General features: G+C 59.1%; 51 protein-coding genes and 4 pseudogenes (1 of these 55 running past the window's edge). 25 read left to right on the top strand and 30 right to left on the bottom strand.

Annotated features, from left to right (window positions below):
* Positions 1-7: the beginning of a retropepsin-like aspartic endopeptidase RimB gene (gene rimB, locus QRN50_RS03570; protein ID WP_003401758.1), read on the bottom strand. It extends 470 nt beyond the left edge of the window; the window shows 7 of its 477 coding nt (coding positions 1-7); its start codon is at positions 5-7; its stop codon lies off the left edge, out of view.
* A 16-nt stretch (positions 8-23) separates the two neighbouring features.
* Positions 24-806 (bottom strand): S6 modification regulatory phosphodiesterase RimA, encoded by a 783-nt coding sequence (rimA, locus tag QRN50_RS03565; RefSeq protein ID WP_058398399.1) that lies wholly within the window; start codon positions 804-806, stop codon positions 24-26.
* 167 nt (positions 807-973) lie between these two features.
* Here rimA and QRN50_RS03560 point away from each other — a divergent pair, with 167 nt between their 5' ends.
* The 3 genes from QRN50_RS03560 to QRN50_RS03550 all read left to right on the top strand — a co-directional run bounded on the left by QRN50_RS03560 (position 974) and on the right by QRN50_RS03550 (position 4185).
* On the top strand, positions 974-1381 hold the full coding sequence (locus tag QRN50_RS03560) for an RNA-binding S4 domain-containing protein (RefSeq protein ID WP_058398398.1): 408 nt from the start codon (positions 974-976) through the stop codon (positions 1379-1381).
* Between the two features lie 177 nt (positions 1382-1558).
* Entirely contained in the window at positions 1559-2461 is a 903-nt protein-coding gene (gene hslO / locus QRN50_RS03555) for an Hsp33 family molecular chaperone HslO (RefSeq protein ID WP_003401739.1), read from the top strand.
* Positions 2462-2640: 179 nt separating this feature from the next.
* Positions 2641-4185, top strand: a complete 1545-nt coding sequence (locus QRN50_RS03550) for a phosphoenolpyruvate carboxykinase (protein ID WP_003367573.1) — start codon at positions 2641-2643, stop codon at positions 4183-4185.
* Between the two features lie 156 nt (positions 4186-4341).
* On the opposite strand, the pseudogene QRN50_RS03545 reads toward QRN50_RS03550, so the two are convergent.
* The 3 genes and pseudogenes from QRN50_RS03545 to QRN50_RS03535 form a co-directional block, all read right to left on the bottom strand.
* A pseudogene (locus tag QRN50_RS03545) lies at positions 4342-4485 on the bottom strand (type VI secretion system amidase immunity protein Tai4); the annotation flags it as partial.
* 70 nt (positions 4486-4555) lie between these two features.
* Positions 4556-5008: a hypothetical protein gene (locus QRN50_RS03540; RefSeq protein ID WP_024640780.1), complete on the bottom strand. Its 453-nt coding sequence runs from the start codon at positions 5006-5008 to the stop codon at positions 4556-4558.
* On the bottom strand, positions 4984-6288 hold the full coding sequence (locus tag QRN50_RS03535; protein ID WP_192873879.1) for a DUF6402 family protein: 1305 nt from the start codon (positions 6286-6288) through the stop codon (positions 4984-4986). Before QRN50_RS03535 ends, QRN50_RS03540 begins: the two co-directional genes overlap by 25 nt.
* Positions 6289-6794: 506 nt before the next feature.
* Here QRN50_RS03535 and QRN50_RS03530 point away from each other — a divergent pair.
* Positions 6795-7301: a GNAT family N-acetyltransferase gene (locus QRN50_RS03530; RefSeq protein WP_024640782.1), complete on the top strand. Its 507-nt coding sequence runs from the start codon at positions 6795-6797 to the stop codon at positions 7299-7301.
* A gap of 17 nt (positions 7302-7318) precedes the next feature.
* Here QRN50_RS03530 and QRN50_RS03525 read toward each other — a convergent pair whose 3' ends face one another.
* From QRN50_RS03525 to QRN50_RS03505, 5 genes are all read right to left on the bottom strand, one after another.
* Positions 7319-8026 carry a hypothetical protein gene (locus tag QRN50_RS03525; RefSeq protein WP_024660791.1) on the bottom strand — a complete coding sequence of 236 codons (708 nt, stop codon included), beginning with the start codon at positions 8024-8026 and terminating at the stop codon, positions 7319-7321.
* Between the two features lie 9 nt (positions 8027-8035).
* Positions 8036-8743 carry a hypothetical protein gene (locus QRN50_RS03520; RefSeq protein WP_003401730.1) on the bottom strand — a complete coding sequence of 236 codons (708 nt, stop codon included), beginning with the start codon at positions 8741-8743 and terminating at the stop codon, positions 8036-8038.
* Positions 8744-8873: 130 nt separating this feature from the next.
* Complete coding sequence (locus QRN50_RS03515) at positions 8874-9323, bottom strand: hypothetical protein (protein ID WP_011266235.1); 450 nt, start codon at positions 9321-9323, stop codon at positions 8874-8876.
* A 441-nt stretch (positions 9324-9764) separates the two neighbouring features.
* Positions 9765-10478 carry a cupin domain-containing protein gene (locus tag QRN50_RS03510; protein WP_096126896.1) on the bottom strand — a complete coding sequence of 238 codons (714 nt, stop codon included), beginning with the start codon at positions 10476-10478 and terminating at the stop codon, positions 9765-9767.
* Between the two features lie 298 nt (positions 10479-10776).
* Positions 10777-11634: a GNAT family N-acetyltransferase gene (locus tag QRN50_RS03505; protein ID WP_060400384.1), complete on the bottom strand. Its 858-nt coding sequence runs from the start codon at positions 11632-11634 to the stop codon at positions 10777-10779.
* Positions 11635-12168: 534 nt separating this feature from the next.
* Here QRN50_RS03505 and QRN50_RS03500 point away from each other — a divergent pair.
* The 11 genes from QRN50_RS03500 to QRN50_RS03450 all read left to right on the top strand — a co-directional run bounded on the left by QRN50_RS03500 (position 12169) and on the right by QRN50_RS03450 (position 25203).
* Positions 12169-12837: a haloacid dehalogenase type II gene (locus tag QRN50_RS03500; protein ID WP_003401723.1), complete on the top strand. Its 669-nt coding sequence runs from the start codon at positions 12169-12171 to the stop codon at positions 12835-12837.
* A gap of 66 nt (positions 12838-12903) precedes the next feature.
* Positions 12904-14178, top strand: a complete 1275-nt coding sequence (locus QRN50_RS03495) for an NAD(P)/FAD-dependent oxidoreductase (protein ID WP_003401721.1) — start codon at positions 12904-12906, stop codon at positions 14176-14178.
* Positions 14179-14271: 93 nt separating this feature from the next.
* On the top strand, positions 14272-15909 hold the full coding sequence (locus QRN50_RS03490; RefSeq protein ID WP_003401719.1) for an ABC transporter substrate-binding protein: 1638 nt from the start codon (positions 14272-14274) through the stop codon (positions 15907-15909).
* 31 nt (positions 15910-15940) lie between these two features.
* On the top strand, positions 15941-16897 hold the full coding sequence (locus QRN50_RS03485; RefSeq protein WP_003401718.1) for an ABC transporter permease: 957 nt from the start codon (positions 15941-15943) through the stop codon (positions 16895-16897).
* Entirely contained in the window at positions 16894-17772 is an 879-nt protein-coding gene (locus QRN50_RS03480; RefSeq protein WP_011266231.1) for an ABC transporter permease, read from the top strand. The genes QRN50_RS03485 and QRN50_RS03480 overlap by 4 nt, the downstream gene beginning before the upstream one ends.
* A gap of 1 nt (position 17773) precedes the next feature.
* Positions 17774-19615 (top strand): ABC transporter ATP-binding protein, encoded by a 1842-nt coding sequence (locus QRN50_RS03475; protein ID WP_096126898.1) that lies wholly within the window; start codon positions 17774-17776, stop codon positions 19613-19615.
* Positions 19612-19923 (top strand): (2Fe-2S)-binding protein, encoded by a 312-nt coding sequence (locus QRN50_RS03470; protein WP_003318115.1) that lies wholly within the window; start codon positions 19612-19614, stop codon positions 19921-19923. Before QRN50_RS03475 ends, QRN50_RS03470 begins: the two co-directional genes overlap by 4 nt.
* Entirely contained in the window at positions 19902-21311 is a 1410-nt protein-coding gene (locus tag QRN50_RS03465; protein ID WP_096126899.1) for an FAD/NAD(P)-dependent oxidoreductase, read from the top strand. The genes QRN50_RS03470 and QRN50_RS03465 overlap by 22 nt, the downstream gene beginning before the upstream one ends.
* Positions 21308-22477: an NAD(P)/FAD-dependent oxidoreductase gene (locus tag QRN50_RS03460; protein ID WP_096126900.1), complete on the top strand. Its 1170-nt coding sequence runs from the start codon at positions 21308-21310 to the stop codon at positions 22475-22477. Before QRN50_RS03465 ends, QRN50_RS03460 begins: the two co-directional genes overlap by 4 nt.
* Positions 22474-23631, top strand: coding sequence for an acetylornithine deacetylase (gene argE, locus QRN50_RS03455; protein WP_046270524.1), 1158 nt, complete (start codon positions 22474-22476; stop codon positions 23629-23631). Before QRN50_RS03460 ends, argE begins: the two co-directional genes overlap by 4 nt.
* Before the next feature lie 114 nt (positions 23632-23745).
* Positions 23746-25203 carry an NAD-dependent succinate-semialdehyde dehydrogenase gene (locus tag QRN50_RS03450; protein WP_058822454.1) on the top strand — a complete coding sequence of 486 codons (1458 nt, stop codon included), beginning with the start codon at positions 23746-23748 and terminating at the stop codon, positions 25201-25203.
* 365 nt (positions 25204-25568) lie between these two features.
* Here QRN50_RS03450 and QRN50_RS03445 read toward each other — a convergent pair whose 3' ends face one another.
* Complete coding sequence (locus tag QRN50_RS03445) at positions 25569-26498, bottom strand: 2-hydroxyacid dehydrogenase (protein WP_096126901.1); 930 nt, start codon at positions 26496-26498, stop codon at positions 25569-25571.
* Positions 26499-26782: 284 nt separating this feature from the next.
* On the opposite strand from QRN50_RS03445, the gene gabT reads away from it, so the two are divergent.
* The 4 genes from gabT to QRN50_RS03425 all read left to right on the top strand — a co-directional run bounded on the left by gabT (position 26783) and on the right by QRN50_RS03425 (position 31200).
* Positions 26783-28087 (top strand): 4-aminobutyrate--2-oxoglutarate transaminase, encoded by a 1305-nt coding sequence (gene gabT / locus QRN50_RS03440; protein ID WP_024640406.1) that lies wholly within the window; start codon positions 26783-26785, stop codon positions 28085-28087.
* Positions 28088-28168: 81 nt separating this feature from the next.
* Entirely contained in the window at positions 28169-28825 is a 657-nt protein-coding gene (locus tag QRN50_RS03435; RefSeq protein WP_183147020.1) for an HAD family hydrolase, read from the top strand.
* A 47-nt stretch (positions 28826-28872) separates the two neighbouring features.
* Positions 28873-29361 (top strand): Lrp/AsnC family transcriptional regulator, encoded by a 489-nt coding sequence (locus QRN50_RS03430; protein ID WP_002555947.1) that lies wholly within the window; start codon positions 28873-28875, stop codon positions 29359-29361.
* Between the two features lie 342 nt (positions 29362-29703).
* Positions 29704-31200: a methyl-accepting chemotaxis protein gene (locus QRN50_RS03425; RefSeq protein WP_058398385.1), complete on the top strand. Its 1497-nt coding sequence runs from the start codon at positions 29704-29706 to the stop codon at positions 31198-31200.
* Positions 31201-31210: 10 nt separating this feature from the next.
* Here QRN50_RS03425 and QRN50_RS03420 read toward each other — a convergent pair whose 3' ends face one another.
* From QRN50_RS03420 to QRN50_RS03380, 9 genes are all read right to left on the bottom strand, one after another.
* Positions 31211-32794, bottom strand: coding sequence for an ABC transporter ATP-binding protein (locus tag QRN50_RS03420; RefSeq protein WP_024660864.1), 1584 nt, complete (start codon positions 32792-32794; stop codon positions 31211-31213).
* 1 nt (position 32795) lies between these two features.
* Positions 32796-33818, bottom strand: a complete 1023-nt coding sequence (locus tag QRN50_RS03415) for an ABC transporter permease (protein WP_003437297.1) — start codon at positions 33816-33818, stop codon at positions 32796-32798.
* The gene (locus QRN50_RS03410) at positions 33818-34885 is read right to left on the bottom strand and encodes a microcin C ABC transporter permease YejB (protein WP_003413943.1); all 1068 of its coding nucleotides are present in this window, start codon (positions 34883-34885) and stop codon (positions 33818-33820) included. Before QRN50_RS03410 ends, QRN50_RS03415 begins: the two co-directional genes overlap by 1 nt.
* A 1-nt stretch (position 34886) precedes the next feature.
* The gene (locus QRN50_RS03405) at positions 34887-36770 is read right to left on the bottom strand and encodes an extracellular solute-binding protein (RefSeq protein ID WP_096126903.1); all 1884 of its coding nucleotides are present in this window, start codon (positions 36768-36770) and stop codon (positions 34887-34889) included.
* A gap of 143 nt (positions 36771-36913) precedes the next feature.
* Positions 36914-39739, bottom strand: coding sequence for a TonB-dependent receptor (locus tag QRN50_RS03400; protein WP_032657517.1), 2826 nt, complete (start codon positions 39737-39739; stop codon positions 36914-36916).
* A 99-nt stretch (positions 39740-39838) separates the two neighbouring features.
* Positions 39839-40240 carry an ExbD/TolR family protein gene (locus QRN50_RS03395; RefSeq protein WP_002555939.1) on the bottom strand — a complete coding sequence of 134 codons (402 nt, stop codon included), beginning with the start codon at positions 40238-40240 and terminating at the stop codon, positions 39839-39841.
* A complete protein-coding gene (locus QRN50_RS03390) occupies positions 40240-40926 on the bottom strand; it encodes a MotA/TolQ/ExbB proton channel family protein (protein ID WP_003435083.1) in 687 nt (228 codons plus the stop codon). Before QRN50_RS03390 ends, QRN50_RS03395 begins: the two co-directional genes overlap by 1 nt.
* A gap of 74 nt (positions 40927-41000) precedes the next feature.
* Positions 41001-41825 carry an energy transducer TonB gene (locus QRN50_RS03385; RefSeq protein ID WP_011266216.1) on the bottom strand — a complete coding sequence of 275 codons (825 nt, stop codon included), beginning with the start codon at positions 41823-41825 and terminating at the stop codon, positions 41001-41003.
* A gap of 1200 nt (positions 41826-43025) precedes the next feature.
* Positions 43026-44180 carry a cysteine desulfurase family protein gene (locus QRN50_RS03380; RefSeq protein ID WP_192873880.1) on the bottom strand — a complete coding sequence of 385 codons (1155 nt, stop codon included), beginning with the start codon at positions 44178-44180 and terminating at the stop codon, positions 43026-43028.
* Between the two features lie 380 nt (positions 44181-44560).
* On the opposite strand from QRN50_RS03380, the gene QRN50_RS03375 reads away from it, so the two are divergent.
* Entirely contained in the window at positions 44561-45031 is a 471-nt protein-coding gene (locus QRN50_RS03375; protein WP_002555835.1) for an Lrp/AsnC family transcriptional regulator, read from the top strand.
* Positions 45032-45114: 83 nt separating this feature from the next.
* Positions 45115-45363: a hypothetical protein gene (locus tag QRN50_RS03370; RefSeq protein WP_024640064.1), complete on the top strand. Its 249-nt coding sequence runs from the start codon at positions 45115-45117 to the stop codon at positions 45361-45363.
* Between the two features lie 100 nt (positions 45364-45463).
* Here the strand turns inward: QRN50_RS03370 and QRN50_RS03365 are convergent, their stop codons facing one another.
* The 9 genes and pseudogenes from QRN50_RS03365 to QRN50_RS03325 form a co-directional block, all read right to left on the bottom strand.
* The gene (locus QRN50_RS03365) at positions 45464-46138 is read right to left on the bottom strand and encodes an HAD family hydrolase (RefSeq protein WP_024641907.1); all 675 of its coding nucleotides are present in this window, start codon (positions 46136-46138) and stop codon (positions 45464-45466) included.
* A gap of 373 nt (positions 46139-46511) precedes the next feature.
* Positions 46512-46811, bottom strand: a complete 300-nt coding sequence (locus tag QRN50_RS03360; RefSeq protein WP_003401679.1) for a hypothetical protein — start codon at positions 46809-46811, stop codon at positions 46512-46514.
* A 129-nt stretch (positions 46812-46940) separates the two neighbouring features.
* A complete protein-coding gene (locus tag QRN50_RS03355) occupies positions 46941-47306 on the bottom strand; it encodes a histone-like nucleoid-structuring protein, MvaT/MvaU family (protein WP_003401678.1) in 366 nt (121 codons plus the stop codon).
* Between the two features lie 229 nt (positions 47307-47535).
* Positions 47536-47973 carry a GFA family protein gene (locus QRN50_RS03350; protein ID WP_096126905.1) on the bottom strand — a complete coding sequence of 146 codons (438 nt, stop codon included), beginning with the start codon at positions 47971-47973 and terminating at the stop codon, positions 47536-47538.
* An 83-nt stretch (positions 47974-48056) separates the two neighbouring features.
* A complete protein-coding gene (locus QRN50_RS03345) occupies positions 48057-48497 on the bottom strand; it encodes a DUF805 domain-containing protein (RefSeq protein WP_032657689.1) in 441 nt (146 codons plus the stop codon).
* Positions 48498-48513: 16 nt separating this feature from the next.
* The gene (locus tag QRN50_RS03340; protein ID WP_003318145.1) at positions 48514-48870 is read right to left on the bottom strand and encodes a DUF4190 domain-containing protein; all 357 of its coding nucleotides are present in this window, start codon (positions 48868-48870) and stop codon (positions 48514-48516) included.
* Positions 48871-49140: 270 nt separating this feature from the next.
* Entirely contained in the window at positions 49141-50688 is a 1548-nt protein-coding gene (locus QRN50_RS03335; protein ID WP_024640061.1) for a M10 family metallopeptidase C-terminal domain-containing protein, read from the bottom strand.
* A 370-nt stretch (positions 50689-51058) separates the two neighbouring features.
* Positions 51059-52432: pseudogene (locus QRN50_RS03330) on the bottom strand (transposase).
* Between the two features lie 145 nt (positions 52433-52577).
* A complete protein-coding gene (locus tag QRN50_RS03325; protein WP_096126906.1) occupies positions 52578-53348 on the bottom strand; it encodes an SDR family NAD(P)-dependent oxidoreductase in 771 nt (256 codons plus the stop codon).
* A gap of 226 nt (positions 53349-53574) precedes the next feature.
* Here QRN50_RS03325 and QRN50_RS03320 point away from each other — a divergent pair.
* From QRN50_RS03320 to QRN50_RS03305, 4 genes and pseudogenes are all read left to right on the top strand, one after another.
* Positions 53575-53943 (top strand): annotated as a pseudogene (locus tag QRN50_RS03320) (IS5/IS1182 family transposase); the annotation flags it as partial.
* 84 nt (positions 53944-54027) lie between these two features.
* The gene (locus QRN50_RS03315) at positions 54028-55080 is read left to right on the top strand and encodes a 2-ketoarginine methyltransferase (RefSeq protein ID WP_011266204.1); all 1053 of its coding nucleotides are present in this window, start codon (positions 54028-54030) and stop codon (positions 55078-55080) included.
* A complete protein-coding gene (locus QRN50_RS03310) occupies positions 55077-56240 on the top strand; it encodes a beta-methylarginine biosynthesis bifunctional aminotransferase (RefSeq protein ID WP_024640770.1) in 1164 nt (387 codons plus the stop codon). Before QRN50_RS03315 ends, QRN50_RS03310 begins: the two co-directional genes overlap by 4 nt.
* 64 nt (positions 56241-56304) lie before the next feature.
* A complete protein-coding gene (locus QRN50_RS03305) occupies positions 56305-56937 on the top strand; it encodes a LysE family translocator (RefSeq protein WP_003401644.1) in 633 nt (210 codons plus the stop codon).
* A 214-nt stretch (positions 56938-57151) separates the two neighbouring features.
* Here QRN50_RS03305 and QRN50_RS03300 read toward each other — a convergent pair.
* Positions 57152-57362: pseudogene (locus QRN50_RS03300) on the bottom strand (hypothetical protein); the annotation flags it as partial.

The raw sequence follows: 57362 nt of genomic DNA, 5'->3' as shown, positions 1-57362 counted from the left end.
TCTTCAATGCGATTCCGTACTTCTCAAGACTTCTGCCAGGCCTCGGGGGCTACCTGAGCCAGGGCTTTGAATGCGGGTTTGGCGAACAGATAGCCTTGCATCAGGGATATGCCGCAATCTGCCAGAAAATCCCGCTCTTCAATATGTTCGATACCTTCTGCGATGACTTTAATCCCCAAGTCCGAACACATTGTGACAACCGCGCGAACAATCGCCTGACGCGCGCGATTGCGATGAACATCGCGAACCAGGTTCATGTCGAGTTTGATCAGGTCGGGTTGAAAATCGGCCAGCAATGTCAGGCCTGAATACCCGGCGCCGAAATCGTCGATAGCGGTCATGAAGCCGAACTCCCGGTACTCGCGCAGGATATTGCTCAAATGGCCTTTGCTGCACACATGTTCGCTTTCGATGGTCTCGAAAATCAACCGCTCGATGGGAAATTCATGCCGCTTGGCCGCTTCCAGCGTGCTGCGGATACACAGCTCGGGACGATACACGGCATTTGGCAAAAAGTTGATCGATAAACGCTCGGTCATGCCCAGTTTCGCAGCGCCGGCGATGGCCGTGGTCCGGCAGGTCTGATCGAAGCGATAGCGGTTCTGGTCAGTGACCTGTTTCAGCACCGACATCGCGCCTTCACCATTCGGGCCCCGGACCAGCGCTTCATGAGCAAAGATCGACTGGTCGTGCAGGTTGACGATGGGTTGGTAGGCATAATCAAACGAAAAGCCCAGTTCCGGACTGCCGGTGCAGCCCTCACACCCCTTTTTGGGGGCGGTCAACGAGGTTGGAAAGTCTGTCACATCGCACTCCATGTGAGGTCAGGGCCATAAAATGATGAATAGCGGATTTTGACAAGCAAGGATCGGTTACTTCATGTTCTTGATAGCGACAGATCGGCAACGGCAGGCCGTCACGTTTCCTGATTAGCCGGATAACGTTCAGACTGCCATACGGATGAGGAATTCAAATGGCACAAAAGATGGAAGAAGGCGATAAGGTCCGCCTGGATAAATGGCTGTGGGCTGCGCGCTTTTTCAAAACCCGTGCGCTGGCCAAAGCGGCTATCGAAAGCGGCAAGGTGCACTGTCGCGGCGAGCGTTGCAAGCCCGGCAAGGAGCCGCGTGTCGGTGACGAGTTCCAGATTCGCATGGGTTTCGACGACCGCACCGTAGTGGTCGAGGCGCTGTCCGTCGTTCGGCGTGGCGCACCGGAGGCACAGACGCTGTATCACGAGACACCCGAGAGCATCGCCAGGCGCGAGAATGCCGCGGCTCAGCGCAAGGCCGGCAACCTGGGTGTGACCACTGACGGAAAGCCGACCAAGAAGCAACGCCGGGAGCTTTTCGGCTTCCGCGCCAGCCACAACAACGACTGAAACACAGCACCGGGCAGCTCCGGCTATCAGTCCGACGTGCCATCCAGCTTGGAAGCGCACCGCATAGCTCCTAAAATGCCGGTCAATCCGCATGGCCCACGGCGCTTTCGAGTGCCGGACGGCGCTTTTTCAGCCGCGTGCCATCCATTGTCATTACTTCAGATACCTTGCCTACCTATGCATGATTTCCCGGACATCGATTTCACCCAACGCTTCATCTTCGACGAAAGCGACGTTCGCGGAGAACTGGTCGCCCTGGAGCGCAGCTACGCCGAAGTGCTCGCCAAGCACCCCTACCCGGAGCCGGTCGCGCAGTTGCTTGGCGAACTGATGGCGGCTGCCGCGCTGCTCGTCGGCACCCTCAAATTCGACGGCCTGCTGATCCTGCAGGCACGCTCCAGTGGCGCAGTGCCGTTGCTGATGGTCGAGTGCTCCAGCGAACGTGAACTGCGTGGCATCGCCCGTTATGACGAGGCACTGGTCACAGCAGGCGCAGGTCTGCAGGACCTGATGCCCGATGGCTCGCTGGCATTGACCATCGACCCGAACAAGGGCAAGCGCTATCAGGGCATCGTTGCCCTCGACGGCGTCGACCTGTCGGAAAGCCTCTCCAACTATTTCGTGATGTCCGAACAGCTGGGCACGCGTTTCTGGCTCAAGGCCGACGGCCATCGCGCCCGCGGTCTGTTGCTGCAACAGCTGCCCATCGCGCAGATCACCGATCCGGAAGAGCGTGACGCCAGCTGGGAGCACGTCATCACCCTGGCCAACACCCTCACGGCCGAGGAAATGCTCGGGCTGGACAACCAGACCATCCTGCATCGCCTGTATCACCAAGACCCGGTTCGCCTGTTCGACGAGCAGCCCATCTGCTTTCGCTGCAGTTGCTCGCGTGAGCGCTCGGCCAATGCGCTGGCCAGCCTTGGGCTGGAGGACGCGCAGCAACTGGTTATCGAGCACAACGGCACGATCGAGATCGACTGCCAGTTCTGCAACCAACGCTATCTGTTCGATGCCACTGACGTCGCGCAGCTGTTTGCTGGCGGCGGTGTCGATTCGCCATCTGACACGCGCCATTAATGATCGCGTAAAGGGCCTCAGAAAACGGTGTGGGCCCCTGTAATGCTGTTCTGACAGGAGGGTCCTACCATTTCCGGGCATTTCTGGCATAATCCGGCCCACTTTTACGCTGTAGTAGTGGTTGTTTTTTTACTACAAAACCGTTTGGAGCACTCGGCCACAGGCCGACGGGGAACCTCATGACGCAAACCAACAACGCTGTGTACACCGATCTGAGCACCGACGAACTGGTCAAGGAAGCCCTTGCCCGCAAAGAAGGCGTACTTTCCGATACTGGCGCACTGGTTGTGGAGACAGGCCATCGTACTGGCCGTTCGCCGGTCGATCGTTTCATCGTTGAAGAGCCGAGCACTCAGGACGCCATCGCCTGGGGCCCGATCAACCGCAAGTTCCCGGCCGAGAAATTCGACGCCCTGTGGAACCGTGTCGGCGCGTACCTCGCCGAGCGCGAGCGCTTCGTTTCTCACGTTCATGTAGGCTCCGATCCTGCGCACTACCTGCCAGTCAAGATGACCACCGAGACTGCGTGGCACAATCTGTTCGGCCGTTGCCTGTTCATCAACCCTGAACAGTACAACCCGGCTGGCAAGGACGAGTGGGAAATCCAGAACGCGCCATGGTTCGTCTGCGACCCTGAGCGTGACGGCACCAACTCCGACGGCACCGTGATCATCAACTTTGCAGCCCGCAAGGTGCTGATCGCCGGCATGCGTTATGCCGGCGAAATGAAGAAAGCCATGTTCTCGGTGCAGAACTTCCTGCTCCCGGCGTCCGACGTTCTGCCGATGCACTGCGCGGCCAACATGGGCGAAGAGGGCGATGTAACCCTGTTCTTCGGTCTGTCCGGCACCGGCAAGACCACCCTGTCCGCCGACGAAAGCCGTTACCTGATCGGTGACGACGAACACGGCTGGGGCGAAGGCGTGGTGTTCAACATCGAAGGCGGTTGCTATGCCAAGTGCATCGACCTGTCCGAGAAGAACGAGCCGGTCATCTGGAAAGCCATCCAGCACGGCGCCGTACTGGAAAACGTCGTACTCGACCCGGTCACCAAAAAAGCCGACTACGCCGACAGCAGCCTGACCCAGAACAGCCGTGCGGCCTACCCGCGCGAACTGATCGAAAAACGCGCACCGAAAAACCTCGGTGGCGAGCCGAACGCCGTTATCTTCCTGACCTGCGACCTGACCGGCGTACTGCCGCCTGTGTCGATCCTCAGCGAAGAACAGGCCGCCTACCACTTCCTGTCGGGTTACACCGCACTGGTCGGCTCGACTGAAATGGGTTCGGGTTCGGGCATCAAGTCCACCTTCTCCACCTGCTTCGGCGCACCGTTCTTCCCGCGTCCGGCGGGCGAATACGCAGAACTGCTGATCAAGCGCATCCGCGGCTTCAAATCCAAGGTCTACCTGGTCAACACCGGCTGGACCGGCGGTGGCTACGGCGTCGGCAAGCGCTTCAACATCCCGACCACCCGTGGCGTGATCGCAGCGATCCAGAGCGGCGCACTGATCGGTGCCGAAACCGAACACCTCGACACCATCAACCTCGACGTACCGAAGTCGGTACCCGGCGTCGATACCGGCCTGCTCAACCCACGCAACACCTGGGCTGACAAGGCTGCCTACGACGAAGCGGCAAAAGCACTGGCTGGCCTGTTCGTGGAGAACTTCAAGAAGTTCGACGTGAGCGACGCCATCAAGGCTGCGGGTCCGAAGTTGTAAGACGTTGTAATTAGCCTCCACTAAAAAAACCGCCTTCATCAGGCGGTTTTTTTTGTACTCGTTTTACGAATCTGAAAGCCTGTTGCCTATCTTGCCAGATGACAAATCGACTATATCGACGGCACACCTATATGGAGATATCGACTTTAGCATCTGTCATTTATTGTCCTGGATATGAGTGTAATCCGGTTTTATCAGAACTTCTTTTAGCCGCGCGCTGAGCGCTTTACTTTAATAGAGACCCAGGCATTTCAATAAATCAAACTTTACACCCTTTATTTCAGATTCGACCAAGGGGTTTTATAGTCTATAGATACCGCTCCACTGAACCGCTCTTGCTCGAGACCCATTTCTTTGACGACCACCATAGTTACAGGGGAAGCCTTGCCCTAATCCATTCCAAGCGTGTGGGAGGCATAGTGATCACATGATCTTTCTGCTCTTTATCATCTTGATAGATAATACTTTTTTTGGAGACCTTAAGCGGCTCATGCCCCGGCTGGCCGTCCCAAAAAACTTTATAGTATCTCCTGGCTAACAGCTCGCCTTGATTGTCGAAGATAGTCAGCCGGACCCTCTCCATACCATCTCCATTAAAAAGACTATTGTTCACCCCGGCTCCGCAAACAGTTATTACAAAACCTTTACTGCCAAAACTCTTTGCACCTCCATCTAATGCCTCAGTGTGGTTATAGCGTTCACAATCAGTGTTGTCGAACAGGTTGAAAGCAATGGAATAAACAACCAAAGCAATCAACATAAAAATAAAGAAGAAAAAAGAGCGGAAATACATTTTTCTTACATGGGTTCTGAAGGTTTGCATAATGTATCCAGCTTTATAATGATGGGCTTTTTCAGTTTGTGGATTTTCGGTCTGCTGTAGATCATAAAATCGCCACCCCGGCCATGCTTTTCTCTCCACTCACTATAAGAGCTGTTGTAAACAGGCCAGTAAACATCTTTCTCCATAAATTTTCTTACCAAACCTGTTCTTTTATCCACTGGCTTGTCAAGCTGGCCTCCAGGCAAATAGTCCCAATTGATTTTAGTTTCAGTTATCGGGGTACTTCCCATACGGGTATGAATTTTCTTACCGTCAACCAGATCACTGACAACGGCAAAGTAAGAAAGAATCATATCATTTTTGTTCCAGTGGCCCAGATATTGGCTGCTACCATCATTTTTGTCATTAAAAGAATAGTTATCTTTCAGGTAGGTATACACACAGGTAATAGCCGCCGTTGCGTCGACGCAAAATGTTTTGGTTCTGGCTTGATCGTCATATTTGTAAAACTTTTCCACAGCAACTTCAACCACGCCAATGGCCGCATAAATATTAAAACTCCCTAGCGTCGCGGTGAGATCAGTTAAACTCAGGCCGTCAAGCGTGTTGCTTGTTGATATTGCCTGAAACTGAATTTGCCAATCAATATGAAACTGCCTGATATCACCTATCCAAGGAGCTGTATCAAAGGAAAGATTTGCTGCCGACCTAGATTCATCAAATTTATTTTTTACTCGCTTGAGAATTTTATGTCTAGCGCCTGCAATTGCTTTTTCAGAGTAAATCTTTTCCTCAATCAACTCGTTGAATTTCTCTGCGACGCTCCCATACTTCAACGCCCATTTTAACGTCAGGGTTGCGTCATCAATGGGCTGAATTGAATTGGGTCGATCATTATAGATATGCTTAGGGCTTGCGAACCACTGTCTGGCAATCTTGGCAGCTATCGGCCAACCAATATTGTCCATGGCCAAAGGAATATCCTGAAGATCAAACTCTGGAAGCTTTTCTTTATCTTCTGCATCAGCCTCTAGAGCATCAGACACTGAAGTTTTAGATTCCACGGAGAATGGCTTATTTTTTCTAACCCCAGCAGTTGATTTCTGACCTCCCGCTTCTGTTTGCGGCACCATGAACTGCTCTTCACCAGGCTCAGCAGACTTTAAGAACACTTGACCAGGCGCACAACGATTGTAAGAGATTGTTTGTGGAGTATTGATGGGTACTGCGCCATCTAAACCATCATTCTCTTTCCATACCTTCCCTCGAAATATTGATCGCTCCATAGTGTAGTAAGGTATTTTTCTAACTTTTGCCATAACCATTTCCTTGGAAAACAACCAAATCCTAAATCTACTCAGCACCTATCACGCAGCGGTAGGAACGCTGGGGCGAAGCAACGGAGGTTTGCATTGTTTAGCTTGAGGACCCCGGCCGTCAATTTCGTTGCGCGCCCAAGCATCGATTTCCTCCCCCAATGTGACTCGATTAACGTTGTGAGCCGTACCTCCAAGACGTTTGCCCACTCAATGGGCAGGGCCGAGACCTCACGCTAACTGTCGTCTATTTACTTGATATGGCGCAGACATTGCTCGAGCCATCGATCGCGGGTATCGGAAGCTGCTCACTGCCTGGGTTTGAAGGGCAAGCTCACAGACAAATACCGTAACCGTCAGGTCGTCGGAGCGATGTCGTAATTAAACATCTTCGCATCCGCACCTGCACGCGACCCTCGAAAATGCTCAAGCAAACGCCTCGACTTGTCGGGGCGTTTGCTTGTCTGGAATACTGATTTCCACTGAGGACGATGGCCAGGAGGTGTGTTGTGGGCGTAAACGGGATTCAGATACGGCGTTTCGTGCCGAGCGACGAGTCAGGTGTATCGGCGATGATCCTGCCGATCCAGCGGGAAGAGTTCGGTATTCCCATCACCGCCGAAGACCAGCCTGACCTGAAGGCGATTCCGGACTTTTACCAGACCGGCACAGGGGACTTCTGGGTCGCGGTACAAGACGATCAGGTCATCGGCAGTATCGGTCTCAGAGACATCGGCGCAGGGCAGGCAGCACTGCGCAAGATGTTTGTCGCCGCCCCGTTTCGCGGCCGGGAATTTTCCGTTGCAGCCAGACTGCTTGAGCGCCTGATCGAGGAATCAACTCGCAAGGGCGTCAGCGAAGTATTCCTGGGCACGACCGACAAGTTTCACGCTGCGCATCGTTTCTATGAAAAGCACGGCTTTCGGGAGATCACGAAGGAGGACCTGCCTGCGAGCTTTCCGTTGATCGCGGTGGACAGCAAGTTCTATGTGCTGGGCCTCGGCAGTGAGCAATAGCGTGATCGCTGCGATGCTCAACCCAATGGATTGAAGCCACTCGCTGCGCTGCAGTAGCGTTGGCGAGTCGCGGACTCGGCAGAACGCTTGCATTGCTCCTTGAAGTACACCTTGGCGCCCTTGCGGCATTCCCGATATTCGATCGACCCTCTGCGCCAGTTACGGCATACGCTGGTGCCATCAATCTGGTCGTCGTCAACGACCCATTCAGCACGATAGGTACGCTTCCGGTCCCACTGCCACACAACAGCAGAATCAACAAATTGCGCCATTGCGTAGTTGCGGTGCCGTATAGGCTGTCGCGCCTTGTACTGGCTCATGTACTGAGCAGACACCATGCCTTGGGCGGTCGATCGAGGAACCGTCTTGTGGCTTTTTCCAAATCGACAGTCAGCGACAGCTTCGTCGATGAGATTGTCCGGCCCCATGCATTCAGCCAGCGATTGAGGGGGGGTCGAGACCTGGGGTAGCGGTGGCGGCGCAAGGACAGGAGCCTCGGCAACAGCGGCAGGAGGCATGGCAGGCGTGGCAGGCGTGGCATCGGCTGTTTTTGACTGATGGATGTAATGAAACAGGCCATAGCCACACAACACCACGACTATCAGCGCCACCAGTACATTGCGGTGGAATGTCGAAGCGCTCCTTGACGTGCGCAGAGGGGCACGTGCAAGCGCGTCCTCTTCGTCGACACTCAAGTGATCCCTCACCTTATGACCACCCCTCATATCTGTCACTCAAGCCTCCAAGGTAATGGGCGGGCTTTTCAGTGCGGCGAAAATGTCCATGGCTGAGCTGTCCCCCGATGTAATGTTGGCGGCGTAATGGGCGGGGTATTGGGCTTTTTCTATGGGTGGCAGCTGGTCGTAATGGGCGAGAAGCATCACCAGTGTTTGCGTGCTTTTGCCGGTTTCGTTGTATTCGTCGACATAGCGTTTGCCCATCGCTCTATTCCAGGCTTCCTGTTGAAGATGGTTTTCGGACGAAGCAGCACTACGCTCATTAATGGTGAATTCGCCACCTTCGTCATACATGATCAATTTGAGTTGATCCTGCGATAATCCTGAGAACGGGTTTGCTCCCCCGCCATTCTTGAACAGCGTAGCCTGCCTGGCTCTCTCGAGCAGCGCTGGATCGTCGGTATCGGGGACCTCCGCATCGTGCAGTGCTCTGTTGGCGTAATAGTGTGTACCCGCGATCTTGTCGTTAATGGATGTTGCCACCGCACCCAGCTCTTTGAAGCCTAGACGACTATCGCGGATCTGAGCGCGCATCGCGCTGCTGTTTAATTGACTGGACAACGTGGAGAGAGTTGCACTATCAGCGGCGCGCTCAGAAAACAGCTTACTTATTGCCGACGTGCTACTGGTTGGGGAAACCTCTTTCGCAACAGTCGTTAGGGTAGGGCTGCTGGTAAGAGCCGTGATGTGAGAAATGTCGAACATGCTGCGTCCTCGCGTCAGTTGCCAATCCATGGCGTTATATTCGCTATCTATATCGGCACGATCAGATTCAGCTTTAGTTTTCCTCCGGAGGCAGGCGCGCGCGTAATTTTGTAACGCGCACGCCTTGAGATTATTTCATGGTGAATTCAGCAGTCCATGCATGGGTAGAGAGGTTGGTGACCCTGGAGGTAGCTGTGCAAATCGCACCACCTTCAGGCGTTGCAGTACGGTTCCACTTTGGAACCTTGACTCCACCCGCACCTGCCAGCCTTACAAAAGTGGTCGAGAATGCACATACCTTGGAACCCATCACATAGCGAACACTGGCGTAGCTGGCATCAGGTGAGAGCGTGCTTTGCACCGTATAAAAGTTTGAATCGCCGGGTTGAACGGTAGAGCCAATGGCTGTTCTGGCGTTGCGTAGCGTCGATAACTCGTTACGCGTAACAGGCTTATGCTTCGCGACCTCTGTTCCCAGATTTTTGAACGTCACCGTAACCGGTGGTCCCGCGTGCGCAACAACAGTGGCGCACAGCGTGGCGAGAGCAAGAGAAGTCAGCAAGACGCTTTTTGTTTTCATGATCGGTAGTTCCTGAGTTAATTAATTAAATTCGTATTACATTAAGCAAGGCGAACGCACGACAGCAGTGAGCCGCCTGTATTGACGTGCACGCGCTATCGCCCGATTAAGATCCGCCATGTATCAGCGCACAGAAAGTGCGCCGTCCACCTGAAGGTGTTTATGTCGATGACAGTCGGAGGATGGCCCTATACTAAAAAGCAGGGGTGACTCCACTGAACGGGTTAGAAGAAAAGATTAGTTTCCTGCAATCCGTTGAGATGTTTTAGCACGTGAGAGGGGAAAGAAAAGTAGGAAACTTCTGATTCTTTGCAAATCAGTTAATGACGATGATTGTTCTTGTCTTTTAGTATCGAGTTGGATTAACTGCGCTGGCAGAAGTTGTAAGTGTGCAGATTAAAGCGCCCCACAGAGCTGAAGGGCGCATCCCCTACTTCACGTTCACGTCACCGCATAAAACTTGCGCACATACGCCGTACTGGTCCACTTGCAGGGCGCGCCCTGTGCGACGAATACGGTATCGCCGGTATTCACGGTCAGGCTCGGGCCGTTTTCCAGGCTCAGCTCGACGCTGCCTTCGATCAGGTTCATCAGTTCATGGATCTTGTGCGGCCGCGAGATGCGTTCGTAGGGGGTGGAGTCCCACACGCCGATGCGCAGGGTGCTGGCGCTGTCTTCGAAGAGGTTGTTGCTGCGGCATTGCGGCAACGCGCTGATCATGATCGCCGGGTCTGGTGGTGAAGATGGCGTGAGCATGGCCAGGCGGTCGAGCGCGGTGATGCCGGGTTTGTCTGGCCCGCTGGCCTGGGTGGACGCGCAGAAAGCCCAGAGGCTGTCCGGTTGCGCGTCGATACGTACTTGAGTGCCGCGACCGATCACTGCACTTTCACCGGTCTTGATCGTGAGGCTCTCGGTACCGGAGGTCAGGGTGACGGACCCGCGATGCATCACCAGCATTTCGGTGTAGGGGTAGGCTGCCACTGACAGCGACGTGCCGAAATGCACGAGGCCGGCCGCAATGCCCTGATCATCGATGAACGCCGTGCGGCGGTCATTATCGAGCGAGTCATGCGCATCGATGGGGCCAGTGGTGAATTCGGTGTCTACCGGGCTGAGGTCAGCGCGGGCCAATAGCAAAACAGTGGGTTGGGGCATCGGGTCGGGCTCCTGAAGTTGAAGCGTTGATGATCGTTGCCACGCGCCGGACTCAGCGTTATACACAAATCCGCTTTTGATTCTGGCCGGAGGCCGTAGGAGCGAACTTGTTCGCGAAAGGGCCGGTATGATCGCCTGTCTTCGCGAACAAGTTCGCTCCTACGCCCTGCGGGCAGAAGCCTGAAAAGCACGTATTCGGGGCTCTCCAGGACTTATGTATAACGATGAGCGCTCTGCGTGGTAATGCATTTCGTGACGCTCTGCGAGAGCATTGGCACGATGAGGTGCTTACGGGTGGTCAGCCGATCGCCTGGGTAATCAGCGCAAACTGGCGCACGCCCTGGCTGGCTTGCGGGACTGCACCCATGCTCATGCAGGTCACGCTGTCGACGCGCTTGAGGCCGGCTTCCTCCAGCCAGTCGGCCAGGCCGCTGTCGGTCGGGATGTCGATACGTACGAAGGCATAAGGCACGCGGGCCAGCAGTTGCTCGATCATGTGCCTGGCCTGGTCAACGCTCTGGGCGACCACAGGGCCGATGCACAGGCCGCGGCCGAACGGACGCAGCAGGGCAAAGGCCTGCAACTGGCCGTCGCGCTCGATGCCGACGGCGTGCTCAAGGTTGTTCAGCACATCGCCGAGCGTCACCGAGCGGTCCATGCCCGAACCGGCGTTGGCCAGTTCCAGCACGCGAGGGTGGTCAGCCTCGCTCAGCCCGCGGCAACGTTCCTGTGCCTTCAATTCGGTTATGCCGGTCGGTTGCGCCTGCCCCTGACGCTGCTGGATCTCGCCAAAGCTGACAAACCCCATCTTCGCGTAAAGCGGCGCACCCGCCAGCGTGGCGTTGAGGACCGCCGTGCGGGGCGCGACGCAGCCGACCGCCAGTTCCATCAGCTTGCGACCAATGCCCTTGCCCTGGTAATCGTCACTGACGATCACCAGACCGATGGTGGAAAACTCGCCCTGATGACAGGCGAAAGCACTACCGATCAACCGCCCGTTGTGTACCGCGACGAAGCCTTGGGCGACACGTTGCAGCATGGCCCAGTCTTCAAGTCGATGCGGCCACTTCAAGGCGATGGATAACTCATGAGCGTTGCCGACGTCGGCGGCGGTCATGGGGCGAAATTCAAAGTCGGGGCGTTGCTGAGCGAGCATGACGTGTCTCCGTCCAGAAGGATGCACAGGCAATAAAAGGATGCGTCAGGCGTGTTGTATCCCACCTGCTGCGGGCGGTGACAAGAGGGCTGCGCGCATTCGGCAGATTCCACAAAGCGCCGCTCGCCAGACCACAGTTACTGCTTAAATCGGCCGGGCCTCCGGCAGCAAATGCTTAGGGTTTTTACCCCGTGTTCAAGCTCTTTATATAGCTGCCGGCATTTGTCGCCAGCCAGGCACTGGCGCGGCGCAGTTTCTGCGGCGCAAACCCGCGTGTTTGAGCCCGAGCGCCCTGAAAAGGGTCATAAAAGCGCCGAAAACCGGGCTCTGCCCAAGGCTGGAGCGCCCCGCAAAGTCTGCTGAGCGCGCACCTCAAAACGGTGGTTTCTATCAAGCAGCCATCACTTTTAACGCCATCTGCTGATTTCACGGTGTTGTAATGAGGTTGTGCTGCAGCGTGCATCACCGCCCCTGAACATCAGGCCGGACTGCTCGTCATGCCATGACCTCAACGAACTTTCAGGACCGCACACAATGAGCTTTCTTCGACCAAAATTCATTACGTTCGACTGCTACGGCACGTTGACCAATTTCCACATGGGCACCATGACGCGCGAGCTGTTTGCCGACCGCGTTGCGGCTGAACAGATGGATCAGTTCGTCAAGGATTTTTCGGCGTATCGTCTGGATCAGGTCATGGGTGACTGGATGCCATACGACGAAATCCTCAAGGTTGCACTGGCGCGCACCTGCAAGCGCTGGAACGTTGAATACCGCGAAGAAGGCCAACTGTATTACGACGCTGTGCCGACCTGGGGCCCACACGCCGATGTGCCCGCCGGCCTGTCGAAAATCGCCGACAAGATCCCGCTGGTGATTTTCTCCAACGCCAGCGACAGTCAGATCATGTCCAACGTCGAAAAGCTCGGCGCGCCATTCCACAAGGTGTTCACCGCTGAACAGGCCCAAGCCTACAAACCGCGTCTGGCTGCTTTCGAATTCATGCTCGACAACCTGGGTTGCGGCCCGGAAGACATCTTGCATGTGTCTTCAAGCTTCCGTTACGACCTGTTCTCGGCGCATGACATGAAGATCAGGAACAAGGCATTCGTGGCGCGTGGTCATGAGCAGCCGGCCAACAGCAGCTTCGAATACCACCAGATTCCCGATATCGGCGGACTGGCCGGGCTGGTCGGCCTGTAAACCAGGCAACCCGCGTGACACCGGCATTTTTCAAGGTGCTCTTCGATGAGTGACAAGGGGAACGAGATGCGCAGTGAGTCTTACTGGCTCGATACGGCTCCAGGCTTTACCGGCGCACAGGACGGCGCAGTGGAGGGGCAGGCTGACGTGGTAGTGGTCGGTGGCGGTTTCACCGGCCTTGCGGCGGCGCGTGCATTGGCCTTGAAAGGTGCCAGCGTGGTGGTTCTGGAAGCGGGCCGGGTGATCGGCGAAGCGTCGGGCCGCAATGGCGGACAGTGCAATACCGGCGTGGCCCAGGACTATGCGTCGTTGAGCGCAACCCTGGGTGCCGATCAGGCACGCGAGTATTACAAGGCTTACGAAAGTGCGGTGCAGAGCGTCGTGAGCGTGATCGACGAGGAACACATCGCCTGCGACGTCAAGCGTAACGGCAAGCTCAAGCTGGCGGCCAAGCCAGGACATTACGAAGGACTGGCGCGCACCTGCGAGCTGATCCGCCGTGAAGTCGATGCTGACGTCGAGCTGCTGTCCGCTCAGGACCTGCGCGCTGAAATCGATTCGAACGAGTTTCACGGTGGCCTGCTGCAGCGCAACGGCATACAGATGCATGTCGGACGCTTCGGTGTGGGTCTCGCCGACGCAGCAGTGCGTCATGGCGCAAGGGTGTATCAGAACGCGACGGTAAAGGACTGGAAAGCCAACCGTGGCGGCTTTGTGGTCAACACCTCGAAAGGCTCGATCCAGGCCGGACAGCTGCTGTTGGCGACCGGTGCCTGCCAGCATGGCGGGCTGGGCTGGTATCGCCGGCGCATCGTGCCGGTCGGCAGCTTCGTCATCGTCACTGAAGTGTTGCCGCAGGCGCTGATCGACCAACTGTTCCCCCACCAGCGCGCTTACGTGACCAGCCGTTTGATCGGCAACTATTTCCGCCTCACGCCGGACAACCGCCTGCTGTTCGGCGGGCGCGCGCGCTTCGCCATGTCCAACAGCAGCTCCGACGCCAAGAGCGGCAAGGTGTTGCAGGCGGCCATGGTGCAGATGTTTCCGCAACTGGCACACGTCAAGGTCGACTACTGCTGGGGCGGGCTGGTGGACATGACCTCCGACCGTCTGCCACGTGCAGGCGAACACAACGGGGTCTTCTACTCGATGGGTTACAGCGGCCACGGTGTACAGATGTCGGTGCACATGGGGCGGATGATGGCCGAAGTCATGGAAGGCAAGGCACAGGCCAATCCCTGGAAGGACCTGAGCTGGCCAGCCATTCCCGGCCATTTCGGCAAGCCATGGTTTCTGCCGCTGGTAGGCGCGTATTACCGCTATCAGGACAGCCGCCACTGAGTGTTTGTCTGACCGTCGTCGTGTGTGCTTGAAGGACGCTCCGGCCAACCGTGAGCAATTCGGAATTTCCCCTTTTCGACAGGTAGAACTGATATGACTGACAAAAAAAACGACTCCACGTTGATCACAGGTGAAGACAGCCTGCGGGTTTTCGAAGGACTCAATCGCGGTCTGTCACGTCGCGATGCGCTACGCATGCTGGGCGTTGCAGGTGTGGTCGCGGCCGGCTCCACCAGCCTGTTCGGCGCGGCCGGCAAGGTGTTTGCCGATGACGCGGATGCCCCTGTCAAAGGCAAGCCGGGCGGCCGTATCCGGGTCGCCGGCATGTCCAGTTCTACCGCCGATACGCTGGATCCGGCCAAGGGCGCGCTGTCTACCGATTACGTGCGTCACTTCATGTTCTACAACGGCCTGACCCGTTTCGACAGCCATCTGGTCCCGCACATGGAGCTGGCCGAGAAGATCGAAAGCGACAACGCCACGGTCTGGACCGTGACCCTGCGCCAGGGCGTGACCTTCCACAACGGCAAGGCGCTGACCGCTGGCGACGTGGTGTTCTCCCTGTCGCGCCACAAGGACCCGGCCACCGGCTCGAAAGTCCTGCCATTGATGGCGCAGTTTTCCGAGATCAAAGCCACCGGCCCGCTGGAAGTGCAGATCACCCTCAGCTCGCCAAACGCCGAGCTGCCGTCGATCCTCGCGGTTTCGCACCTGCTGATCGTGCCCGAAGGCACCACCGATTTCAGCAAAGGCATCGGTACCGGGCCGTTCACCGTCAAGGAATTCAACCCTGGCGTGCGCTCGGTCAGTGCGCGCAACCCCAACTACTGGAAACCGGGCCTGCCGTACCTGGACGAAATCGAATTCATCGCCATCGCCGACGAACCCTCGCGGGTCAACGCGCTGCTCTCCGGCGACGTACACATGATCAACGAGGTCAACCCGCGCTCCACCACGCGTATTGCCGCCAGCGCCAAACACCGCGTGGTCGATGCACCGTCCGGCAACTACACCGACCTGATCATTCGTCAGGACCAGATGCCCGGCAAGAGCCCGGAATTCACCGAGGCCATGAAGTACCTGCTGGACCGTGAACAGGTCAAATCGGCGGTGTTCCGTGGCTACGCCCGCGTCGGTAACGACCATCCGATCTCGCCAGGCTCGCGCTACTTCAACGCTGACCTGCCACAGCGCGCCTACGACCCGGAAAAAGCCAAATTCCTGCTCAAGAAAGCCGGCATGGAAAAGATCACCATGGCCGTGGCGGCATCGCCTGCCGCGACCGGTTCGGTGGACATCGCCGTGCTGCTGCAACAGTCCGCCAAACAGGCCGGTCTGACCCTCAACGTCAATCGTCTGCCAAGCGACGGCTACTGGTCCAACCACTGGATGAAGCACCCGCTGAGCTTCGGCAACATCAACCCGCGCCCGAACGCCGACGTGATCTTCTCGCAGTTCTTCCAGTCCACAGCGCCGTGGAATGAATCCGGCTGGAAAAACGACCAGTTCGACCAACTGCTGTTGCTGGCCCGTGGCGAAACCGACGATGCCAAGCGCGGCAAAATGTATGGCGACATGCAAGCTCTGGTCAGCCAGAACTGCGGCATCGGCATCCCCGTGTTCATCAGCAACATCGACGGTGTGGACAAGCGTATCCAGGGCTATTCCAGCAACCCGCTGGGCGGCTTCATGGGTTACATGTTCAGCGAGCAGGTGTGGCTGGACGCGTAAATGAAACCCTGAACCGAGCAGGAGGACGCAGATGAATAGCAACACACTCTGGTTGATCGTGCAGCGCTTCGGCGCAGCGATCGTGACGTTGTTGATCGTTTCCATCGTGGTCTTCGCCATAACCGCGGTGTTGCCTGGAGACGCCGCACAACAGGCCCTTGGGCAATTCGCGACGCCTGAACAGGTCGCGGCATTGCGTACCCAACTGGGCCTCGATCAGCCAGGTGTGGTGCGTTATCTGCATTGGTTGACCAACCTGCTCGGCGGCAACCTCGGCGAATCGGTCTCCAACGCGATGCCGGTCTCGGAGCTGATTGCCGGACGTTTCCCGAAAACCCTGATGCTGTCGGCCACCACCGCGCTGGTATCGGTGCCGGTAGCGCTGGCACTGGGGATTGGCGCAGCGATGTACCGCGGCAGTCGCCTGGATAGCGCGCTGAATTTCATCACCCTGTCACTGGTCGCCGTGCCCGAGTTTCTGGTGGCGACGCTGGCGGTGCTGATTTTCGCCGTCAATCTGGGTTGGTTGTCGGCGCTGTCCTATGGTGCCGATGTCAGCTCGCCGTGGCAGTTCATGCGTACTTACGCGTTGCCAGTGATGACCCTGTGCTGCGTGATCGTGGCGCAGATGGCGCGCATGACCCGCGCTGCGGTCATCGACCAGCTGGACAGCCCGTATGTGGAAATGGCGCGCCTCAAGGGCGTCAGCCCGGTGCGTATCGTATTGCGCCATGCCTTGCCGAACGCCATCGGGCCGATCGTCAACGCCGTGGCACTGAGCCTGTCGTACCTGCTCGGCGGCGTCGTCATCGTCGAGACCATCTTCAACTATCCCGGCATCGCCAGCCTGATGGTCGATGCCGTGACCAACCGTGACATGGCCCTGGTGCAGGGCTGCACGATGCTGTTCTGCTCCGCTTACCTTGGGTTGGTGCTGATGGCCGACCTGTGTGCAATTCTTTCCAATCCGAGGCTGAGAACCCAATGACTCAATTCATTGCGAAATCGACGCCCGCAGCGCCGCAACCGGTGCTTCGCAAAAAAGCGTCCCTTCCGACCTCATGGCTTGGCCTGCTGGGCGCTACGGTGTGCTTCATCTGGCTGATGGTCGCCCTGTTCGGCCCCTGGCTGGCACCGCATCCGGTGGGCGAAGTGGTCTCCGACAACATGTTCGAAAACATGAGCGCAGCCTATCCCTTCGGTACGGACTACCTGGGCCGCGACATGCTCAGCCGCGTGCTGGTCGGCGCGCGCTTCACCGTCGGCCTGGCATTGATTTCTGCCGTGCTGGCCAGCGGCATCGGCACCCTGTGTGCGCTGCTGTCGGTGGTCGCGCCAAAATGGCTGGACGAAATCATCAGCCGCCTGATGGACGCGTTCATCTCGATCCCCAGCAAAATGCTGGCGCTGATCATGGTCTCGGCGTTCGGCTCGTCCGAGGTGCTGCTGATCTGCACGGCGGTGCTCAGCTACACCCCAGGCGCGTTTCGCATCGCGCGCAGTCTGGCGGTGAACATCGAGGCGCTGGAGTACGTGCAGGTAGCGCGCACACGCGGCGAGGGTCGTATCTACATTGCCTGCCGGGAAATCCTGCCGAACATGCTCAACCCGGTCATGACCGACCTGGGCCTGCGTTTCGGCTTCATCGTCCTGCTGCTCAGCGGCATGAGCTTTCTGGGGCTCGGTGTACAACCGCCTGACGCCGACCTTGGCTCGCTGGTCCGCGAGAACATCGGCGGGCTCAGCCAGGGCGCGCCGGCCATCGTGATCCCGGCCCTGGCCATCGGCACCCTGACCATCGGCGTGAACCTGCTCATCGACCGGCTGGCCTCGCGGCGCGGTCGTCGTTCGGGAGGGCATTGAGATGAGCCAGTTGATTCGTGTGCAAGACCTGCGCGTGGTTGCCGATGGCGACCACGGCGAGCTGGAGATCGTCAAAGGTGTCAGCTTTGCGCTGGAAAAAGGTGAAGTGCTGGCACTGATCGGCGAATCGGGCTCCGGCAAGACCACCATCGCGCTGGCCCTGCTCGGTTACGCCCGACGCGGTTGCAAGCTGGCCGGCGGGGTGGTTCAAGTGGGCGCGCACGACATGCTCAGCCTGCCCGAAAGCCAATTGCAGGGCCTGCGTGGCAACCGCGTGTCCTACATTGCGCAAAGCGCCGCAGCCGCCTTCAACCCGGCGAAAAAGCTGATCGATCAGGTGATCGAAGGCGCACTGATTCATGGTCTCGGCAGCCGTGCGGGACTGGAAGCCAAGGCCGTCGAGCTGTTCCGCGACCTGGCCCTGCCCAATCCGGAAAGCATCGGCCGGCGTTACCCGCATCAGGTCTCGGGCGGCCAGTTGCAGCGCGTCATGGCGGCCATGGCGCTGATCAGTGATCCGTTGCTGGTGATCCTCGATGAGCCGACCACCGCACTGGACGTCACCACGCAGATCGACGTGCTGCGCGCGTTCAAGCGGGTGGTGCGCGACCGGGGTGCCACCGCGGTCTATGTCTCCCACGACCTTGCGGTGGTGGCGCAGATGGCCGATCAGATCGTGGTACTCAACGGCGGGCGGATCATCGAACAAAGCAGCACCGCCGCGCTGCTCAAGGGGCCAGTGGACGCCTACAGCCGCAGCCTGCTGGCGGCGGCGCGTCCGGATAAAGTGCTGAGCCCGGCCAGCGAGGTGGTCAAGGACAGCACGCTGCTGACCATCAAGGGCCTGACGGCGGGTTACGGCAAAAAGAACCTGCAGGGCATGCCGATGATTCGCGTGCTGGAAGACATCGACCTGACCATCCGCCGCGGTCAGGCCATTGGCGTGATCGGCGAGTCGGGTTCGGGCAAATCAACGCTGGCCCGTGTGGTCGCCGGTCTGCTGGACCCGGCGCATGGCAGCCTGACCTTCGACGGTGCCGACTTGTCCGGCACCCTGGCGGGTCGTACCGAAGAACAGTTCCGGCGCATTCAGATGGTGTTCCAGAACGCCGACACTGCGCTCAACCCGATGCACAGCATCAGCGCAATTCTGGCGCGCCCGCTGAAGATGTATTTCGGTCTGAAAGGCAAGGCCCTGCGCGAGCGCATCGATGAGCTGATGGACCTGGTGCGCCTGCCCCGCGAGCTGGCCGAGCGGCGCCCCAACGAACTTTCGGGCGGGCAGAAACAGCGCGTCAACCTGGCCCGCGCACTGGCGGCCAAGCCAGACCTGATCCTCTGCGATGAAGTGACCTCGGCGCTGGATACCGTGGTCGGCGCCTGCATCCTCGAACTGCTCGGCGAACTGCGCCGCAAGCTCGGGGTTTCCTACCTGTTCATCAGCCACGACATCTCCACCGTGCGCGCGCTGTGCGACGACATCGTGGTGATGTACAGCGGCCACAAGGTCGAAGAGGGCAGCCGCGAAGCCTTCAGCCGTGTGCCGTTCCACCCTTACACCGATCTACTGGTGCATTCGGTGCCGGAACTGCGTCAGGGCTGGCTGGAAACCTGCGGTGTGACCAGCGGCAACCTGCCGCCCATCAGCGCACCGGCCAACAATCCGGAGCTGTGCACCTTCCTCAATCGCTGCCCGGCCCGCATCGAAGGCCTGTGCAACAAGACCGCGCCGGGCCGTCGCGTGATCGCAGGGGGCAGCGAGATCCTTTGCCACCGCGACAGCGACGAGCTGCAGGCCGTGCAAGAAAACCTGAATCCTGAGACCGTGGGAGCTTACGCATGAATGGCCGCTTTGTGAGGCTGGGCGAGCGCGATCGCCCGGTCGTAAGCCTGATGGTCGATGGCGCGCCCATCGAGGCATTGCAGGGCGATACCCTGATGGTGGCGTTGCTGACCCGCAAGGCGACATTACGCCAGTCCGAGTTCGACCCGGGACGCCGTGCAGGTTTTTGCCTGATGGGCGCCTGTCAGGATTGCTGGGTCTGGACCCGCAGCGGCGAGCGGCTGCGCGCCTGCTCCAACGAAGTCCGCGACGGACTCGACATCGTCACCACCCAACCGGAGGCGAAATGGCCACTTCTTCACGGTTAGACGTTCGCAACCCTGGCAGCCCCAGAGTGGTCATCATCGGCGCCGGCCCGGCAGGCACCCGCTGCGCCGAAACCTTGCTGGCCGCGGGCATCAAACCGATCCTGATCGACGAAAACCGGCGTGACGGCGGGCAGATCTATCGCCGCCAGCCAGAGGGCTTCAAGCGCGATTATTCGGCGCTGTATGGCACCGAAGCGGCCAAGGCGCGTGACCTGCATGAAAGCTTCGATCGCCTGCGCACGCAGATCGATTACCGCCCCGACACCCTGGCCTGGAACCTGACCCGAGGCGAGCTGTGCTGTGCCAGTCAGGGCGTGCACACCGTCATCGAATACGACGCACTGATCCTGTGTGCCGGGGCCACCGACCGCCTGATGCCGATCAAGGGCTGGCAGCTGGCAGGCACCTACAGCCTGGGCGGCTCGCAGATTGCGCTCAAGTCGCAATCGGTCTCGATTGGCAGTCGCGTGGTGTTCATGGGCAGCGGTCCGCTGCTGTACCTGGTCGCCAGCCAGTACGTCAAAGCCGGTGCCGATGTCGCTGCAGTGCTCGATACCTCACCGTTCGGCAAACGCGTCAGCGCGATGCCCAAATTGCTGGCGCGCCCCGGTCTGCTGTTCAACGGCATGAAACTGCTGGGCCAACTGTACAGCGCCGGGGTGCCGGTGCACCTGGGCGTGCAGCCCGAGGAAATCATCGGCAGCGAACAGGACGGCGTCACCGGCGTGCGTGTGAAGCTGGCCAATGGCAACGCGCTGAGCGTCGATTGCGATGCCCTGGCGCTGGGTTATCACCTGCGTCCGGAAACCCAACTGGCTGATCTGGCCGGCTGCCAGTTACGCTTCGACGAAGCGTCCGGGCAATGGGTGCTGGCAGTCGATGAAGAGGGGCGTACTTCGGTCAAGGGTTTTTACGCCGCAGGTGACGGCGCGAAGATTCGTGGCGCCGATGCCGCGGAACAGGCCGGGCGACTGGTGGCGATGGCGCTGCTGGAAGACCTCGGCCGACCTGTGGATAACTCGCGCCAGGCAGAGGTGCGCAAGAGCCTGGTGGCGATGGATCGCTTTCGGGTCGGGCTGGCCGAGGCGTTTCCGTGGCCTGCGGCCCAGGCGGCGGTCTTGCCCGATGACGCCATTGTCTGCCGCTGCGAGATGATCAGCGCCGGTGAACTGCGCGGCGTCGTACGAGAAAAGGGCGCCTGCGAAGTCAACCGCGCCAAGGCCTTCAGTCGCGTCGGCATGGGCCGCTGCCAGGGCCGTTACTGCTCGCAGGCCGGGGCCGAGGTGATCGCTGCCGAAGCCGGTGTGCCGGTCGAACAGGTTGGTCGTCAGCGCGGTCAGGCACCGGTCAAACCGTTGTCGATGCTGATCGACGAGGTGGCATCATGAAGCAGCCAAAAGTGGACGTACTAATTGTCGGCGGCGGCTTCATGGGCTCGGCATCAGCGTTCTTTCTGCGCCAGCGCGGCAAGTCAGTGACGCTGCTGGAGCGCGACGTGATCGGCCAGTACGCCAGCGGCGTGAACTTCGGCAACGTGCGCCGTCAGGGTCGGCATCTCGGTCAGCTGGAACTCGCCAACCGCTCCAGAGCCCTTTGGCAGCGGCTGCCGGAGCTGATCGGTGAAGACCTGGAGTTCCTGCCCAGCGGCCACATGCGCGTCTGCTATCGCGAGGACGAAATCGCCGAACTGGAAGCCTATGCAGCGGCCCCGGAAGCCCGTGAGCTGGACCTGAAAATCTATAGCGGGAAAGCGCTGCACGAGCGCTTTCCGTTTCTCGGGCCGGACGTGAAGGGCGGCTCTTACGCGCCACACGATGGCCACGCCAACCCGCGCCTGGCAGCACCGGCTTTCGCCCGCGCAGCGATTCGGGCCGGGGCGCGGATCGAAGAGCGTACCGAAGTGGCTCATGTGGAAAAGGTCGGTAACGAATTCGAAGTCACCACCACTGACGGGCGCATTTTCAGCGCTGATCAGTTGCTGATTACCGCTGGCGCCTGGGGACAGAAACTCTCCACGCAGTTTGGCGAATCCGTGCCGCTGGACACCCATGGTCCGCAGATGGCCGTCACCGAGCCGGTGCCGTATGCACTGCCGACAGTCATCGGCGTGTTCACCAAAATCCCTCACGAAGTGATCTACTTCCGGCAGATCGCCCGCGGCAACATCGTCATCGGCGGTGGTTTTCGCAGCAAGCCGGACATGATCAACCGCCGCGCCTACGTCGAACCGCGCAGCATCATCAACCAGGTGCAGCAGATGCGTCGCCTGTTGCCCGGCGTCGGCAACCTGAACATCATCCGCGTGTGGAGCGGCATCGAAGGCTACACGCTGGACTCGCTGCCAGTGATGGGCCGCAGCGGCAAGGTCGACGGCCTGTTCTATGCGTTCGGCTTCTGCGGCCATGGCTTCCAGCTCGGTCCGGGCGTGGGCGACGTGATGGCCGAACTGATCAGCACCGGCACGACCAGCACCTCGATCAGCCCGTTCGACATTCGCCGGTTTGATGTCAGCCTTGTGGACAACCTCACTGAACAGACGAGTAAAGCCTCATGAGCCCCCGCGCACTGGAAATCCTCAAGCGCCTGATCGCCTTCGACACCGTGTCGTCGGAGCCGAACATGGCGCTGATCGAATACGTCCGCGAACTGCTGGCCAGCAAAGGCATCGAGTCGCTGATCGTCAAGGACGAGACCGGCAAGAAGGCCAACCTGTTCGCCAGCACCGGCCCGCGTGAAGTGCCGGGCGTGCTGCTGTCCGGCCACACCGACGTGGTTCCTGCGGCCGGTCAGGCGTGGACGATGCCACCGTTTCAGGCAACCCTGCGTGACGGGCGCATCTACGGCCGTGGCACCTGCGACATGAAGGGCTTTATCGCCCTGGCTATCGACGCGATGCTCGATGCTGCGGACATGCCCCTGATGCGACCGCTGCAACTGGCGCTGTCCCACGACGAAGAGATCGGCTGCGTCGGCGTGCGGCGGCTGCTCGATGTCCTGCATCTGGCACCGGTACGTCCGTTCCTGTGCGTGGTCGGCGAGCCGACCCTGATGCAGTTCGCCGTCGGTCACAAGGGCAAGGCGTCCTATCGCACCTTCTGTCGAGGTCAGGAGGCGCATTCCTCGCTGGCCCCAAGAGCGGTCAACGCGATTCACCTGGCCAGCGACTTCATCGCCGAACTGCGCAAGAGCCAGAAGCAGATCGAACAGCAAGGCGCGCGTGACGAGGGTTACGACATCCCTTACAGCACCGTACACATCGGCCGTATCGATGGCGGCAAGGCGCTGAACATAGTGCCCAACCTGTGCACCCTGGAATTCGAATACCGCAACCTGCCGGGCGACAATCCCGATGCGTTGCTGGAGCAGTTACGCGAGCGTGCCGAGGTGCTGGTACGTGAAGCGCGACAGCTGTCGGGTGTGGCAGACATCGAGATCGAGGTCATGAACGAATACCCGGCGCTGGAGACCCATCCAAGCGTTGAGGCGGTGCGCCTGCTGCATGCGTTTGCCGAACCGGGCACACAGCACATCAAGGTCTCGTATGGCACCGAGGGTGGTCTGTTCGCCGGGCGCCTCAACGTGCCGGTGGTGGTCTGCGGGCCAGGCTCCATCGAGCAGGCACACAAGCCGGACGAGTTTATCGACGAGAGCCAGATGGACGCAGGCGAGCGCTTTTTGCAGAGCCTGCTGGGCTCGCTGAAGCAGTAGAGGCTGCCGTCCGCAGGCAAATTTCAGCATCGGACGCTGCCGTTATCGCGCTTTCAGCATCCTGGACTGTGGCGTCTGCCTAGACTGGCAATCATCCCGGAACAGGACTCGATCATGCTCAAGAATCAGTTGAAAGACCCCAGCCTGCTGGTAGACCGCGCCTACGTCGACGGGCAATGGATCAGCGCTGACGATGGTGCCACCCTGACCATCAGCAACCCGGCCACCGGCGAGGCGCTGGCGCAGGTGCCGGCCCTGCAGGGCGTCGAAACACGGCGTGCCATCGAGGCGGCTGATCGCGCCTGGCCCGCGTGGCGTGCACGTCCCGCGGCCGAACGCGCGGCGCTGCTGGAGCGCTGGCATCAGGCGATGCTCGACAACGTCGAAGACCTGGCGCTGATCATGACCTTTGAGCAGGGCAAGCCGCTGAACGAGTCGCGCGGCGAGATCCGCTACGGTGCCAGCTTCGTCAAATGGTTCGCCGAGGAGGCGCGCCGCTCGTACGGTGAAACCATTCCCGCGCCCAGCGCAGACCGTCGCTTGATGACCCTCAAGCAACCGGTGGGCGTCTGCGCCGCGATCACACCGTGGAATTTCCCCAACGCCATGATCACCCGCAAGTGTGCGCCGGCCCTGGCTGCCGGGTGCCCGATCATCGTCAAACCATCGGACCTCACGCCCTTGTCAGCCCTGGCGCTGGCGGTGCTGGCCGAGCGCGTGGGTATTCCTGCCGGGGTGTTCAACGTCATCACCGGCATGCCCACCGGCATCGGTGAAGAGCTGACCGGCAACCCGGTGGTGCGCAAGATTTCCTTCACCGGTTCGACACCGGTCGGCCGTCTGCTGATGCGCCAGAGCGCCGAACACATCAAACGTCTGAGCCTGGAACTGGGCGGCAACGCGCCCTTCATCGTGTTTGACGACGCGGATCTGGAACAGGCGGTGACGGGCATCATGCTCAGCAAATTCCGCAACGCCGGGCAGACCTGCGTGTGCGCCAACCGGATTCTGGTGCAAAACGGCATCTACGACCGCTTTGCTGCGCGGCTGGTGGAAGAGGTGGCCAAGCTCAAGGTCGGCAACGGTCTGGAAGAGGGCGTGACCATCGGCCCGCTGATCAATCCGGCGGCGGTCAGCAAAGTCGCCCGGCATATCGACGATGCGCTGAGCCAGGGGGCGAAACTGCTGCACGGCGGTTCTCCCGACGGCACCAGCCAGTTCGTCCAGCCCACGGTATTGGGCGACACCCACGCGGGCATGCTGCTGGCCAACGAAGAAACCTTCGGCCCGGTCGCGCCGCTGATGCGCTTCACAGATGAAGCCGAAGCGCTGGCACTGGCCAACGCCACGCCCTATGGCCTTGGCGCGTATTACTTCACCCAGGACCTGCGCCGCTCATGGCGTTTCGGCGAAGCGCTGGAGTTCGGCATGGTCGGCCTCAACACCGGCATCATCTCCATGGAAGTCGCCCCCTTCGGCGGCGTCAAGCAGTCCGGCCTGGGCCGCGAAGGCTCCAGCTACGGACTGGATGAATACCTGGAAGTGAAGGCGTTTCATGTGGGTGGGTTGTAGAGACGGAGAAAACAGCGAGTCCCCTTCGCGAACAAGCGAAGCGTCGCCCGGTTCGCTCCTACGGCCTCCGGCCAGAATCAAAAGCAGACCGTATTCGCCTTGGCTTCTGCCCGAAGGGCGTAGGAGCGAACTTGTTCGCGAAGACTGACGTTCACACAACCTGGCTTCCGGACATAAAACGCCCGTTTTCGAGGATCAAAGCGCGAAGCGCGCACCATGCCGTTGAGGTCGATTGCCAGGCGTGGCAGTTGAGGCAGCTTTCGCGAACAAGCGAAGCGTCGCCCGGTTCGCTCCTACGGCCTCCGGCCAGAATCAAAAGCAGACTTGTGTATGACGCGGGGTGCGAGCGTGGGGGCGATCGTCAGTTAATAACCCTGGCCGCGATCCACCTGTCCTTGCATCGCTTCACCACGTTCAAAGCGGCGAATGTTATCGAGCAGGCCAGGAAATGCGCTTTCCGGCTGGGTCATGGCCGCCACATGCGGGGTCAGCAGGATCTTCGGGTGTGTCCAGAACGGATGGTCGGCTGCTGCCGGTTCCTGCTGCAGCACATCCAGCACTGCAGCGCTGAGCTGGCCGCTGTCCAGCGATTCGATCAGCTCCGCTTCCACCAGATGCCCGCCACGGCCCATATTGATCAGCGCGGCGCCCTTGGGCAATTGCTCGAAAAGCCGGCGATTGAGGATGCCTTCGGTCTGGCCGGTCAGCGGCAGCACACACAGCAAAATGTCGCACTGCCTTAGAAATGCGTCCAGTTGCTCTTCCCCGGCATAGCACTGCACAGCGTCGATTCGATGCTCGCTGCGCGCCCAGCCCGACAGCTCGAAACCGAACGGTTTGAGGCTCGACAGAATATGCTGCGCCTGCAACCCCAGCCCCATCACGCCGACTCGCCGTTGGTTCGCCGGTATCAGCGGGTGGGCTTTCCAGACGCCTTCAACTTGCTGCTGCCGATAACGCAGCATTTCCCGGTGCAGGCTCAGCACGGCAAAGGTTGCGTACTCACACATCGCGTGACTGATGCCGGGGTCCAGCAGACGCACCACCGGCAGCGATTTTGGAATACGGCTCAGGTCCAACTGGTCCACACCCGCCGACAGGGCGAACAGCACTTTGAGGTTGGGCAGCAGTTCCTGCAGATCATCGGGCGCCAGCCAGGCGCCCAGATAGTGGATGTCGGCCGGGTCGCCGATGTCCGGCCATACCCGCCACTCGATGTCCGGCGCGTGCTCGGCAAACAGGACGCGCCAGCGTTCGGCACGTGCGGGATCGGCTTTGTAGAGCAGGGCGGGCATGGGCGTTTCCTGAGCATGAAAGGGGAGCCCCATCATGCCGCAAATGCAAAGCATGATCTGTCGAAACGCCTGCTTCCTGGCCGCTCCAATGTCCGAAAAGCGCGGCTGTCCGGCAGATTGCATGGTGATGTGCGGGCATGAAGGAATCTGCCGTTTGCAAGGCGAAAAACAGTCGATATGGACATCTGAGGGGGCAAGTTCGGCGTAGATCATTTCGCTGAACGCTTAACCTGAACAGCATCGCAGCCACCCCGCCGGCTGCCTGGCCCACGACAGGTATAACCATGAACAGCAAAGTCGACGAAACCCCTCATCTGCTCCGCCAGCGCGATCAATTCGTGCCGCGCGGGATTGTCACGGCTCACCCGCTGGTCATCGACCGCGCGCAGGGTTCTGAACTGTGGGACGTCGATGGCAAACGCTATCTGGATTTCGTCGGCGGTATCGGCGTGTTGAACATCGGCCATAACCACCCGAACGTGGTCGCGGCGATTCAGGCGCAACTGACCAAAGTCACCCACGCCTGCTTTCAGGTGGCGTCCTACCAGCCCTATCTGGATCTGGCCAAACGCCTGAGCCATCTCATTGCGGGGCAGAGCGGCATCGATCACAAGGCGGTGCTTTTCACCTCCGGCGCCGAAGCGGTCGAAAACGCGGTGAAAATCGCCCGCGCCCACACCAATCGCCCGGCAATCATCTCGTTCCGTGGCGGCTTTCATGGCCGTACGCTGCTTGGCACCACGCTGACCGGCATGAGCCAGCCGTACAAACAGAATTTCGGCCCCATGGCGCCTGAGGTGTTCCACACCCCGTACCCGAACGAGTATCGCGGCGTGACCAGCGAAGTCGCGCTGGCGGCGCTGCATGAACTGCTGGCGACCCAGGTTGCCCCGGAGCGCGTGGCGGCGATCCTGATCGAGCCGATGCAGGGCGACGGCGGCTTCCTGACTGCGCCAGTCGAGTTCATGAAGGCCCTGCGTGCGCTGACCGAACAACACGGCATCGTGCTGATTGCCGATGAAATCCAGTCCGGTTTCGGGCGTACCGGCAAATGGTTCGGTTTCGAGCATTCGGGCATCCAGCCTGATCTGGTGACCGTGGCCAAGAGCCTCGCGGGCGGCATGCCGCTGTCGGGCGTGGTCGGGCGTGCCGAGATCATGGACGCACCGCTTCCGGGCGGCCTGGGCGGCACCTACGGCGGTAATGCGCTGTCCTGCGCCGCGGCACTGGCAGTGATCGACACCTATGAGCAGGAAAACCTGCTGGCACGTGGCGAACAGCTGGGCGAACACCTGCGCGCCGGTCTGCTCAAGCTCAAGGAGCGTTACGCCTGCATTGGCGACGTGCGCGGCACCGGTTTCATGCTCGCCATGGAGATGGTCAAGAATGACGCGGCACGCAGTCCGGACGCTGATCTCAACCAGAAGGTGATCGATCAGGCGCGTCTTGGCGGCCTGCTGGTGATCAAGTGCGGCGTGTACCGCAACGTCCTGCGCTTCCTGGCTCCGTTGGTGACTACCGAGCAGCAGATCGATGAAGCGCTGGGCATTCTCGACGCGGCGTTGGCACGAGTATTGAAGTCCAGCTGAGCGCAAGCGTGGTCGCAGCTGTCGCGAGACGCTGCGATCACCCGCGCCGGGAATCATTGTTGAATGGAGACGTTGCCTGCCATGGGGCTTATTGATTACCGCGCACTGCTGATCGATTGTGATGAAGTGCTGGTGGACCGTGATTCGGGGGTCTGGTCGGCGTTGCAGCCGTTGCTGGACAACAGCCTGAACACGCCGGCGAAAGACCAGGTGCTGATCGAATTCAATGACGTGGTCCGCACCTTGTACCCACGCTTTGACGAACTGGGCTTCAGCGGCCTGCTGTGCTTCGCGCACCGCCAGCTGGCCGAACGCCTGGGCATCAAGGCCAGTTGGGAAGAGGGCATGACCTTCGCCCGCTCCGTGCCGAACTGGACGCTGTTCGAAGATGCGCCCGGTGCGATGCTCTACCTGCGCAAGTTCTATCGATTGCTGGTGTACGCCGACCGCGACCTGCAGGATCGCGGTCTGCTGTGCGAGCGACTGGGGCTGGAGCCCGACAGCCTGCTGTCACTGACCACCCACCCGCTGGGCGACACGGGCTGGCTTGCCGATATGGATCTGGAGCCGCGCGAAACCCTGTTTGTCTCCCGTCCCCCGGCCTCGGCGCTGGCGAGCGGTGGGTTGTGCCTGATCCGGCGTGGTCGGGAACAGCACAGCCAGCCCTGCACGGCGGATATCTGTATCAACAGCATGGCTGATCTGGTCGCTCAGCATCAGCTGTCTTTACGGCGCTGATTTTGCTAGAAGGTAGGCACCGTGAATGGCAATACATGAGGTAGGTAATGGAAGGCTTGGTCAAACTGGATCGGATTGATATCAATATTTTGGTAGAACTCCAGAAAGACGGGCGCATGACCAACGTCAGCCTGGCCGATGCCGTCGGACTTTCCGCGAGCCCTTGCCTGCAACGCGTCAAACGCCTGGAGTCGGCAGGTTACATTTCCAGCTACAAGGCGCACCTTAATCTGGCCAAGATCACCGAATCGGTCACCGTGTTCACGGAAATCTCCCTCAGCGACCACAAGCGCGAAGACTTCGCCAAATTCGAAGCCAATATCCGCCACGTCGACGAAGTGCTGGAATGCCACCTGATCAGCGGCGGCTACGACTATCTGGTGCGCTTCATGACCCGCAGCATTCAGCATTATCAGGAAGTGATCGAAGAGCTGCTGGACAAGAACATCGGCATCTCCAAGTACTTCAGCTACATCGTCATCAAATCCCCGGTCATGAAAGACGGCGTCCCGCTGCGCAAACTGTTGCGCCATTGAAACACTAGCCAAGAGAGGACGCGGAGCGTCCAGAACGGCATACCCACGCGGAGCATGGGCACGATAGCGTTCGCCCGGACACCTCACGCGCCACCCGTTCCGCGATCTACCTGCCGGCTATCGTTCCTCACGCTCCAGCGTGGGAATGCCTTGCGTGACGCTCCGCGTCACAGATCTGCGCCGCACCGCATACGCAGCCCTGAGTGCCGGCAAAGAATAGGTATGTCTGAAATTCTGGCATAGCGCTACTATCCGGACGGCACTTTGGCCGGGCTTTTGCTCGTGCAGATTTGAAAACCGGCAGGAGCTCCTGTCGCCATGGATTTCAAAAGGATGTGTTCGATGCCCGTAGCCCCTCGTTTCCTGGACCATTACCGCAAGGCCGACCGGATCATGCTGGGTCTGATCTGGCTGTTGTTCATCTACGCGCTCGGGTTGGCGTTCTGGTTCGACACCTTCACCCAGGCCGTCGTCGTCGGTGGTGGCACCGCGGTGGTGCTGACCGGGCTGTATCGGGCCATCGGCGGCACCCGATTGATGCGTTGCTGTTTCGGTGTAGGCCTGATGGTCATGACCGCGCTGCACATCAATCAGACCCACGGGCAGGTCGAGATACATTTCGGCATCTTTGTCCTCCTCGCTGTGCTGACCTTCTACCGCGACTGGCTGCCGATTCTGGTCGCTGCCGTCACCATCGCCCTCCACCACATCGGTTTTCATGCCCTGCAGCATTCCGGCTTCCCGGTGTACGTCATGCACCACGGCTTCGGCTGGAGCATGGTGCTTGTGCATGCGGTGTATGTGGTGGTTGAAAGCGCGATTCTGGTGTACCTGGCGGTGCAGAATCAGGCCGAGGCGGTCGAGAATCAGGACATGCTCGATCGCATGCTGGCCACCACCAACCAGTTCTCTACCGATAGCCAGTCCAGCCAGCAGTCGGGCAAACATGTCTCTCTGGCGCAGCGTTTCGAGCAGTTCCTGGCGCAGATCACCGGTCTGGTCGATGGCGTAGTGCGTGACACTCGCGGGCTTGGCGAGCTGGGTCATGACCTCGCCAAGGCCAGCGGTACGCTGGAAACCGGTGCACAGCATCAGCTTAGTGAAATCGCGCGCATGACCGGCGCGATGCAGCGCATGGGCGATGCCATGAACGATATCTCCAGCCACGTCGCGCAAGCCGTGCAGCGGGCCGGTGACGCCAGTGATCAGGTCGCTCATGGGCGCGACAGTGTCGACCGTGCGCAGAGCGAAATCACCCAGCTTGCCGCGCGCATCACGACCACCGATGAAACCGTGCAGGCTCTGGCCAACCAGTCAGAACAGATCGGCAAGGTGCTGGACGTGATCGGCAGCATTGCCGAGCAGACCAACCTGCTGGCCCTCAACGCCGCAATCGAAGCCGCGCGCGCCGGTGAGCAGGGCCGAGGCTTTGCGGTGGTGGCCGATGAGGTGCGCAACCTGGCGCAGCGCACAGCAGCCTCGACCAAGGAAATCCAGACCATCATCGAAGACCTGCAAAAAGGCAGTCGTCAGGCCGCTACGGCCATGAACGACAGCCTGCAGGGCGTCGGGCGTTGTGTAGAGGACAGCCAGCGCGCTTCGCAATCCCTGCGCGCCGTCGGCGAAGGCATCGGCCATATCACCCAGCTCAACGGCCTGATTGCCACGACGACCGAACAGCAGTCCGCCGTCAGCCGGGAAATGGCCGATCAGTTGCTTTCGGTGCAGACCATCGCCGAACACACCGCCGCCAATATCGGTGTGCTGGCGACTAGCAGCCAGAGCCTGTCGCCCCTGGCCATTCGCCTGGAAGCGCTGGGCAAGAGCTTTCACGCGTAGTTTTCAGGCCTCAGGCGAACACCAGCCCCGACGAACGCAGCAGTTCCTGAGTGTAGGCCTGCTGCGGTGCGGCGAAGATCTCGCGGGACGGGCCCTGCTCAACCACCTTGCCGTCCTTGATCACGATCAGGTCATGGGCCAGGGCGTGAACCACCGCCAGGTCATGGCTGATGAACAGGTACGTCAGGCCATGCCGGATTTGCAGGTCGCGCAGCAGGGCGACGATCTGCTTTTGCACGGTCCGGTCGAGCGCCGAGGTCGGCTCGTCGAGCAGGATCAGGTCCGGCTCAAGCACCAGCGCCCGTGCGATGGAAACACGCTGGCGCTGACCGCCGGAAAACTCGTGCGGGTAACGATGCCGGGTGGCCGGGTCCAGGCCGACTTCCTGCAACACGCGGATCACCGTCTGTTCACGCTCTTTCGGCGTACCGATGTTGTGCGTCACCAGGCCCTCGGCAATGATCTGCTCCACGGTCATGCGCGGGCTGAGGCTGCCGAACGGGTCCTGAAACACCACCTGCAACTGACGGCGCAACGGGCGCATCAGGTGCTGGCTGTGCAGGCTCAGTTCCTTGGTGCCGAAGCGGATGCTGCCCTCTGAATCGACCAGGCGCAAAATCGCCTGGCCAAGGGTCGATTTCCCCGAACCCGACTCGCCGACAATGCCCAGGGTCTTGCCCTTGAGCAGCTCGAAACTCACCCCGTCCACCGCTTTCACGTACTGCGGCTCACGCTTGAACCAGGCCTTGCCCAGCGGGAACCAGACCTTCAGGTCCTGCACCGACAGCAGCGTGTTGCTGTGCGTGGACGGCACCGGTTCACCATCCGGCTCGGCATTGATCAGCAGACGGCTGTACGGGTGTTGCGGGCTGTCGAACAGGGTCTGGCAATCGGCCTGCTCGACGATCTCGCCCTCACGCATCACGCAGACCCGCTGGGCGATGCGCCGCACCAGATTGAGGTCGTGGCTGATCAGCAGCAGCGACATGTTCAGCCGCTGCTGCAGGGACTTGAGCAACTCCAGAATCTTCACCTGCACGGTCACATCCAGCGCGGTGGTCGGCTCGTCGGCGATCAGCAGATCCGGCTCGTTGGCCAACGCCATGGCAATCATGATGCGCTGCCGTTGCCCGCCCGACAGTTGATGCGGATACGCCTTGAGACGTGACAGCGGATTACGAATGCCGACCAGTTCCAGCAGCTCCAGGGTGCGGCTCAGCGCGGCCTTGCCCTTGAGGCCCTTGTGGGTCACGAGGATTTCGCCGATCTGTTTTTCGACCGTGTGCAGCGGGTTCAGCGAACTCATGGGTTCCTGAAAAATCATCGCCACCCGGTTGCCGCGCAGGCTGCGCAACTGCTTGTCGCTGGCAGTCACCAAATCCAGCCCGTCGTAACGAATCGAGCCCTGGGTGCTGACGGTTTTCGCCGGCAACAGACGCAGAATCGAATGCGCCGTGACCGACTTGCCCGAGCCGGATTCGCCCACCAGCGCCAGGCACTCGCCACGGCGGATGTCGAGGCTGACGCCATGCACCACTTCGTGGCCGTTGAAGGCGACCCGCAGGTCGCGAATTTCAATCAGGTTGTCGTGCATGTCAGCTCCGAGGATCGAACGCGTCGCGGCAGGCTTCGCCGATGAACACCAGCAGAGAAAGAATCAGGGCCAGCACCACGAACGCCGTCAGCCCCAGCCAGGGCGCTTGCAGATTGCGCTTGGCCTCGCCGATCAGCTCGCCCAGCGACGCACTGCCCGCCGGCATGCCGAAGCCGAGAAAATCCAGCGCAGTGAGGGTGGCGATGGCGCCGGTGATGATGAACGGCAGGTAAGTCAGGGTGCTGGTCATCGCGTTGGGCAGGATGTGCCGCCACATCAGCGCGGCATCGGTCAGGCCCAGTGCGCGGGCGGCCTTGACGTATTCCAGGTTGCGCCCGCGCAGGAACTCGGCACGCACCACGTCCACCAGCGACAGCCAGGAGAACAGCGCCATGATCCCCAGCAGCCACCAGAAACTCGGCGACACAAAGCCGGACAGAATGATCAGCAGGTACAGCACCGGCAGCCCCGACCAGATCTCCTGAATGCGCTGGCCGATCAGGTCGGTCATGCCGCCGTAGTAACCCTGAATCGCCCCGGCACACACGCCGATCACCGTGCTGATCGCGGTCAGCAGCAGCGCGAACAGAATGGAAATCCGCGCGCCGAACAGCACACGCGCCAGCACATCACGGGCCTGCTCGTCGGTGCCCAGCCAATTGATGTGGTCCGGCGGACTGGGCGATGGCGCGTCCAGGTCGTAGTTGATGGTGTCGTAGCTGAACGGGATCGGCGCGAACAGCATCCAGCCGTTTTTTGCCGCGATCAGCTTGCGCACGTAGTCGCTGGCATAGTCCGGCTCGAAGGGCAGCTCGCCGCCGAAATCGGTTTCCATGTAGGTGTGCAACACCGGGTAATACAACTGCCCGTCGTAGCGGATCAGCAGCGGCTTGTCGTTGGCGATCAGTTCGCCGCACAGGCACACCAGCAGCAGGCCGATGAAGATCCACAGCGACCACCAACCGCGACGGTTGGCCTTGAACAGGTCGAAGCGGCGCCGGGTCTGGGGAGAGAACTCGAACATCAGGCGCTCCTCGCGGAAAAGTCGATGCGTGGGTCGACCAGCGTGTAACACAGGTCACCGATCAGCTTGATCAGCAGGCCGAACAGCGTGAACAGAAACAGCGTGCCGAACACAATCGGGTAATCCCGCGACACTGCCGCTTCGTAACTCATACGCCCCAAACCATCGAGGCCGAAGATGGTTTCGATCAGCAACGAGCCGGCGAAAAACACTTCGATCAAGGCCTGTGGAATACCGGCGATGACCAGCAACATGGCGTTGCGAAACACATGGCCGTACAGCACGCGATGCTCGGTCAGGCCCTTGGCGCGCGCCGTGACCACGTACTGGCGGCTGATCTCGTTGAGAAAGCTGTTCTTGGTGAGGATGGTCAGCGTGGCGAACCCGCCGATCACCAGCGAACTGACCGGCAGCACCAAGTGCCACAGGTAGTCCTTCACCTTGCCCCAGGTGCTCAGGCTGTCGAAGTTGTCCGAGAACAGCCCCTGCGCCGGAAACCAGCTCAGGTAACTGCCCCCGGCGAACACCACGATCAGCAGGATGGCGAACAGAAACGCGGGCGTGGCGTAACCGATGATCACCAGCGTGCTGCTCCAGACATCGAACGCGCTGCCATGCCGCACCGCCTTGCGAATGCCCAGCGGGATGGAAATCAGGTACGTGATCAGCGTCGCCCAGAGCCCGAGGGACAGCGACACCGGAAGCTTTTGCGCGATCAGTTCGGTGACCGGCGCGCCACGGAAGAAGCTGGTGCCGAAGTCCAGTTGCGCGTAGTTCTTGAGCATCAGCCACAGCCGTTCGTGCATCGGCTTGTCGAAACCGTAGTGTTGCTTGATCTGCTCGATCAGCGCCGGGTCCAGCCCGCGGGTGCTGCGGCTGGCGGTGCCGGAGGCAGCCACTTCGCCCCCGCCGCCGCCCACGCCGTTGGGGCTGAAGCCCTGAATGCGCGCAATGGCCTGCTCGACCGGTCCGCCGGGGGCGGCCTGCACAATCAGGAAGTTGACGATCAGAATGGCCAGCAGCGTGGGAATGATCAGCAGCAGGCGTCGAATCACATAAGCCAGCATCTCAGTACTCCTTGGCGGCGGCAGGCTTGCCGGTCAGCGCAGTGGCCTGAGCATTGGTCAGCGGCGTCGGGCTGATCTGCCACCAGGTTTCCAGGCCCACGTCATAGATCGGTGCCACGTCGGGCATGCCGAAACGGTTGGCGAACACCAGCGGCGTGCCCTTGGAGTAGTAGTTGGGGATCATGTAGTAACCCCATTGCAGGACCCGATCCAGCGCCCGCGCGTAGAGCACCATGTCGTTGCGCGTATTGGCGCTGACCAGCCCGTCGATCAGCGTGTCCACCGCAGGATTGCGCAGCACCATGGCGTTGGAGCTGCCCACTTCGGTGGCGCTTTGCGAGCCATACAGGTTGTACAGCTCACGGCCTGGGGAGATGATCGGATTACCGTTTTTCGGCAGGCTGACCACGATCATGTCGTAGTCCCGCGCATTGAGCCGGTTGATGTACTGCGCCGAATCGATGCGCAGGAAATCCAGGGTGATGCCGATCTGCGCCAGCGTGCGCTTGAAGGGCAGAATCAGCCGGTCGAAGCCGCCCTGACCATCGAGAAAACTGAACACCATCGGCTCGCCCGCAGCGTTGACCAGCTTGTTGTCCTTCGGGTGCCAGCCGGCCTCGGCCAGCAGCTTGAGGGCCTGCAACTGCTTGTCACGGATGTAACCGCTGCCGTCGGTTTTCGGTGGCTGGTAGACCTTGCTGAACACCTCGTCCGGCACCTGGCCGCGCAAGGGCTCGAGGATCTTCAGCTCGGCCGGGGTCGGCAGCTCGGTGGCGGCCATGTCGCTTTTCGGGAAGTAGCTTTGTTCACGCACGTAGAAATTGCGCATGACCCGGCGATTAATCCAGTCGAAATCCCACAGCAACGACAGCGCCTCGCGGACGCGGCGGTCCTTGAACATGGGTTTGTCCAGATTGAACACAAAGCCCTGCGCGGCGACCGGACGCTGCCGGGCGAGGATGCGCTTTTGCAGACGCCCGTCGTCAATTGCCGGGCCGCTGTAGCCGACCACGAAGCCGGAAGAGGAGAACTCGCGGTTGTAGTCGAACGTCCCGGCCTGCAGCAGCTGGCGAGCGATTTCGGTGTCGCCGTAGTAATTCACGGTGAGCGTGTCGAAGTTGTACAGGCCACGGCTGACCGGCAGGTCCTTGCCCCACCAGTCCTTGACCCGTTCGAAGGTGACGCTGCGTCCGGCGTCGACCCTGGTGACCCGGTACGGCCCGTTGCCCAGCGGCGGCTCGAAACCGCCGCCGTTGGCGAAGTCGCGGGTCCTCCACCAGTGTTCGGGGAGGATGTGCAGGCTGGCAATGTCCAGCGCCAGCATGCGGTTGAGGTTGTTCTTGAAGTCGAAGCGAATCTGCAGCGGGCCTTCGATGGTCACCTCTTTGACGTCGGCGAACATCGGTCGATAGCTGAAGCTGCCCTTGGTGGTTATCAGCTCGAAGGTGTAGCGCACGTCTTCGGCGGTGACGGGCTTGCCGTCCTCGAAACGCGCCTTGGGGTTGAGGAAAAAACGAATCCACAGACCGTCGGGGTCCATCTCCATCTTTTCCGCGATCAGGCCATACACCGTGTACGGCTCATCCAGTGAGCGATAGGCCAGTGGCGAGTACACCCAGCTGTCGACCTCGCGCACATTGATGCCCTGATCGACGTAGGGATTAAGGTAATTGAACTGGCCGATTTCTTCCGCCGACCGGGTCAGCGAACCACTCTTGGAGGCGTTCGGGTTGACGTAATCGAAGTGCTGGAAGCCGGCAGGGTATTTCGGCGCCTCGCCATAGACGGTCAAGGCGTGGGTCGGCGTCGCCAGCACTGTCTGCCAGCCACTGCACAGCGCAACACCCAGAAGCAGGCGCCGCAGAAAACGGTTAAGACGCGACATGGTGGGGCTTTCCTCGTACGCACTGAATGAAGGAACACTGCGAAAAAGCCCCCGGCCGGGGAAGGCGGATGAACCTGGGCCGGAGGGGGCGAGCTCGCAATCTGACGTGGCCCACGGAGCGTGTATGGGCCACGTCGTCACACTCAGAAGTGGTAAGTCGCGCGGGCGAACAGGGTGCGGCCCAGCGGGTCGGCGTAGCGAGGGTCGTAGCCGGACTGGAAGTTGTAGGCCTGGTTGGAGAACGGCGGGTTGCGGTCGAACATATTGCGCACTCCGGCATCGATATCCAGCACCTTGTCAAAGGTATGACCCACCGACATGTCCCACAGCGCATACGACGCGACCCGCGCATTGGTGGTGCGGTCGTAGTCGTTGTAGCCGCTGGTGAAGCGGTTGGTGATGGAGGCGCGGGTATCGCCCAGTGCCCAGGTACCGGTCAGCACGTGTTTCCAGCGCGAAATCACCCCGTCGCCCTGGAAGTCGCCGACCTTGTCGGTGTATGGGCCGTCGATGATGTTCTGGAAGTCGTAGCGGGTGACGTAGGTGCCGGTCATGCCCAGACCGAACTGGCCGTAAGGCGTGTTCGGAAAGCGATAGTCGAGGGTTACGTCGACACCGCTGGTCTTGACGATGCCCAGGTTGGCGTTGCCGGTGACGATGTTGGCGATTGAACCATCGGCAGCGCGCACGTAGCGGTCGGCGTAGGTGTTGGGGTCATCGAACACGGTCGACTCGGGGAACGCCTGGATCTGGTTGGAAATGTGAATCCACCAGAAATCCAGGCCCATCGACAGGTTGTTGACCGGCTGATAGACGAAGCCCAGGGTCATGTTGCGGGCTTTTTCCGGGGCCAGCTCGGTGTTGCCTCCGCCATTGTTGAGGAACTGCTGCTGGCAATCACGACCGGCGTTACCACCAGGCTGGACGACACCACCGGCACACAGCACCGGGTCGTTGTAATAGCCTTGGGTAAAGGTCGTGCTACGCGGGGCGTACAGTTCGTACAGCGAAGGTGCTCGAAAGCCTTCGCTGTAGGCACCACGGACCACCAGTTGCTTGAACGGCTGGTAGCGGAACGAGTATTTCGGGTTGGTGGTGCTGCCGAAGTCGCTGTATTTGTCGTGACGAACGGCGGCGGTCAGTTCAAGGCTGTCCAGCACGGGGACATTCAGTTCGGCGTATTCCGCCTTGACGCTCCTGTCGCCTTCGACGCTGCCTGCGGCATCTGCGCCCAGACTGCTGACGTCGTTGACGAACGCTTCGTACTCCTGATGCATTTTCTCTTTTCGGTATTCGCCACCTAGCGCAATGCCGGCAGGGCCTGCACCGAACCAGTCACCGATTTCCCGGCTGATGCGCGCATCCAGCCCGGCCACCCGGCCCACAGCGCTTGAGTACTGGCCATGGTATTGATTGGCGTCAATCAGCGCCTGACCGGCAGCGGTCTGCGGACCAAACGGATTGAGAGTGCCGTTGGCGAGACCATTAAGCATTGCAGCATCGCTGATATAACCATCGGTGAGTGATGACAACACTTTGTTCTGGTTGTAAGACGCGCCAACGTTGTAGTCCCAGCCACCCACCAGACCGTCGAAATTCAGCAGAAAGCGCTGACTGGTATTTTGGTCGCTTGATCCGCGTGGGCCTGCTGCCGTTTCTCGCCAGGCGGTGCTGACCGGTTGCGTCGGGTCGAGGGTGAAATCGGTGGGGGCCGGAGTGATACCGTTACCGGGATAGAAGGGTGACGACGAGTCCAGTGACAGCCCGGTGAGAGGCGCTGGCCCGATATCGGTATGGTTGTTGTTGCGGGCCCAGAAGTATTCGAGGCTGACGTTGTGATCGTCGGCCAGCTTGCCGGTGGCCTTGCCGAAGAATGAGGTTTTCTCGGTCTGCGGGATCAGGTCGATGTATTCGCGGGTGCTGAACCGGCAGATGCCGTTGCTGGCGATCAGGTTAGGACCGCTGCAGTTTCTGCCCAGCGGGTTTGCCGAATTGTCGCCCTGAAAATAATTGCCGGGATATGCCGTCCCGGAGGTCTGGTTGAGACCGCGTCCCGGTACGTAATCCTTGGCAAACGAACGATCATTGGCGTCCAGATTTTGCTGTTTGTTGTAGTTGAAGACGCCCATCACGTTAAAGCGGTCTTCTTCCAGATCACCGAAGCCCCAGCTGGCACTCATGTCCTTGGTCGCACCGCCGCCACTGGCGGTCGGCGTCTCGCCGCCCAGGGTCAGGCTGCCGTCGGTCAGGGACTTTTTGGTGATGAAGTTGATCACGCCGCCGATGGCGTCGGTGCCGTACAGCGCCGAGGCACCGTCACGCAGCACTTCCACGCGGTCGATCGCAGCGAACGGGATCATGTTCAGGTCAATGGCGCTGCCGTTGGGCGTACCCACACCGGACAACGCATTGTTGGCCAGACGTCGGCCGTTGAGCAGCACCAGCGTCTTGTTCGCACCGATGCCGCGCATGTCGGCGAAGGAGGCGCCTCCTGTTCCGGCTCCGACCGAGCCTGCGCTGTTGTTGATCGACTGGCTGCCGGTGATGCGCTGGACCATTTCCTGCGTAGTGGTCACGCCCTGTTTCTTCAGGTCGTCGGCGCGCAGGATGGTAATCGGCACGGCGGTTTCGGCATCGACCCGGCGGATCGCCGAACCGGTGACTTCGACGCGTTGCAGCTGGGTCGTGGCAGGCACAACCGCTGCACTGGTGGACACGGCCGAGCCGCTGGTGTCCGCATCGACGGCGTCTGCCGCCTGGGCACCGCTCATGCCCATGGCCAATGCGCAGAGCAGGGCACGTGGATGACGCCGGACCGCGAGGGCCAGTGGTTTGAGGGTGCAACCGGGAAGATTCATCAGCATGGTTAGTTCCGACTTGATCCAGACATTATTGAAATGGCCTTGTGAGCCCTCTGTTCCCGACGCGGTTGTGCCGAGCGGGAGTTCCACTTCTTCTTTTTCCAGCAAGCCGCTCCCCTCCAGGGGCTTTTCAGCCCACGGACAAACGCATTCACGGGGGTCGGGTCAGACGGCTTCGCGAGGCGAAGCCACCCGGTCAGTCGAGCGTCATTTCGCTGTCATGACGGATATCTTCGTAATGCCGGAGCGTTCGATGGAGGCCATGGCCTTGGCCACCTGGCCATAATTCACGGCGGTGTCGGCCTGCAACTGGACGCGGATTTCCGGGTCCTTGGCCTTTTCGTCCTGCAGGCTTTTTTCCAGCAGTTCGGGGGCGATTTCCGATTTGGCGAGGTAGAACTTGCCATCCTGATCGACGCTGACCACCACCGGGTTTTTCTTCTCGGCGGGGGCGACCGCGTCGGTCTTGGGCAGGTTGACCTTGATCGCGTTGGTCATCAGCGGCGTGGTGACGATGAACACCACCAGCAGTACGAGCATCACGTCGACCAGCGGCGTGACGTTCATTTCGCTGAGCACTTCATCGCTGTCCTGAGTGGAGAAAGACATTAGCTGGCCTCCCGAACGGCATGACCATTCTTGCTGGCGATGGGCTGGCGTGTGACGGCAAAGGCGCTGCGCTGGGCGAGGGCGTCGAAGTCGTGGGCGAAGTCATCCATGTCGGCCACGGCGAGCTTGAGGCGGCGCAGGAAGAAGTTGTAGATCAGCACTGCTGGCACGGCGACGGCGATACCCACACCGGTGGCGACCAGCGCGTGACCGATGGGGCCGGCGACCGCTTCGAGGCTGGCAGAGCCGGTCACGCCGATGCTTTGCAGCGCTTCCATGATCCCCCAGACCGTACCGAACAGGCCGATGAAGGGCGCGGTGCTGCCGATACTGGCGAGAATCGCCTGGCCACTTTCCAGCGCGCGACGCTCTTTCTGTATCTGCTGGCGCAGGTTGCGCTCCAGACGGTCCGAGCGGTTGATGGTGTGCGCCAGTTGTTGCGTGGTGCGCGGCGACTCGTCAACCGCCATGGCTTCGAAGCCGCTGTTGGCAATACGCGCCAGCGCGCCGGGGTATTGCGCGGAGTGCTCGGCCGCAGTGAGCAGGTCCGGTGCGCTCCAGAAGGCTTTGGTGAATTGCTTGTTCTGGGACTTCTGGCGGACGTACTGCGCCGACTTGATCAGCAACAGTGCCCAACTCAATACGGAAAACAGAATCAGTGCCCAGAGCACGGCGGGGACGATCATGGAAGAGAGCGATGCGTTCATGGTTTAAACCTCACCAGCTTTGATAATTGAATAGTCGGTTGTCATGCGCCGGATCATTCCGGCAACTTGAAGTCGATGGTCTGCGTCGCGAAGCCTTCTATCGGCGTGTCACCGCGTTTGGCCGGTATGAACTTCCAGTTGCGCACAGCCTCCACGGCCGCTTCGTCCAGTACCGGTTTGCCGCTGGATTTGGTCACCTCGACAGCCCCGGCGCGGCCATTGGGCAGCACCTTGATGCGCAGAATCACGCGACCTTCCCAACTGCGTCGCAAGGCCAGCCCCGGGTATTCCGGCGGTGGATTGCCCAGGCTGGCGAGCCCGGATACCGCAGCGCTTTCCTTGACCGGAGCCGGTGGCGCAGCAGGTGCCGGCGGCGCGGGCGCAGGTGTTGGCGGCGCGGGCGGGCTGGGTGCGGCGGCAGGCGTTGGCGCAGGCGGCGTAGGCTTTTTCACCGGTTCGACTTTCTTGACCGGCTTGGGCTTCTCGACCTTGGGTTTTTCCACCGGTTTGGGCGGCGGTTCGACCGCGTCCGGGTCCTCGACCGGTTGTTCCGGTTCGGGGGGAGGCGGTGGAGGCGGCGGCGGAGGTGGTGGCTCGGGCGGCGGCGGTTCCGGTGCGGGTGGTGTCGGGCTGGTCAGTTCAATGGTCATTTCCGGAACTTGTGGCGCAACTTCCGGCACGTCTGGCTGGGCCGTTTGCATGTACCACCAGATCACACCATGAATAAGTACCGACGCAGCAATCAACACCATTACTTGCGGCTTGTTAAGGCCGCCCGGGCGTGACGTATTGGCGCTGAAAGGAATACCCTGCCACGCCGTCGAAGTGTCATCGGGCGAGGGAGAGGGGACCGCCTTCATTATTACCGCATCATTCATTAACGCTCCCTCGGGTAGTTAAAGGGCAATAAAAATCCGCTCGAACAATGGGTCACTGTTCGATTGATGAAGACCTGCACATTGTTGATGGGCAGGGCAACGCGGTGGGTGCGCACACGGCGAACTCAAACGGTCAAAAGACTTCTTTAATCAGGGCACTGGCATTGCAGATCCTTGCTTCTTATCGTCATGTACGGGGACGTACAGCGATGTTCCTGACTGCTTACATTGCAACCGCTGTGCCAGAACACCCCGGCTGGAACCGTTGATGCAGAGCGGGTGTCGCATTCGTATAACTTTTTATCGATTCCCCGTTTCATTGACGTCAAACCTGCACACGTGCATAAAACTTCGAACAAAAAAACAGGCAAACAATGACCCTCTGCTTGAGCAGACGCGTTCGAAAATCATGACCTGCAAGTCACTTTCCTTGATGCACCAATACTGTGTCACGAGGATCACGTTGGTGCGTTAGTTGATCAGCGCTTCATCAATATAATGCTCCGTGTAGGTACGGCGGTTGTGTGGACAGTTATCGTTATTGAAATAAAAGCCATTCGCAGATAATGGCAAAATGAAACCACTTAAAACAAAGTGTCGGCCACTCTTTATAGGTCGACCGTCTTTTAATTAAAAACAGCCCGCTATGTACTTCTTACGCGCACGGGCGCGCCAGGTCCTGATTCATCATCAGAACTTTCAAGGCACACGCAAAATGTCTTAAGTCCAGACGTGCAGGGCCGTCGAATAACAACACGCAGATCGGGACAAGGGTGAAGCGACCGTGCAGGCATCGCTTGAGGCAGGTGCTGCCCAAGGTGTGGATTGCCAGCGTAACGGTGGTCTGACGCAAGACTGATAGGGCACAGCTAGATTCCTTTCCTGGCGGGCAGCAAGACTTGTGGTCTGCTCCCCTGCACTGTTTGTGGACGCTCTGACGTCCGTGAACTGCACTTTGGTGCGTGTAGGCACCCCATGAATGCAGCGTGCACCATTGGTTTATGGCACGACCGTTCCACTTGAAAGAACTGTGCCAATTTGTGTCTTTTTGTAGCTGGAGGAGTACATTTTCATCTGGACACGAGTTTTTGCGGCTGCAAGGCGCAGCCGCTGACCCCAGCGGGTATCAACTCGGCAGATTGGCGCGGGTGCGCCGGGAAAGAGCCGCCCTGGATTCGGGCGACCTGTAGGTGTCGTGAATTACCAGAACGCAGCAGGTGCGCTGAGCGCCTTGCTGAACACCTCGATGGCGCGCTCGACATCTGCCTGCGTGGTGTAGCGGCCGAGGCTGACGCGCACGCTGGCCAGGGCCTTGGCAGGGTCCATGCCCAGAGCAAGCAGCACATGCGAGGGTGCATTGCTGGCCGAGTTGCACGCGGACGTCGAGGACAACGCCAGGCTGTGGGACAACTGCGAGCTGGTGAAGCCACTGCGGGTGATGCACAGGTTCAGGGTGTGCGGGATGCGTTGTTGCGGACAGCCGTTGAGTTGCACATCCGGCAGACTCAACAGGCCTTCGCGCAGGTGACGACTCAGCCCTTCGATACGACGGTTTTCAGTTTCGGCCTGGCTGATCGCCAACGCAAAGGCCGTGCCCATGCCGACGATCTGATGGGTGGCCAATGTGCCCGAACGAAAGCCGCCTTCATGTCCGCCGCCGTGAATCTGCGCTTTCAACAACGAGTGAGCACGCGGGCCCACGTACAGCGCGCCTATGCCCTTGGGGCCGTAGGCCTTGTGCGCCGAGAACGACATCAGGTCGACGGCCAGACTCGCTAGATCGACCTTCACCTTGCCGACGCCCTGCGCAGCGTCCACATGAAACAGCGCACCGTGCTCGCGCACCAGGGCGCCGATGCTGGCGATATCGGTCAGCGTACCCAGTTCATTGTTCACCAGCATCAGCGACACCAGCAGCGTGTCTTCGCGCAAGGCAGCCTGTACCGCGTGAGGCTGGATCAGGCCCTGAGCGTCCGGTTTCAGCCAGGTGACGGGAAAGCCCTGACGCTCCAGCGTGCTCACGGTGTCGAGCACGGCCTTGTGTTCCAGGACGCTGGTGATGATGTGCCGGCGTGGCGCGCTGGCATCATGAGCGATGCCTTTGATCGCCAGGTTGTTGGACTCGGTAGCGCCGGAGGTCCAGACAATGGTGTCGACAGGCGCACCCACCGCATCGGCCACCTGCGCGCGTGCCTGTTCAACGGCCTGCCGCGCCACCTGCCCATAACCGTGCCCGCTGGATGCCGGATTACCGAAATGACCTTCGCGCCCCATGCAGGCAACCATGGCTTCGATGACCTGTTCGTCGACAGGTGTGGTGGCGGCGTAATCCAGATAGAGCGCAGAGGTGGTCATGGGCAATTCGCTTTGTAATCGAGTCAAAATCAAGGGCTGGCATCACCAGACCGACTGCTTGAAAGATTACTGATCCGCACGCGAAAATTTTTTGATATTTACACGGACATCAGCAGCCAATGCGAAAAATTATTCGCTTAAGCTTGGATTTTTACGATTAAAAATTCTAGGATGCTGCATCAGACGCAGAATCGCAGCCAGACACCCGATGTTCCGCACGCTTCGCGTCAAACCCCGGGGGTACAAGGTGCTGCACAGTCGTGTGACGCAGAGCGTCACGAAATGCATGCCAACGCGGAGCATTGGCACGATAGTTACCGCAGTCAGACCTCCATCGTTCCGCACGATCAATGTAGAGCGACTAACGCAGGAAACCGCTAATGGACAAATTCGACCGGGCAATCCTTGACATCCTGCAAACCGACTGCACTCGTTCGGTGGCGGACATCGCCGAGCGTATCGGCCTGGGCAGTACCGCGTGCTGGCGGCGTATCCAGAAGCTGGAAGAAGCCGGCATCATCGACCGCCGGGTCGCGTTGCTCAATCCGCAACGGCTGAACGTGTCAGTCAGCGTCTTCGCCGCCATCCGCACCAACCAGCACAACGCCGCCTGGCTCGAACAGTTTCACGCTGCTGTCGGCGAGCTGCCTGAAGTGGTCGAGTGCTACCGCATGGCAGGTGACACCGACTACATGCTGCGCATCGTCGTGGCCGACATTGCAGGGTACGACGCGGTGTACAAGCAACTGATCAGCATCCCCGGCATCAGCGACGTGAGCTCCAGCTTCGCCATGGAACAGATCAAATTCACCACCGGTCTGCCCTTGCAATACGCATCGTTTGGCGGCTGAGCGCAGCCAAGCTCATCGATTGAATCGAACCCTCGGCCCGATGCCACGTCCACATTCTTTGGCAAACGAAAAAGGTGGCTGACATGACAACCGATCACATACTCACAGACAGCGTGCCCAAAGAAGACCCCGCCAGCCCGCAACTCGGCCAGTACGACCGCGAAGCAGACCCGGTCCTCGCCATGAACGCGAACAGACCCGGCGTCGGCCCGAAAAAAGGCGACGAGTTGAAGAAGCGTACGGAACACGACGAGACTTACGATGAAGGTGAGCCGGAAGTGGACGACGCCGACAGCGTCTCGGATGAGGGCGGCGGCACTCTGCCGGGCTGAGGAAGTACAACCGTCGCACTGAGGCGATGCAACAGCTCAAACGTGTTCGTGCAGGTACGTTGAGCTGCTCACATGGATCGGAAACGATGAATCCGTAGATTCAAGGCCGAGAAGCGATCTCGTCCAGATGATTCAGCAGATCCAGCGGGTCCTCATACACCCTCAACGCGCCAGCACGCTCAAGCTCGCCGATGTCATAGCCGCCCGACAGCAGGCCAACGCCGGTTGCCTTGCAGCGACGCGCCGCCAGCATGTCCCAGATCGCATCACCGATCACCAGGCACTCGTCGATCGGTGCGTTTATCCTCTTTGCGGCCGCCAGGAACAGATCCGGATCGGGCTTGCCGTAGCTCACGTCATCGCGCGTGACGATGTTGATCGTGTTGATGTCCAGTTTCAGCGCTTTCAGGTTGATCGTCGCCGTATCGATCCCGCCGCTGGTGGCAATGCACCACTTGAGGTTTTCCTTGTCGAGCGTCTCCAGCAACTCGACAGCGCCGGGCAATGCGATGATCTGTCCTTGCAGCCGCTCGTAAGCCTGAGCATGTTTCTCGCTGAGCCGTTCGGCTTGTGCTTCGCTGATGTTCACGCCGGTTTCACGCGACAGTGATTTCAACATCAGCCCGCCGCTCATGCCGATCTTGCGGTGAATACGCCACATCGCAAGCGGGATGTCTTCTGCATCCAGCGCTTCTTTCCAGGCGGCGACGTTTTGATAAACACTGTCGGTCAGCGTGCCGTCCAGGTCGAAGATGAAGGAAGTCTGGGGTCTCATAGGGTTACTCTTTTTGAATGCGGATTGACCATCTGGCGAGGTCCGGAGCGTTGTGGTCGACACCTGTTCGGCGGTATCGGGAATGCGGCCTCATCAATGAAGCGAGGCTGTACCAGGGCTTCAAATACGGCGTTGCCAGATGGCGTGAAAGGGTTGGTTTTTGAGGTCACACGCGTTCGAGTATGGACTAGAGCAAAGCGAAGGTAGGGGCGCGTTTTATAGCGCGCTCCGCAGCCATGGCCTGAATGGGATGCTGAGATGACCATCATGCCAATGCTCCGCGTTGGCATGCAGTTCGTGACGCTCTGCGTCACAAAGCTACAGTCCGGCAAGACAGCCCCAAGGCCTACAGAATCGCGTGTAATCAGAATGATTACTGGTGAGTGTCCACATTCTCAGCCGGATAAAACTCGCCCTTGCTTCCCATCCTTTCCAGCCTGTCACGAACGAGCGCCTCGACGCTGGCTAATGCAGCCTTATCGTCGGGGTCGACCAGTTGCAGGCACAGGCGCCGGGCATTCTGATCGTGGGTTCCCTCGCTGAGCATGTCGTGGGTAGGGACTTGTTTGCCACGCCACAGACATAGCTCGGTATGAGTACCGCCGAGCCATATTTCGTTGACTGATCTAAGGTCGGTGGAAGCCAGTTGGTCCACGGTGATCGTCTTGTCCATTGCGCTGTACCTTTTCAGTGAGTCGATACAGGTCAGACGAACAGCCGCCGCGGATCGTTCCCGGCGTCGGCTGTTCAACAGCGCCAACGGTGAAGAGTCGACGCCCTGAATCGATCGACAGGCAAGGCTTTACTTCTTCAGCCAACCCTCGACAACATCGGAACCATGCTCCGCCTTCCACTCCTTCAGAATCTTGTGATTCCCACCCTTGGTCTCGATTACTTCACCGGTTTTCGGATTCTTATAAACCTTGAGTTCGCGCGGTTTGCGTTTGCCCGCTGGTTTCTCGACGGTCTGCCCACGGGACGAAGTCTGTGGGTCCAGCAGATTGATGATGTGCTTCAGGCTGAAGCCATAGTGCTCAAGCAGCTTGCGCAGCTTGGTTTCGAACTCGATTTCCTTCTTGAGCCCCTGGTCGCCTTTCATCGTCTCCAGTGCCTGGAGTTGCTCGGCGAGATGCTTTTCCAGCTGACGGTATTCTGCGAGTTTGGACATGGTATTTTCCTTATAAACAGGTGTGCGTAGTTATTGAGAGAGATCGTGCCCGTTACAAGTTCAGCCTATTTTCCGTAGCGGCGCAGTGGCTTCCAATACGCTGTAGTAACACGATAAGCCAGATTCCCCGGGGCTTCCGGTTATTTTCAGAAAATGCGATTTTCCGGGCGCGCGTCAGTAGCGTTCGATCAGCGCGGTCACTGAGATCGCTCGAGCGATTTACCTCATCTCAGGAAGTAGTATCAGGGATGTAGCGTAGGTATCCAGCGATGTCCGACCCGCTTCCAGCAGCTTTATCCGCAGGATGAATTCGCCCCTCGTTGACTGGAACCAGTTCAAAATCAAATGGACTGATTCCTTCAAGGCAGGCCACGTTAACTCCGTACTGAGCCGGGTTGGAGCGTCGTTGATGATGTGTATATATCCCGCATTGTGAGCAGAAATAATGCTTCGCTTGCAGGGTGTTGAACTGATAGAGCTTGAGCAGCGCCTCGCCGGAAGTGATCTCTATATCCTCCAGGGCTGCTGAAACCGCGATCGCACCGCGCATCCGGCAATAGGAGCAGTTGCAGCGCCGGACGGTCTTGAATCCGTCAGTAAGTCGAACTTGAAATCGTACAGCGCCGCAATGACATGTGCCTTGTAACGTTCCGTCAGAGGTGTCCATATAAAAGTGACTCCGTCTATGGGCTGCGCGGCAGCGAAAAGCCTGTGAAGATGTGGCCAGACGACCACATCTTCACACCGTCTTTATTTAGGATCTGGCCCAAAACGGTTAGGTCCTGGATGACCTTCCTGAATCAGAAACACGAGGTTGGCAATCGGTACCAGCAGCCACCAGCCACTGCGATCCGTGTCGTGCAACCTGCGAACACCCACCGCGACACCTGGGACCAGCACGGCCAGGGAGTAAAGGTTAGCGATAATGCCGCCATCACCTATCAGCCCGCCGATAAAGCCGAGGACAATCGAGATCAAGATGTTGAACAGAAAAAACATCCAGTATTCTTTTCTGCGTGCTCTGCCCGTGAACACCGCATATTTTTTCAGAACGTCTGTATACCAGCTCCACGCAGGCGGGTTATCGGTGCTCGCACTGGCTGGCGAAATAACCAGCTGCGGAGCCCCGCAGTGCGGACACGTACCAGCGTCATCACTGATTTCCTTTGCACAACCACGACAAAATACCATCTCATTCTTCCCTAAATCAGTTAGCTATTAATCCAAAAAATATCAGCAGCGATACCGCTGACAAGACAGTGCCTGCTATCGCTATTCCGTTGCCAGGCAACTTTTTGTTGATGCTGATGACGCCCAGAACCAGTCCGGCTATCGAGCACATGCCGAGCCCGACGACGGTATCCAGATCCCATTCACCATCGTCGAACAATGCCAGCGAGCAGAGGATGCCCAGCACCAGAGAGACGATAGCCATCCACGGAGAGCCAGTCTGTTGTAGCTGTTTCGCGGGAGTTGCCGAGACCTGACTGGCGCCACATTGCGGGCAGTTGAGTGCCGTTTCATGTATTTCCTTTGCGCAGCCACGACAGAAGACCATCGCCATTTTATTTCCTTATATCGAGTAGCTTTCAGACCATCAGCTAGCGATTGAACGCCCGCAAATTCTGGGTTAAAAGGGTTTTATTGCCAAGAATTAGTTAGCTTTATTTATAATTTTGCCGACTGCGCAACGTTTTGAGGTGTTTTGCAGTCAGTCATTTACGTTGGCTTGTTGCATCAGCCGAAATGGGAGCGCCTGTTCCAAGTTTCAGTGGGCTTTCGTGTCTGACACGAAAGCAGGCAAGTAAAGGTGGGGCGAGCTGTTCAAGTGATGTCAGCTCGCGAGGTCGACGGCGGTTTGACCAACCAGCGCCACGTCTGCCGTATCGGCAACCACCAGGTCGGCGTTGGTGAGCTCTCGCGTGTAGTCGAACCCTACTAGCGTGACCTGGAAAGCATGCCCATCGGCGCCTGGCTCGCGACTGCGCAGGTAGGTACGGTCAGTGTTTTCATCGTAGGTCATGCTCAAGGTGCCGTCGCGGCCGTTGCCAAAACCGGTCACGCCGAGCGCAGCGACGTCGAGCTTGTCCTCGCCCCAGATGAAATCAGTGATCAGGTCGCTGCTGCCGGCATGGCTGTCGGCGCTGCTAGTGAACACGAAACGGTCGTTGCCTGTGCCGCCGGTGAGCTTGTCCGCGCCCAACCCACCGGTCAGCACGTCGTCACCGGCGTTGCCCTCGAGGATGTCGTTTCCGGCGCCACCGGCCAGGGTATCGTTGCCCCAGTAACCATAAAGCGTTTCGGACTTATCACCGCCTGCCAGATTCACCGGGGTGATCGGCTGCGGGCTGGTCACAACCGTCGCATCACTGGGCGGGGCGAACAGCACAGTGCTGGCGTTGAGCTCATTGACATGGTTGCCACTGAGCAGAATTTCGAAGCGGTTACCGTTGGCATCGGCCTCTAATGATTTAAGCGCGGTAGCATCGCCGGCGAGGTTGAGAACCGCCTTCAGCGTACCGTTGTAGCCGTTACCCAGCCCGGTGAAGCCCAACGCGGACACGTCGATCATGTCATGGCCGTTGCCACTGAAGTCGGTGATCAGGTCGCGGCTGCTGTAGCTGCCACTGGCATCGTTGCGGTAGCTGTCGCTGAGCCGGGTATACACGAAGGTGTCGGCACCCGCGCCGCCGCTCAGAGTGTCGCCGCCGGCGCCGCCGAATAGCCAGTCATTGCCCGCACCCGCTTCAACGGTGTCGCGGCCAGCGCCGGCCTTGAGCGTTTCGCTGCCGTCGGTGCCCACCAGCAGGTTGCTCTTCGAGGTACCGTTGATCAGCGGTTGCAGGTTGGCATCGGTAATAACGCCGCTGTTGGCCAGAAACTGCACGGCAAAACGATGGCCGTTCTGGTCCCGTTCGTAGCTTTCCAGAAAATAAATACCGCGCAAAGGCTCGCTACGAATGTGCAGAGTATCGCCATAGCCGTTGCCTAAATGGCTATAGCCCAGGGCCGACACGTCGAGAATATCGTGGGCGGGGTCAAAATAGCTGATGGAATCGGTGGACTCACCTGCGCCATTGATATAGCTGTCGCTGATGCGCTCGAAGCGGAATACATCGTTGCCGGCGCCGCCGCTCAAGGAGTCGGCTCCGGCACCGGGGACCATCACATCGTTGCCACCCCCGCTGACTATATAGTCGTTACCGTCCCCACCCATCAGCAGTTCATTGGCCAGCCCACCGCGTAGGGAGTCGTTGCCAGGAGTGCCCTGCACGATGAGTTCGATCGGGTTGTTACTGACCTGGCTAGTGGCCCTCGCGACTTGCAAGTCCGCAAGCGCCGTAGGATTGGTGGCGTCCTTGATGTCGACTGCCTGGGTCATGCCGTGCTCCTTACCTGCTGTTGATCCACTGAGAGTGTGGTATGACGCCAGTAATGCCGTCTCGTTGATAGCAGTGGGCCTTATCCGACGAAGGGGTTATAAGCGGCGGGTTGATGCACATCGTTATGCGGCGGCTGTTTAGCCTTAGCGGCTCCAAGCGGAGGGCTATCTTGGGTCTAGAGCTGCCCGTCACCAAAGACAGCTTTCGACCGATTCTGTTGAAAAAATCGATTTTTCAGAAAACGTGACGCTGAGCTTGGCCTCATCAAAGAACCGATTCACCACTGTTAAGTGGTTTTTCGGTACTTCGTTGACCGTTGCTGCTTTGTCAGTGAGTTAATTTGAGGGTTTTTGCTGATTTCGGGCGCACCTATCCTGTGGTTGGCGGCCCGTGAGAGGTGAGTTTGGCCAGTCGACGCAGGTTTTGTACCGCAGCCGCTAACGTAAATTCATCGGTCGCGCCACTCATCCCACGTAGTCGCAAGCGATCCAGTTTCAAGATGCGCTTGAGGTGGGCGAATAACATTTCTACCTTCTTACGTTCGTGACGAGAGCGCACATATTCCGGCGTCTTCGCGATTCGCCGAGCCACATCGCGAGCGGCTTCATGGACGCTGCGAAGGATATTGCGAATCGAAGTGTTCGGGCAGCACCTGGCTTTCATCGGACATGTCGCGCAGTCGGTCTGTCTGGATCGGAAGATGATGGTGTTGGCTTTGGTGACGTGCGAACGCTCGTTCTTGAAGGCTCGCCATGCGCTGCGCAATGGGTTGCCGGCTGGGCAGCGGTATTCCTCGGCCTCTTCATTCTAGTAGAAATCGTTACTCGAAAAGCTGTCGTTCTTGCGCTCAGTTTTGTCCCACACCGGCACATGCGGCTCGATGCCTTTTTCCTCCACCATCCAGGCCAGCATCAGCGCGGTACCGTAAGCGGTGTCGCCAATGAGGCGTTCCGGCTTGATGTCGAACTGCGCTTCGACCCGATCGATCATGGTCTTGGTGCTCTCGACTTCTGCGGTTCGATGAGCCGGTGTGGGTTCCACATCCATGATCACGCCGTGCTCGGTATCGATCAGATAATTCGTGGAGTAAGCGTAGAAAGCAGGGCCGCCTGGAGCAGCCGTCCAGCGGGCCTGAGGATCCGTCAGTGACAGGCGTTTCGGTAGCGTTTCGGCCATAGCCTCCTCATCGAGGCCTTCAAGGTACTCACTCACGGCGCGAGTGCTCAGGGCCGGATCGCTCCAGTTGATCTGTTCATCACCCGGTACGCCGCGCTGCCGACTCGCATCCGCCTTGATGATGCTGGCGTCCACGGCAAAGCCTTCACCTTTGACCAAGCCTGCGTCCATGCAACGACGCAGCACTTCATTGAACACCCAGCGAAACAGATCGCTGTCCCGGAAACGGCCGTGTCGATTCTTGGAAAACGTCGAGTGATTAGGTACTTCATCCTCAAGGCTCAACCGGCAGAACCAGCGATACGCCAGGTTCAAATGGGCCTCTTCACACAAGCGCCGTTCGGAGCGAATGCCATAGCAATAGCCCACGACTAGCATGCGGATCATCAGCTCAGGATCAATCGAAGGACGCCCAATCGGGCTATAGAAGTCAGCAAGGTAGTGGCGCAGGTCACTCAGATCGAGACACTGATCAATGCTGCGCAGAAGATGATTGGCTGGGATGTGATCTTCAAGGTTGAACGAGTAAAACAGCCGATCCTGCCCACTCGATAACCGTCCCATCATGCTGCGTACTCTCCCGCTGGCCGATGAGCAGATTTTGCCCCAGGCCAAGCGAGAGAGCTACTTTTTCAACAGAATCGGCCGGAAGCAGCCCGCCAGACAGACCGACCCAGGCTTACAGCAATCTCATCCTCACCAGTGAAACAAGTCACCAGACAATAGGCTTGTCGTCCCAAGCCCAAAAGGTCCCGCTGTCGGTCGGGCCATGCGCGCCTACCACCTCAATGATGCGCTCCGCCGAGAAAGCCGGTTCGAACAGTTGGCCTTCGGGTACGTTCGCCTGAAATGGCTGAGACAGCCCCGTATCGGTCGTGCCAGGGTGTATTGCCAGGACAGTAGAGGCCGGGTTGAGGCGTTTCAATTCGATACTGGCCGTGTGCAGCAACTGGTTGAGCGCTGCTTTGCTGGCTCTGTAGCTGTACCAGCCACCCAAGCGGTTATCGCCAATAGAGCCAACCCTCGCGGAGAGCGCAGCGAAGGTAGAAGGTTGTTTGCGCAGTAGTGGGAGTAGGTGTTTGAGCAGCAGGATCGGTGCAAAGGTGTTGGTCGCGAAACTCGCTTGCAGGCTCGCAAGTGTCAGTTGTGCCAGACCCTTTTCTGCTTTTGCGCCGTCCTGATGAAGAATGCCTAGCGTACTGATGACCAGGTGCAGATGATCGCATCCATCAAGCGTCTCGCTCACGAGTGCTTCGAGGGATTGTTCATTGCGCGCGTCGCAGTCGACGCGTTTGATGCGTTGGCCATATCGCTCTGCAAGCGTTGCCAGTTCTGTGGAGGTGCTGGCTTTTCGCGCCACCGCCCATACCTGAGCCACATCATCGCGAGCAAGCAACGCCGCGCACAGTGCCAGGCCGATACCTCGGCTGGCTCCGCATATCAGCACGCTAGCGTCGCTGTTCAGTTCGGGTATCAAACTCATAAGGCACCTTGAGAAGCATGGCTGAAGTGATTTTTTGACTTCGCGGCAAGACATTATGTTCAGGTGGACCGTTGCTTACCAATAGGGCGTTCAACGAAAAGGGTTTTATGCTGCTGCGTCGGCCATAAGCCACTCTAGAAAATTCATAACTGTATCCCGAGATATATGTTCAATCTTTCACAGTATAAAAAAATCAAATGAGAGAGAAATAAGCAGTCTGGGGTATATAGACGCTGCCACTTGGCCCGGAAAACAGGGACGACGACATGAACATGATCGCTGATTACGGGTTGACGAGGGTTATGATACTGAGCCTTTACGTCACTACTTCGACCGTCACCGAATGACGCCTGTGATACCGTTACGCGCCATTGCGCACAACCCCAAACCTGGCATGCTTCGGCTATTTGATCGGCCAAAGTATCGACAACGAAACATCATTGAACAGATGCCTGAGGGCATCGGCACTCACTACGAAAAACTGGCTGGAAGCTTTGCCGCCATGGCCACGCTGGCCTGCAGCCTACGCTGCATGCAGCAATACTTATCGTACAAAAGCCAGCAACGTCAAGGATGGAGAGCAGAATTTTTTTGAGAAAATTATTCACACTCTTTTTTATTTTGTGCAAAGATACAAACATTAACGGATTAATCAATCACCCCATGGACATTGCAAACAATGACTCTGCTTGACGCTATCCAACGCGAAAACACTGGCTTTGAGACAACCCTAATTAAGGGCATCGAACCGATCCGGCAGTTCGTTCTGGCTATATCAATTTATCACCTGTTCGATACAAAATTATTTTCCTTGCTGATTAAACACCCGGTTGCCTCGCTGGATGTGGCCTGTCATGAGCTCGGGATGGATAAAGAGAAACTACTTGGTTTATTCAGGTACCTGAAGAACGAAGGGATTCTTCTGGAAACAATAGACGGTTTCTCATTATCAAAAGAAGGGCACGCGCTGGCACCTTTCGAAGGCTGGTATGTGATGCTGGTCGGCGGCTATGCCACCACTTTTCTACAAATGGGCGAACGCCTTCAGGAGGGCGCTGGCTGGGCCACCCGCGACGCAACCAAGGTCGGCGTAGGTAGCTGTGGTATCAGCCACTTCGACGCGATCCCCTTGACCAGGTCTTTGATGGCCAAAGCTCCCGGTACATGCACAAAACTGCTGGACCTGGGTTGCGGAAACGGGCGATACCTCGCCGAATTCTGCAAGGCCCTTCCGCAGATACAGGCTTGGGGCGCCGAACCGGACCGCGGAGGCTTCGAGGAGGCTGTAGACCTGATCGAAAAAGAAGGTCTGTCGCATCGGGTTCACATCAGCCACAGCGGGGCAGTCGAATTCCTGGATTCGGATTTTAATTTCGAGCCCGATTTCATCGTGCTGGGTTTTGTGCTGCATGAGATCCTTGGCCAGGCCGGTCGACCGGCAGTTATCAACTTCCTGAAAAAGATTGTCCACCGTTTCCCCGCAATCAACCTGATCATTATCGAAGTCGACAACCAATTCGACAATGCCGGCGCAATGCGCCACGGCTTAGCGCTCGCTTATTACAACCCTTACTATCTGTTGCATTGCTTCACCAATCAATTGTTGGTGCAGGACGCTGATTGGCTGGATATTTTCGCCGAGGCTGGCTTGTCCCTGATCACCCGCGAGACGACGTCTGACCAGGTTGACTCGACCGGTCTGGAAATCGGCTATCTGCTGCGGAGGGCATGACCTTGGCATACAACAAACGCCACCAAATCGTCCGACCCGATAGTTGCCTGAGTATGCTTCAGCAGCGCCTGAAATACGCTCGTTCGGAGCTGCGAGATTCGGCTTGCTACTTCGTGGAGAATGTTCCGGTGTGGCCAGGTGCAGCGTCACCGACTCCGTTTTCCGCCAGCAACGACATCTTTCAATACGCTGACTGCAATGGCGCCCCACCCTTGATCAATACCCTCTGCGACCGCGATAACGCGCTGTACGGGCTCGATTTGTCAGGCGAGAATTTCCTCGTCACCAATGGCGGAATGCACGGCTTGTCACTCGTGTTTCGGCAGATCAAGCGCCGTAGCGTCGAGGCTGGCTCAGCGGTGTGCCTGGCTCCGGTATTCGGCGCCGTCCCCGCCCTGCTGGAAGCCACCGGCTACGACCTGATCTACTACCGGATGAGGGCTGCCTTCCCTACCGTCGAAGAGGTCCTGGCTGTATGCCGCGCAGACACCAACCTGGTGTACCTCAACTTTCCACATAATCCATTGGGTGGGATTTACTCAGACGCCTTTATGGAGGAGCTGGTGCCGAGTCTGGCCGAGCGCGGCATCTCGCTGGTGCTGGATATGGTGTACGACTCCTTCATCTTCGACGACCAGAAGATACGCTCACCATTCGCCTGCACAAGCGATCTTTCGTCACTCTACACCGTTAATTCAGTGTCTAAGAACTACGGCTCGCCTGGTTTGCGGATCGGCTGGGTAACCTCCTCGCCGGACAATGTCGAGGCAATGGCGGGGATGCTGGAGATTGAATGTGTCGCCGTCTGCTCGCCTGCGCAAACCAAGGCCGCGTCCTTGATCTCGATGGGAAACGCGCCGCTACACCAACAAGTGGTCAACAGCCGGGCCATTGTCCGAGAGTTCCTCGGCCGCCACCTGTCGAAGTATGCATCGCTGCCGCCAGCGGGCACCCAGGTGTTCGTCAACCTGCCAGTACACGACATCGAGGGTTTCGCCGATCAAATGCTGGGCGAGTACGGCTTGGTGCTGGCCACGGCGAGCAATTATTCAGGTGCCCAAGGTGCGCACATCCGTATCCCCACCGGCTACCCGGAATCGGTCACCCACAACGCCCTCGACCTGCTTCGCCAAGGCATCGAACGCTACGCCGATGCCTGAGTAAAAAAGCAAATACGGCCCGCATCCTGCGGGCCGAACCGTCGACGCATCGAAAACTTACTCAATGAATGTACATCTGTATCTTTCGTTTATCCTCACGAGCCTCATCGTTCTTGTCGTTCCAGGGCCAAGTTTTGCTTATGCAATCGCCGTCGGAATGCGCAGCTCCCGACAAGTGATCTTGCGCAACGCACTTGGCATGGCGCTCGGTGGGCTTACCATCACCATGGCGCTCGCGTTCGGAGTAGCCCAGCTCTTTGCAGCCTATCCGGCCGCATTCGTTGCTCTGAAGTTTATCGGGTGTACATACCTTGTCGCGCTGGGGATTCGCACATTCCTTACCCGCCCCGAGCCCAAACACGCGTGCAAAATAGAAACGTCAGCAACACCGCTTTTACAAGGGTTCATAGTCGAAACCGCGAATCCAAAGGCTATCCTGTTTTACGTTTCGCTCGTTCCTCAGTTCGCTGATCCGGAGCTCGGTCACATGGAAGCCCAATTGCTGATTCTTGGGGCCACCTTCGTTGCTCTACAGGTCACATGGGACATCGCTTTGATGCTTGGAGTACATCGGCTCGGAGCAATTGCAGGAGGCCTCATGTCCACGAAGTCCCAGCGAATCATTAATCGAATAAGCGGGACCACGTTTATCGTGCTGGGTCTGGCCTTGCTCACTCAGGAGCGACCCGTTAGCTGACCGGTAATGTGCTTCCTATAACACCCCATAAGCGTGGCGTCAGTAACAGGGTCGGAGTCACGTTCGACTCTACGCGCTGTAAAGGAGCATTCCGATCAGGCTCGCACGCGAGTCTGTTTTTAACGCAGGCAGCCACTTATCGTAAGGAGCCTGGTGCGGTGCTTCTGAAACACCACACTGATGCATGCACGAATTCAGTGGAGCAACTATAGCCCTACCACCTCGCCAACAACCGCGCCAACCCAGCCGTCACCACGACAGCCAGCAAAACGGCAGCCGCGATAGACAGAAGCGCGCCCCATTGCAATATGGAGTACCGGAGGGTCAGGTAGAAACTCACCACCCCGACGGCGCCAATGGCATTGCCCCTGATTATCGCCGCCAGTTCATAACGCCCGCCTTGCACATGGACGAACACTGCAAGC

It is taken from the genome of Pseudomonas sp. MEJ108 (genome assembly GCF_030208985.1).
Lineage (GTDB): Bacteria > Pseudomonadota > Gammaproteobacteria > Pseudomonadales > Pseudomonadaceae > Aquipseudomonas > Aquipseudomonas fragariae.
Note: the sequence above shows the minus strand (reverse complement) of the source record. Positions and strands in the feature narration are given on the sequence as shown.

Excerpts from the sequence above, each read along its gene's own strand:
- QRN50_RS03535 (WP_192873879.1), bottom strand. The coding sequence starts at position 6,288 with ATGGCAAAAGTTAGAAAAATACCTTACTACACTATGGAGCGATCAATA.
- QRN50_RS03420 (WP_024660864.1), bottom strand. The coding sequence starts at position 32,794 with ATGCACGACAACCTGATTGAAATTCGCGACCTGCGGGTCGCCTTCAAC.
- QRN50_RS03360 (WP_003401679.1), bottom strand. The coding sequence starts at position 46,811 with ATGGACAAGACGATCACCGTGGACCAACTGGCTTCCACCGACCTTAGA.
- QRN50_RS03370 (WP_024640064.1), top strand. The coding sequence starts at position 45,115 with ATGACAACCGATCACATACTCACAGACAGCGTGCCCAAAGAAGACCCC.
- QRN50_RS03340 (WP_003318145.1), bottom strand. The coding sequence starts at position 48,870 with ATGGCGATGGTCTTCTGTCGTGGCTGCGCAAAGGAAATACATGAAACG.
- QRN50_RS03350 (WP_096126905.1), bottom strand. The coding sequence starts at position 47,973 with ATGGACACCTCTGACGGAACGTTACAAGGCACATGTCATTGCGGCGCT.
- QRN50_RS03345 (WP_032657689.1), bottom strand. The coding sequence starts at position 48,497 with ATGGTATTTTGTCGTGGTTGTGCAAAGGAAATCAGTGATGACGCTGGT.
- QRN50_RS03385 (WP_011266216.1), bottom strand. The coding sequence starts at position 41,825 with ATGAATGATGCGGTAATAATGAAGGCGGTCCCCTCTCCCTCGCCCGAT.
- QRN50_RS03520 (WP_003401730.1), bottom strand. The coding sequence starts at position 8,743 with ATGTTCGACATTTCTCACATCACGGCTCTTACCAGCAGCCCTACCCTA.
- QRN50_RS03525 (WP_024660791.1), bottom strand. The coding sequence starts at position 8,026 with ATGAGGGGTGGTCATAAGGTGAGGGATCACTTGAGTGTCGACGAAGAG.
- QRN50_RS03390 (WP_003435083.1), bottom strand. The coding sequence starts at position 40,926 with ATGATCGTCCCCGCCGTGCTCTGGGCACTGATTCTGTTTTCCGTATTG.
- QRN50_RS03505 (WP_060400384.1), bottom strand. The coding sequence starts at position 11,634 with ATGCTCGCTCAGCAACGCCCCGACTTTGAATTTCGCCCCATGACCGCC.
- QRN50_RS03410 (WP_003413943.1), bottom strand. The coding sequence starts at position 34,885 with ATGCTGGCTTATGTGATTCGACGCCTGCTGCTGATCATTCCCACGCTG.
- QRN50_RS03325 (WP_096126906.1), bottom strand. The coding sequence starts at position 53,348 with ATGAGTTTGATACCCGAACTGAACAGCGACGCTAGCGTGCTGATATGC.
- QRN50_RS03450 (WP_058822454.1), top strand. The coding sequence starts at position 23,746 with ATGCTCAAGAATCAGTTGAAAGACCCCAGCCTGCTGGTAGACCGCGCC.
- QRN50_RS03475 (WP_096126898.1), top strand. The coding sequence starts at position 17,774 with ATGAGCCAGTTGATTCGTGTGCAAGACCTGCGCGTGGTTGCCGATGGC.
- QRN50_RS03485 (WP_003401718.1), top strand. The coding sequence starts at position 15,941 with ATGAATAGCAACACACTCTGGTTGATCGTGCAGCGCTTCGGCGCAGCG.
- QRN50_RS03375 (WP_002555835.1), top strand. The coding sequence starts at position 44,561 with ATGGACAAATTCGACCGGGCAATCCTTGACATCCTGCAAACCGACTGC.
- QRN50_RS03405 (WP_096126903.1), bottom strand. The coding sequence starts at position 36,770 with ATGTCGCGTCTTAACCGTTTTCTGCGGCGCCTGCTTCTGGGTGTTGCG.
- QRN50_RS03550 (WP_003367573.1), top strand. The coding sequence starts at position 2,641 with ATGACGCAAACCAACAACGCTGTGTACACCGATCTGAGCACCGACGAA.
- QRN50_RS03435 (WP_183147020.1), top strand. The coding sequence starts at position 28,169 with ATGGGGCTTATTGATTACCGCGCACTGCTGATCGATTGTGATGAAGTG.
- QRN50_RS03490 (WP_003401719.1), top strand. The coding sequence starts at position 14,272 with ATGACTGACAAAAAAAACGACTCCACGTTGATCACAGGTGAAGACAGC.
- QRN50_RS03395 (WP_002555939.1), bottom strand. The coding sequence starts at position 40,240 with ATGTCTTTCTCCACTCAGGACAGCGATGAAGTGCTCAGCGAAATGAAC.
- QRN50_RS03430 (WP_002555947.1), top strand. The coding sequence starts at position 28,873 with ATGGAAGGCTTGGTCAAACTGGATCGGATTGATATCAATATTTTGGTA.
- QRN50_RS03460 (WP_096126900.1), top strand. The coding sequence starts at position 21,308 with ATGAAGCAGCCAAAAGTGGACGTACTAATTGTCGGCGGCGGCTTCATG.
- QRN50_RS03560 (WP_058398398.1), top strand. The coding sequence starts at position 974 with ATGGCACAAAAGATGGAAGAAGGCGATAAGGTCCGCCTGGATAAATGG.
- QRN50_RS03515 (WP_011266235.1), bottom strand. The coding sequence starts at position 9,323 with ATGAAAACAAAAAGCGTCTTGCTGACTTCTCTTGCTCTCGCCACGCTG.
- QRN50_RS03540 (WP_024640780.1), bottom strand. The coding sequence starts at position 5,008 with ATGCAAACCTTCAGAACCCATGTAAGAAAAATGTATTTCCGCTCTTTT.
- QRN50_RS03465 (WP_096126899.1), top strand. The coding sequence starts at position 19,902 with ATGGCCACTTCTTCACGGTTAGACGTTCGCAACCCTGGCAGCCCCAGA.
- QRN50_RS03500 (WP_003401723.1), top strand. The coding sequence starts at position 12,169 with ATGAGCTTTCTTCGACCAAAATTCATTACGTTCGACTGCTACGGCACG.
- hslO (WP_003401739.1), top strand. The coding sequence starts at position 1,559 with ATGCATGATTTCCCGGACATCGATTTCACCCAACGCTTCATCTTCGAC.
- QRN50_RS03510 (WP_096126896.1), bottom strand. The coding sequence starts at position 10,478 with ATGCCCCAACCCACTGTTTTGCTATTGGCCCGCGCTGACCTCAGCCCG.
- QRN50_RS03355 (WP_003401678.1), bottom strand. The coding sequence starts at position 47,306 with ATGTCCAAACTCGCAGAATACCGTCAGCTGGAAAAGCATCTCGCCGAG.
- QRN50_RS03335 (WP_024640061.1), bottom strand. The coding sequence starts at position 50,688 with ATGACCCAGGCAGTCGACATCAAGGACGCCACCAATCCTACGGCGCTT.
- QRN50_RS03425 (WP_058398385.1), top strand. The coding sequence starts at position 29,704 with ATGCCCGTAGCCCCTCGTTTCCTGGACCATTACCGCAAGGCCGACCGG.
- QRN50_RS03445 (WP_096126901.1), bottom strand. The coding sequence starts at position 26,498 with ATGCCCGCCCTGCTCTACAAAGCCGATCCCGCACGTGCCGAACGCTGG.
- argE (WP_046270524.1), top strand. The coding sequence starts at position 22,474 with ATGAGCCCCCGCGCACTGGAAATCCTCAAGCGCCTGATCGCCTTCGAC.
- QRN50_RS03310 (WP_024640770.1), top strand. The coding sequence starts at position 55,077 with ATGACCTTGGCATACAACAAACGCCACCAAATCGTCCGACCCGATAGT.
- QRN50_RS03480 (WP_011266231.1), top strand. The coding sequence starts at position 16,894 with ATGACTCAATTCATTGCGAAATCGACGCCCGCAGCGCCGCAACCGGTG.
- gabT (WP_024640406.1), top strand. The coding sequence starts at position 26,783 with ATGAACAGCAAAGTCGACGAAACCCCTCATCTGCTCCGCCAGCGCGAT.
- QRN50_RS03470 (WP_003318115.1), top strand. The coding sequence starts at position 19,612 with ATGAATGGCCGCTTTGTGAGGCTGGGCGAGCGCGATCGCCCGGTCGTA.
- QRN50_RS03305 (WP_003401644.1), top strand. The coding sequence starts at position 56,305 with ATGAATGTACATCTGTATCTTTCGTTTATCCTCACGAGCCTCATCGTT.
- QRN50_RS03495 (WP_003401721.1), top strand. The coding sequence starts at position 12,904 with ATGCGCAGTGAGTCTTACTGGCTCGATACGGCTCCAGGCTTTACCGGC.
- QRN50_RS03380 (WP_192873880.1), bottom strand. The coding sequence starts at position 44,180 with ATGACCACCTCTGCGCTCTATCTGGATTACGCCGCCACCACACCTGTC.
- QRN50_RS03415 (WP_003437297.1), bottom strand. The coding sequence starts at position 33,818 with ATGTTCGAGTTCTCTCCCCAGACCCGGCGCCGCTTCGACCTGTTCAAG.
- QRN50_RS03315 (WP_011266204.1), top strand. The coding sequence starts at position 54,028 with ATGACTCTGCTTGACGCTATCCAACGCGAAAACACTGGCTTTGAGACA.
- QRN50_RS03365 (WP_024641907.1), bottom strand. The coding sequence starts at position 46,138 with ATGAGACCCCAGACTTCCTTCATCTTCGACCTGGACGGCACGCTGACC.